We start from the raw sequence: 55,269 nt of genomic DNA on the forward strand, positions 1-55,269 counted from the left end.
GCAATCACAGACCTGACCCGTGGATCCGCCGGTGTAGAGGGCACAGCGGCAAGACCGAGACTACGACATTGCAGGGGCACTGAGATATTAAAGATAAAGAGATCACGAGCGGCTGCTAGACAGCGTTGTTTGACGGCATTCCAGTCAACAGTCCCCCCTGCTGCCGCCAACACGGTAAAGCCCCCCATCGAGTGGCCAAATAGCCCCACATTATTGGTGTCAATTTTTAGGGCTGGATTTTTCTGAACTAACGCCGCGACAGCATCCACACCAAATTTCAAATCCAAGGGGCGCTGTGCCCAATCCTTTGGCAAGTTCTCGTAGTCGAGGGGTGCCCCGGAGAGAAAACTATTAATTCGGCTGGCATCCGAACCGGGGTGAGTGACTGCCAAAACTGCCAATCCATGACTGGCCAAGTGCTCTGCTAAGTAGGCAAACGTCGTGCGGTCTGAGGCTAAACCGTGGGAAATGACGATGAGGGGGGCTGGTGCGATCATCCCTATGGGGACATAGAGATCTGCGGGAATGGGGCCTGTGGTGCGATTGGGATTGGTGAATTCAAGTTTTTGCTTTTGCCACTGGAAGGGTCCTTTTTGGGCAGGATTAAGGCCACTGGCAGGCAGTGGCGTTCTTGGTTGGAGTTGCGCCAAGCGTTCGATAAAGTCTTGCGCCCGCTGTTCTTGATTCACTGCACGGGTAAAGGCACCCACTGCCTTCAGACCGAGTTCACCATTGACTTTAACACTCTTGCCGGGAAAGGCTTGTAGTACTGAGAGCAGGGTAATGCCTGCGGGGGAACTGGCGGCGGTTTTCAGGGCTTCCCCAAGGGCTGGGCCTCCATTGACATCATTATCTGCCCGAATAACTTGGCCAATGCGCTCTAAAAAGCTTTGACCAATGGGACTTTTGACAAACTGGCTAACGGTTGTTGGTTCTAAGTCCATGCGTGTGGTCAAGCCTTCGCGCAAGTTGGATTCTTGAGCGTTGGGAAGTAGCCGAATTAAAAATCTTAGCTCCGAACTCGCATTCCCCGTTTTGGCAAATGTGGCAAGGTCACTCACTTGGATGTTGAATGTGCCGAAGGGCGGATAAACAAGGCTAATTTGCTCGGCAGCCAGTCCCGCCTGTGCCCAAACGGTTGCTGCTGCGCCCAACAGAGAGAACCACTGCCATTTTTTCCGCGTGCGCGCGATCGCCATCCCTGAGATACCCTCACTTAATCACTAGCATTATCGTTGTTTGCAACGTCACCTGCAACTCCAAGGACTGGCAGCCTGAGGGCTAGGTTCCGACTCTCTGAAAAGGGCTGTAAAGGGCGGCCGCTATGGTATTGTGCTTTTGGAAAAAATGAGGGAATTTGCCCATGAGTGAGGATGCAGTCAAGCAAATGAAGCAGGCCGTTGCCAAAGCTGCTGCCGATCGCGTGCAGTCTGGAATGATTGTTGGCTTGGGCACTGGGTCAACCACGGCCTTTGTCATTCAATTTTTGGGCGATCGCCTGCGCAATGGGGAACTGAGCAACATCGCTGGTGTGCCCACCTCGTTTCAAGCCTCTGTCCTCGCCAAAAAGTATGGCATTCCCCTAGTCACCCTTGATGATGTGGAGAAATTAGACATCGCCATTGACGGTGCCGATGAAGTGGATCCCGCCAAAAACTTGATCAAAGGGGGTGGGGCGGCTCACACCCGTGAAAAAATTGTTGATTCCCTTGCGGATCAGTTCTTGGTGGTGGTGGACAGCAGTAAACTGGTGCAGAAATTGGGTTCTACCTTCCCTGTGCCCGTGGAAGTGTTACCCTTTGCCGTGGCTCCGGTGACTCGTGCCCTGAAAGCTCTTGGGGGGCAGCCCGAACTGCGCATGGGGGTGAAAAAAGATGGCCCAGTGGTGACGGATCAAGGCAACCTTGTCCTTGATGTCAAATTTGATGACATTTCTAACCCCGCCGAACTAGAGAAAACGATGAACAACATCCCCGGTGTTGTCGAAAATGGCCTGTTTGTCAACGTGGCCGATGTCATCCTCATTGGTGAGATTGTGGATGGCCAGCCCCGTGTGCGTGAAATGGCCTAGCAGTTTTTCCATTTCCTGCGAGGAAGCAACAGTTACTTTCCGGTGATCAATCTCTCAACCCATCAGTGATTGAGGTCTCAGGCGGCGACAGGATTGCCATCAATAATTGGGGTATCCACTCCATAGGAGCCTCCAATGTCTCTCCACTCCTTCACCCGTCGGTTGATCACCCTAAGCAGTATTGTGGTTTCAGGTGTTGTGGTTGCTACTACGGCAGCACAGGCAAACCCACCGATTATCGTCAACTGCAACAGCAGTGGCCAAGTTTGCGATCAAATGGCGCATTACAACTTCCGCTCTGAAAGTCCGTATTGGGATTATGCCCTCCAAGTCACTGCGCCTGCTACCCACTGCTCGGAAGTGAAATATTTCACCACCAATCGTCAGGGACAGCGGGTCGAAACGGAGTTCCTTGGCCCCAACCGTTCAGCCTTTTTGCCCATTGGTGGCAACTGGGAGCGGGGGAATCACACGATTCAAATTGGGGCGATTGGACGGCAAGGTGGCTGTAATGTAGGCACGCTCAGTTCATGGGGCATCCAAGTGCAGCCTGCCGTTGTTCCCCGCTAATGAGGAATAAACTCCTAGAAACTTAACTCATCTTCATCTATTCAAGGGTCGGTGGCAACGACACTGACCTTTTTTTGTGCTTATTTTTAGCGCACTTTACCAATTTTCATTTATTTTACTTCCGCGTTAGTATAGCCTCTCCCTGAGCGGATTGCAGCCCCCTGTTCCGAGGGATCCCCTGCGAGGGGTGTCAAATTATTTTCTACAAAGCTACTAAAAATACTCAAAGCCTCCTATAGAGAGACTCCGAGGGATTCAACGCCAAAATCAGACTTTAGGAAATTTGAATAGATCCGTCGGCAGAGAAAACTTAATTGAACTCTTGGGGGCGATCGCTCGTCAAATTATTGGGAAAAATTCTACTTGAGGATTTGTACCATGCGATTGCGTTGGTTGGTATTGGCATTAGGAGTGGCAGGAATGTTGAGCACAGGAGCGATCGCCAGCCGTGCTGGTAAGGAGGTGCCCGCCACGCTTACGGGTCGAATTACGGCGGTTGTTGATGATGATGAAGTCTTACTTGAGGCCAATAACCAACGCTACAAGCTCGATCTACCGGATGCCTGCAAACCTGCCCTGCGCAATGGCGTTCTTAGGGTGGGCGGCGTTGTTACTGCCAGTGGCAAACTTGAACTTGATGATCGCGAGCTAGATGTTTCCGTTGTTCAGATGAATGGGCGTCGGGTCTGCCCATAATAAATGCCGCCAGCGTACTGCACTGCCAATAGCACTGCTTGGTGGTACGGGGAATTGCGGTCAAGTTCTGATAGCAATATTGGAAGCCTTCACGATACCCTTGGGTTAGGGAGGGAGAATGTCACAATTGCGCACACCAAAGGGGACATGCACTGAGGGAATCGAACCCGCTGCTGATTCTAGATGGGTCAGTTGATCATCAAAGAAGATATGCGGTTTGAGTTGCTTGAGAACCCGTATTTTCTCCATACCGCCAAGGAAAAAGGTTTCATCCGGCATGACGCCCCAACTGTTGAGGGTGGTCACCACCCGTTCACTAGCAAGGATATTGCGTGCGGTCACAATCGCAATCCGTAACAGCCGCTGATAGCTGGCATCCTGCTGCTCTTTTGCCATTTCCAATTGTTGAAAGGCTGCCAGTTTCTTAAAAAGATCACTCAAGGGTCCCGGATTATGGGGAATGTTGGCCTTTTGCAGTTCATGGGCTTGAAATTGCTCGAGATCCCCTTGGCGAAAGACGGCTTCCGCTTCATCATCCGCTAGCACACCATCAAAGTCAAAGGCAATCCGTAACTCAGCATCGTCTTCGTGATCGGTGATGGGCGATCGAATCACCATGCCCGCTGGATACCCAGCCGCGATCGCCTGCTGCACGTCCTTGGCATTTGCCGAGAGAAACAGAGACACATTAAAGGCAGGAATGTAGGGATGGGGGGATTTGCCGCCCAAAAATGCGGCGCGGGTAATGTTCAGACCGTAGTGCTGAATTGAATAGAAGACCCGCTGACCAGTATCGGGATCGTTTCTGGAAAGGAGCACGACCTCCACGGGTTCTTGTTCGGGATAGGCACGGTTGAGATTCAAGAAGCGGCGAATAAAGGGAAATGCCACCCCCTTCGGCAAGACATCGTATTTCCTTTCCCGCTGAAATTGGCGGTACTTTTCGGTCCCCTCATTGCGAAAGACATCATCCGCCTCCCCCAAATCAAAGAGAGCACTGGAGGCCACCGCAATCACTAATTTCTTCTCAATTGGATACCCCATTGCTGAGCATCCGATAGTGGGATTCAAGAGCAGTCCGCAATTGGGCGATCGCCCCTTGCCAATCTCCCCACTGGGGCTGACGAATTAACTGCGCCGAAGGATACCAAGGCGATCGCGATCGCTGCCAGAGCCACCGCCAATCCGCCACAAAGGGCAACAGGATCCACAGGGGCTTCCCTAGGGCACCCGCCAAGTGTGCCACAGCCGTATCAATTGTTACCACAGCATCCAACTGCTGGATCAACAGCGCCGTATCCAGAAAATCCCCCATGTAGGGCTGGCAGTCAATCACTCCCGCCTGCTGCAATTGTTCACCCTCGAGGCGCGATCGCTCCTTTTGCAGGCTATACCATTGGACATCAAATTCCCGCAGCAGAGGCAGGAAGTACTCAAGGGGACAAGACCGCTGCGCCGTGGTGCGCGTTTGACTATGGCTAGCCCAAACCAGACCAATCCGCGGTTTGGACACATGAAAAATACTGCGGGGCAGGGGGGTGGGTAACTGAAAATAGGGACTGAACTTGGGAAAGTGGTCTTTATCAATACCTAGGTAGCGCGGCAGACTCAGCAGGGGGGTATGGTAATCAAAGGGGGGAGGCGTCTCCTCGGTGCTTATCACTTCAATCCCCGGCAGTGTTTGACAAAGACGCACCAAGGGCGGGTAAGCAGCAAAAATCACCCGTTGGGCACGCCGTGCCATCAAGGGCAGTAAGCGCACAAACTGAATGCAATCCCCTAGCCCCTGCTCACTATAGACAAAGAGGGTTTTCCCCGCCAAGGATTCCCCTTGCCAGCGCGGTTGCGGATAGGTGCGTAATCCGCCCGTGGGTTGCTGCCAGCGCCATTCGTATTCCTCCCATCCCTGTTGAAAATGTCCTAGCATGAGCAGGACAAGGGCAAAGTTGAGATGCACATCCGCCCCATTGGGGTCTAGGGCAACGGCTCGGCGAAAGTGGTGGAGGGCCGCCTCTGGGTTTCCTGTTTCCAGAAGCGCTGTGGCCAAGCCCGCTTGGGCAGAACTGTTGCAAGGGTTGAGGTCAAGACAGCGTTGGTAGTAGCAGATGGCTCCTGTAAAGTCCGTTTCGCTGAGGCAAATTTGCCCCAGTTGCAATAGCGCCTGTTGATGCTTGTGATCCCGCAGGAGCACTTCTTGGTAGCGATCGCGCGCCGCCGCGAGGTTACCCTGTAGATGCAAAGCGTACCCCAGATTGTAGTGGGCTGCCAACAGTTCTGGATTAGCACTCAAGGCGGCCTGAAACTGGCGAATCGCTGCCTCATAATTTTTCAGTTCAAGATAGACACTGCCCAGATTGTTGTGGACATCGGCTTGACCCGCTTCAAGGTACAGTGACTGTTCGTAGCAAGCACTCGCTTCTGTGAGTTTGCCTTGGGCGTGTAGGCAGAGGCCTAAGTTATACAGCGTTGTGGGCAAGTCGGGATTCAAGGATAGGGCTTTTTGGTAGCAGGCGATCGCGCGTTCAGTGTCCCCCAAGTCCAGATAGGCATTTCCTAAGTTGCTATGGGCTTCCACCCACTCCGGCTTCACCTCAAGGGCGCGTTGGTAGTGGGGTAGCGCAGCCGCCGGTTGGTGCAGCAAATCATGGAGAACAACTGCCAAGCGATAATGGGAAGGGGCATGCCACGGATCAAGGGCAATAGCCTGCTCATAGGCTGCCTGTGCCTCAAGGGGCTGTGCCAGTTGTTCAGCAATTAACCCCAATAGGTAATAGGCCTCTGGCTGCGGGGTCTCTTCAATAACTTGACGTGCGCACTGTTGTGCTCCGCTCCAGTGCTGTTGTTGATACAGTTGCCAAGCCTTTTTTAGCAGCGAGGCGGTTCGCCATCTAAAGATACCCACGGCTATTGTGATGAGCAGTTATTCAAATAATAGGCAACAGCGGTGGCGATCATAGAATTGCCATTGAGATCCAAGGGGGTGGGGTCTTGGGGCGGCTGGGGTTCTGCGTGCAAAAAGTGCCAGTGACCACCAAAAAATTCTTCATGGGTGAGAATTTGATGGAAATGATGTGCCTGCAATCCCGCCACCAAAACAGGCCCTTCAGCAAAATCATCACGACGAATCGTTACCACCGGTACCCCCAAGCGACAGGCCTCCGCGTAGGTGCCATAGCCGGGCTTGGACACGACTCGACCACAGAGAGGCATCACATCCACCGGGCGCAGTTGACGGCCACAGAGCTTCCGTAGGTTCGGTAAGTCCTCAGGGGCACTGGTATCAAAGGTAAGGAACTGCCAATCGGGAAACCCCTTGAGGGTCTCATAGGGAATCGCTTGCAAGCTCAGGCCGCCAAAGGTTAAAAGAACTGTGCGATCGCGGGGAGTGGTGAGGCCAAGGCGCCGCCGCAACTCCTCTGGCTCAAAACGCGGTTCGGCTCCCGTCAGTCCCACGGATTCCTTGTGGGGAAAGGCATTGAGGGGTTCCGCAAAGGGCAGTTGAAACAAGCGATCGCACCCGCTATAAAGATTACTCACCCAATCCGCAATCTCGCTAAAGTCACCGCCAAAGGAGCGATAGATAAAATCCCAGCCAAAGTTACTAACCATCCAACAGGGCACCCCCGCTGCATGGGCGATCGCCACCGCCAAAGGGGGAATATCCGCTAGCACCAACTGTGCCCGATTTTGCTGAATAAACTCTGCCTCGGCGCGGATCAACTCAGGGGCTGCCGCCTGAAGTTCCAAGAGCTTGGCACGGGTTGCAGGCAAATCCATTTGCAAACTATCGGCTTGTACGACCCCCAGATCAAGGGCACGGGGACGATGAATAAACTCCCCCTCCAGATTCGCCTGCAACAACCAATAGGGAGCTGCCGTCACGATCAGTGGCAAGAGATCCGGCACTTGGCGGCGAATGGCATTCACCAGCGCCGTTGTCCGCGCCACATGACCAAAGCCATGGTTTGTGATTGCCACGTAGAGGGTCGGTCGAGCCACAGGTGTGTTCTTGCCAAAACCGATGCAATCTTAACATTTGTAACAACTCTCGATTGGTGTGCCAAACCGCTTTTTTCTGAAGAAGTGCGAACAGGCGGGGAACAGATGGCTCAAATCAGACCCGTCTCGCTCTGGGTGGCTATAATAGATTTATTTCATTCTATTCAAATGAAGCATAAGATAGATTTATTACTGGTATTTATAAACTTGTGTTGCTTTTTATGAAGATATGTAACATACTGTTGACTAGGAGGCAGAGATAAGCATAGCAACACGCTAGACGTTCAACATCTCTGAAGCTGTATGACCTATACCACCGATACTCGTTTCACTCCCTCGACACTGGCCACAGCCGTTCAAGAGGTTACCACTCTTTTCAACTGCCTGAGTGTGGATGACAAACTAGGACTTCTGTGGTTCATCTACACCGAAACGGGTCGTTCGATTACAGCCGCCGCTCCCGGTACGGCTCGCCTACAACTGGCGGAAGGGCTGCTCAATCAGGTCAAAGCACTCAGTTTCGATGATCAACTTCAATTCATGCGCGACTTGGTGGCCAATGTGGACACCCCTCTCACCCGTGCCTACGGTGTCTTTAGCCCCAACACCAAGCTCGCCTTCTGGTATCAACTGGCAGAACTGATGAAACAGGGGTTTGTGGTACCTGTGCCCCCCGGTTATACCCTCAGCCGCGATGCCGATCGCGTGTTTGCAGCCATCAAAGCCCTTGACTTTGGTCAACAGATTACTGTCCTGCGGAATGCAGTGGTCGCCATGGGGGTGGATCCACTTGCCGTCTAATTAAGATGCCATGGGTTACGCAAGGGGGCAATGTGCTCCCTTTTTTTGTCCAGATACAAACCACTGAGGAACTGAAACCATGACCCATCCTGTTCAAGGAAGTCCCATTCTCGGCATTGATGAGCCAACTATAACTGCCTATTTTGCTGCCCTCAATGAGGAACGCTACGAAGATGTGGCCGCCCTGTTTGCTGAAGAAGGAGTTCTCTATCCGCCCTTTGAGGATGCCGTGGTGGGTCGGGGGGCGATCGCCCATTATCTCCACCTTGAAGCCGTGGGTATGCGGGCAGAACCCCTTAAAGGAGAACTACTAAGCACAGAGGGCACAGAACGTCGCTACCGCCTTGTGGGTAAAGTTACACTCCGCCTTTTTAGCGTCAATGTGGCTTGGCAATTTGGCCTCAATGCTGAGGATCAAATCACATTTGTGAAAGTGGATTTGCTGGCAACCTTGGAGGAACTCCTCAACTATCAGCCTCTACGTCAGCAGCGCTAGGGCGACCGGAAAACACCTCGGACTCTAAGGCCTCCACGCGATCGCGCAAATTGTGGAGAATGCCCGAATGACTCAGACGCACCGCTGCCAACTGTTCCCGTAGGCGATCGTAGTTTTCGGGCAGTTGTTGGCGCAGATGAATCACTTCACGGCTAAGGGCATTCACCCGTCGCTCTAGATCCGCCAGCCGTTCAGGCAAATGCTCCGTTTGAATATAAAACTTGCAGACAATGTCAACAATTGCCGCTTCAAGGCTAGTAAATTGATGCTCCCGCTGATAGGCATACAGCCAACTGAGAACATCGGGCGGTAAATGCTCCGTAATTTCCGACTCAGAATTCACGATTCTATCCTGTGGCAGGCTGTACTTCTATTGTGTCGCTTTAGGGAGAGCAGTGGCGAGAGGGTCGAAGCATCGGAATGGACACCTGTAGTCAGGCAAGGCCACTGCCATTGAGTAAAAACTTGGGAGGCGTCAGCCAAAAGAGTTGACTATTACCAAGGGGATCGGTTTCTGGAATCTGCAGGCCAATAATGCCGGCTTTCTTGAGCTGGAGGTGTCCCAAGGCTTTGCCACAGATGAGCAGTTCTGCCCAGTGACTAAGATTGGGTTCATGACCCACGGCAATCAGGGCTCCCTCATGGTCTTGACGCCAGTGGTTCAGCCACTGCAGCCAATCTGGCAAACGACCGCTTGGCGCCAACAGGTCAGAAATCATCAGATCGGGGGCAACCCCCACTTCAAGGAGAATTTCTGCGGTTTGCCGTGCCCGCACTAGTGGGGAGGAGAGAATCAGTTCTGCTTCAATGCCTAGATCCAATAACCGCCGCGCAATCTGCTGGGTTTTCTTTTCGCCTTTGGCCGTCAGGGGGCGATCGCTATCACTGCCTTCAAACACTTCCCGTTCGACCGCGATTCCGTGGCGGAAAAAAAAGACTGTTAGCTCCGTCATAAAGACCTAAAACTTGATTACTACAAACAGTGCCTTACTCCGTACCGTGGAGGACATTGTTCTTCGGATTGACGAGGTGGAGGAGCTTCTGCTTAATCTGCGTATCGTAAACGCTCCACTTGAGTTTAGCGTATTCTGGATTTTCATTGAGACCCGACAAGAAGCCCACGGGAATTTCAAAACCGCCGGCCTGGGAGCGACCGCCACCAAAGAAGCGTCCTTGGCGATCCTTACCAAAGGCCTCTTTGATAAATTCGTCGGGGTCAAGGGTAATTTTTGTTGTGCGCAGCGAACCGATAATCAGTTCCACTTCTTCATCTTCGTCGTGGACGAGGCCATAGACAACGGCAGTGTGGACGTTCTCTTCAGTCACAAGGAAATCCGCCGCTTGGGGAATGGCATCGCGGTCTTCGTAGCGGATATAGCCCACGCCAGAAATTGAGAAATTGTTGTGAATGGAGCGGTTTTTCAGCGATCGCTCGATCACATCCATCACCTGCTTCGAGCGGTGGGACTGCAAAATGGTGTTCAGCAGTTGATAATCAATAAAACGACTCAGGAAGGCGGCTGCGAGAAAGTCCTCTTCTTTGGCTTGTTTGAGGCAATCGGTGTCAGAGCGCAGGCCATGCATCAGAGCCGTGGCACATTTCACGTGAACTGGGTTACTACTGTCGAGGGTGAGTAGCCCCGCTTGCAGGTATTGGGTAAAGATGGTAGCCGTGGCGCGGGTCGTGGGTCGAATGTCTGTAAACTCGGCTTGAATGACTTCTTGGAGACTGTGGTGATCAATGATGGCGATCGCGGGCAGGCCTGCCTCCTGTACCATGGGCAGCAATTGACTGGTGGTGCCTTGGTTGTCAATGAGAACGTAGCCTTGGTAACAGGTACAATCCCGCTGATCTTTATTTTTCGTACCTTGCACCGCCCAGCGCACAAGGGGCATCCCCGTCAGCCGCACTAGGGTGATATTCTCCTGATGGCTCAGGGCACCGGCGTAGGCAATATCGCACTGAATCTCAAACTGCTCAGCAATAAGCTTATAGGTCCATGCCGAAGAGAGGGCATCGGGGTCAGGAAAATCTTGGAGAATAATCAACTGCCGCGTACCGCGATGGCGTTCCAACATTTGCCGCAGCGCTTCGGCACGAGGGTCACTCAAGCGAACTTCCGCCTTGGCCAATTCTGTAGAGGTCGTCTCCGATTTCACCAGTGCGTTACCATTCAGTTCAGGATGAGTAGAACCGACGTCACTGGCAGCAGGGTCACTGAGTTCAAGTGGATAGGGAGATTGCATAGTTGTTTCAGCGTTGGATAACAGGGTTGAACCCAATGGGGAACGCGCAGAAGATAATTGTCGTCACCATACCGTCAACGACTCTATCTCGATCTTGGCAGATATTTTATCGTTTGGCATCCCCCCTTGGACAGCGGTTGCGCCAGTGGCGATCGTCCCATGCTTGGCAGCCTTTAGCTTTTACTTTAGCGATCGCGCTGTTTTTGGCGGGAACCCACAGTGTGAAAGCGCAGCAGGTGTGGCGAGGCAGTGAATTGGTATCCTTGCAGCGAGCCTACGATGAGTGGCAGCAGAAACACATCCTCTATTTGGGTGAAACCCATGACAGCGCTGCTGACCATCAGGCGCAACTGTTGATTTTGCAGGAATTGCAACGGCGGGGTCGCCCCCTAGCGATCGCCCTAGAAATGATGCAGCGCCCCTTTCAAAGCGCCCTCGATGCCTACATTGGCGGTGAAATTACGGAAATGGAATTGCTGGAGCAAACCCAATATGCTCAGCGCTGGGGCTTCCCTTGGTCGCTCTATGCACCGATTTTTCGCTTCGCCAAGGAGCAGCAGATTCCCCTAATTGCCCTAAATACGCCCACCGAAGTCACCCGCCAAGTGGCACGCCAAGGTCTCGAGAGCTTAGGGGAAGATGATTTTCGCTATATTCCACCCCTATCAGATATTGACTTGAGCAACACTGCCTATCGCGATCGCCTGCAGGAGATTTTTGTTGCTGCCCATCAAGGGATGAGCCACAGTATGAATTTTGACTTCTTTTACCAAGCTCAAGTCCTTTGGGATGAAACCATGGCCAAAGTCATTGCTAAACAGCATCAGCGGCATCCCGATCGCCTGATTGTGGTGCTGACAGGGCGGGGTCATGTTTATTTTGGCGATGGCATTCCCCAACGGGTACAGCGACGGCTCTCCCCCAACCTCCGCCAAGCAATTATCCTCCTCAACCCGACAGCAACGGAAAAAGCCAAACCCCGCATTGCCGACTGGTTCTGGCAAAATGATCCCTCTCTCTAACCTAATCAGCCAAGCCATGTTCAAGGGCAAAGCGCACGAGTTCTGTGCGGCTACTGGTACCGGTTTTCACAAAGAGGCGACTGACATACTTTTCAATATTGCGAACACTGGTATTCAGTTGGCTGGCAATTTCCTTATTCATCAGACCCTTGACCACCAGTTGCAGCACACTGGCTTCGCGGGGGGTGAGATCCAGTTGAATTGGGGGAGCCGTGGGATTGCGTTTGCCCTGTTGGACGAGCATTGCCCGCAGTTCGGCAATTTGTTGGGCTAGATTGGCCAGATTGGGTTCGGTCTCATCGCGAGCAGCCGCTTGCCGCCGCAGCAGATTTTTAATGATGGCCACCAGTTCATCGGGGTCAAAGGGTTTGGCTAGGTAGGCATCACAGCCAGCATCATACCCTTGGATGCGATCGCGCTTCATGCCCCGCGCTGTGAGGAAGATAACGGGAATATGGTTGAGATGGGGCTGTTGGCGCACTGTTTCCAAAAAAGCATAGCCATCCATCTGCGGCATCATAATATCCGTAATAATCAGGTCGGGCACATTGGTTTCTAGGTACTCCAGAGCCGCTTGACCATTGGCCACTGCTGTTACTTCAAAGCCACTGTCCTCTAAATAGGCCGTTACCGCCTCGCGCACTCCCGGCTCATCATCCACCAGCAATAATTTTGCTGTCATTGGCTCTCTCCTAAGATCAGTAGGACTTAATTTATCCATGCTCTACCATATTGGCTATTGGTAGTACTTGGGTGGAATATCGAATGGCGATTATTGCGCTGCGGGCATGGTACCTACCGCAGTATGAACCCCTCGAACACATCGAGCAACGCCCCCACGATCTACGGCTCAACAAAAGTAGCTTGCTGAAAACGGCATTGCGGGCAGATTTTCTCGATGACTTAGAAACGGTGCAGCGTTCGGAGTGGTTTCAACGCTATCGCCTTGGGGAAACGGTGGAATTTTATATTGAGGGCAGTGGCAGCTATACAATTGCCAACATTGATGTTCTCAGTCATGAAATCTATTTCATCAAGAGCGATCGCCTGAGTTACTTGGAACCAACCCTCTTTTTCAGTGCCGCCGATAGCCCCAGTAGTGACGAGATTCGCACCGCCCTCAAAGCATTTGTGACCAATACCCCTAGTCGCTTCCCCTTGGAACTGGTCGAAAGCCCACGCTCAGCCACGGCTCCTCTGCGTCTGGATAGTCCCGTGATCACCCAATTGCGTCGCTCACTGCTCTTTATTGCAGATGGGAGTGGGAATGAACAGTTGCATGCAATGGTTGCCCTCGAACTGGGCTATGCCCTAGCCAGTAAACGCCGCAATCAACTCCTTGTTATTCAGCAGGAGCACCCCAGCCAGCGGGCGCCTCTTCCCATTGAAGTTCCCAGTCGCCAGCGCCTCATCTATAGCGATCCCCCAGAGTTAAGGGAAAAGTTGCCCTTGGTGTTGCAAGGACTCCTAAAACCCTTTGAACTCTTTCGGGAATAGTTCAGGCAATTTAATTTCAAGCATTAATGAACCAGACTGCAGAGCAGGTGGGAAGGCACCCCCGCAGCCAATAGGAGCTGTGGTAGGTCTGGCACGATGCGGCAGCACTGCTGCATGAAATCGTGAATCCACTGTTGCAGCGTTTCTGCTTCATGATTTGTTAACAATCTGTCGGTGGCAGTAAATTGGCGGTTATGGAACTGCTCCACTTGAATTTGCACCAACCAACTTTCACGTGGCCGTGTCACTAACCAATAGTTTGTGACAATCCTTTTACCAAGGTAGCGCGCTGCCACTTCCGTAATTTGCTGGCAGTACCCATAGTAATCAGCAAGGGTTAGGGCTTCAGGGTTCGCGGAAGCCAGAGGCGGTCTATCTTTTGTTTCTTTTGTTTGAGCAAATTGGCTAAAGAAGGACGTCAAAACCGCTAAGGTGTTGGCAGAGACAGGGAGCTGGAGGCCAATGAGGTCAAAAATTTTCTGCTCAATGTATTGCAGCTGCAGTGTTTGATTAGGCTCACTCTGTTCTATTTTTTCATGTAACTCAATCAGAAATTCTAATTGGTTAAGCTGTGGGTATGTTAAGTTATCTAAATTAATGTAGCGGTCTAGGTATTCTTGCTCACTAGGGTCATCACCCCTATGGGACTGAACCGCAGGATGCTCCGCTAGCAGGTTTCGGAGCTTGTAACGAGTCACTGGAGAAACATTCATAGCAAATCCCCTTCAGGACTAAAATCAGGAAACAACATTAGGTTGAGTCGAAGAGTTCAGCTTCTGGAATTGTTAAATCCTAAGATTAGGAATCAAGATCTTAGGTTCCCAGCAGATGCAGTTGACAATTGTCTACTGTCAAAGGAAAGATGTAATTGCAGTTGCGTGAGATATACCATTCACTTATAAATCTAAGAATTTGAATTGTCAAGTATCTATTGATACAAGCAGCTTTTATTTACTGTTCTTTAGAATAACTGCTATATAAAGCTGCAAGTTTTAAGCAATAGTTTACATTCGTTTATATTGAACCCAAATTAGGTATCCCAGACTACATCTACGACAGCTGAGTGGCTTGCCGACCCTTATCAGGTAGGGCATGCACTGTCCCTAAAAATCAGGGATGATTGTTTTACAAGCATTTTTTCTCTGACTTTCAACTTCTGACCCTTTATTGAGCCGCCTATGCTTGCTGTTTATCCTGGAAGCTTTGATCCCATTACCCTAGGGCACTTGGACATTATTGAGCGGGGTGCTCGTCTCTTTAGTGAAGTGATTGTGGCGATCGCCCATAACCCTCAGAAAAAAGCCCTCTTTAGCGTGGCGCAGCGGATCAAACAAGTGCAGGCGGCAACTGTCCACTTAAAAAATGTGCGGGTGGATACCTTTGATGGCCTCACCGTTGAGTACGCGCGATCGCAACAGGCAACAGTTCTTCTGCGGGGGCTACGGGTTCTGTCGGACTTTGAATACGAGCTGCAGATGTCCCACACCAATAAAAGCCTCTGGCCAGAGATTGAGACCGTGTTCCTCACCACGTCCAATGAGTATAGTTTCTTAAGTAGTAGCTTAGTAAAAGAAATTGCCCGATTTGGCGGTAATGTTCGTCATCTAGTACCAGCCACTGTTGCAAAGGATTTAGAAGCATGCTTTACTCAAACACCGATCGCATCTCAACGACCACTGGAGTAAATGAAGCGCTTGATGTCCCTTCCGTACCGCTGCAACTCCTGCAACAATTGGAAAAGCTGGAAGAACTCCTGATTCTCGAAGGGACGAAGATCCCGCTGACCGGCCGCAAACTCATTGATGAAGAGCAGATCCTAAACCAACTTGCCCACATTGAACAGGCGATCCCCGAATCAGTGAAGACAGCGCAGCGGATTCTCAATCAGCGGGATGAGATCATTAAACAGGCCCAGCACCGCGCCCAAGAAATTATCCGTGCCGCAGAGCAACGCGCTGCCCAAATTGCCGATGAACTGCGGATTCGCCAGCAGGCAGAACTCGAAGCCCAAAAAATTCGCCAGCAGGTGCAGCAAGAGGTGGAGTTTATGCGCCAGCGCGCGATCGAGGAAATCAATCTGCTACGGCAAAACACAGAAAAAGAACTAGCCCATCTGCGCCAAGTGACCCGCCATGAATGTCAAGAGCGGCAACAGGAAGCGGATGCCTATGCCGATCGCACCCTTGCGGAAATGGAACGCCAATTCAAGGAAATGCTAGCGGTGATTCAAAATGGGCGCCAATACCTCAAGCAGCACCAAGCCCACCGTCAACCCTAGGCAATACCCCAATTCAATTGTCACGCTAGCGGGCTTTCACAGGCTCTAGGGTAAAAAACGTTTGAAAAATTTGCGTATCCACCTCATTCATTTGCTGCTGCAAGTGATCGAGGAACTCGTGCATGCCTTGACCAATAATTTCATCAATCGTCAAATAGTCCAGTTGCGATCGCAGGCGTCCCAGTTGGCGTTCCACGGGCTGGTGCCAGCTCCCCAAGGGCGTCCCTGTAATTTTGTAGAGGGATTTTTCCACCTGCAACAGACAAAAGCGGATCGCGCGGGGAAACTCGGCATCGAGAATCAAAAACTCTGCGACCCCTGCGGGTGTAATCCGATGCGAACCCCGTTTACGATACATCTCATAGGCACTGGCGGACTTGAGGAGCGCAATCCAACCCAATTCATCAATGGGCGTGCCCACATCTTCCACTGAGGGCAACAGCAGATAGTATTTCACATCGAGAATCCGCGAGGTCTTATCGGCTCGCTCCAGTAGCCGCCCCATTTGACCAAAGTGCCACGCTTCATTGTGGCTCATCGTACTATCCATCACGCCGGCAAAAAGGTGACTGGCCTGTTTCACTTGCTCCAAAAAGCTGGCAATCTCCAATTGATCCGGGGCTTTAGCCGCCTCCCGCACCATTGTGTAGAAGGCATTCACCTGCTGCCACATTTCTGAGGAAATCACCTCGCGAATGGATGTGGCATTCTCCCGTGCCGTCCGCAGACAGGAGATGATCGAGTTGGGATAGGTGGTGTCAAAGGTGAGGAACTGAATCACATTTTCAGCCGTGGCCGTGCCATAGTGTTCCTGAAAAAAGGGCAAATCCCCCGTTGTTAGCACTAGGGGATCCCATTGACTTGAAAGACTCGTGGGCAGATCCAGCAGCATGTTCAAGTTGACATCAACAAAACGAGCAATATTCTCTGCCCGCTCAATGTAGCGATTTAACCAATAGACCGCATCGGCAACACGACTTAACATATACTGGCAAGCATTCACTCTCTGCCCACTCTAGCAACCTTTTCCCGTCCTGAGTATATGCAGCAAACCCGTCTTAATACCCTGCTTGATCGTTTAGGCGCCGGGATTCAGGAGCAGTTAAAAAATCCGTGGCGACGGCTAGCAACACTGAGTATTGCCTTTCTCTTTGGGGTGTTCTTGGGCTTAGCCATTTCCTCGAGTGCAGGTCAATTGGGCTATTTAGATATTGTGGCCTCGAGCATCGTAGCAATTATTGCTGAAGTGATTAGTGCTATGTTCTATAGCGATCGCTGGAAACTGCGGCAAACTCTCTTTGGCGAAATTCTCAATGCCTTGAAGTTCGGTCTCCTCTATGGTTTGTTCCTCGTTGCCTTCCTTCTGGGAAGTTAGTTGCTAATTCAATTGGAAACCTCATGAATGAGTATTGCGGCAATTTTAATCGCCATTCCCGACAATGAACCGCCAGCAGACCTTGAAGCACTCATCGCCGCCGCAGAGGAAGGAGACTTACCCAGTTGCATCCTAGAAACTGCATGGCACGGTCTGCAAACGACCCTAGCAAAACGTTTTGACCAGAGGCAATGGCTGCTGCCCACATCTATCCTGCTTCTCTTTTTGGCAAACCAGCAAGGGGCAGGAATATTCATTTACTGTGATTAGCCGAGGCTGGCATTCCCTTGTTACTCCCATATTTAAGAAAAGGGCTGTAATTTGAGTACAATAGTGTGATGCCAACGGCGGCTTGCCCTGTTGGTACGGCGTTTACCCTAAGTTGATCACTGCCTGCTATGGTTCAAGAGCGTAGTCTGCCCTCTTTGTCCATTCCCCAAACCACGATTACTCGTGAGCAGGGGTTAATGCTCTATGAAGATATGGTACTGGGGCGCACCTTTGAAGATAAGTGTGCCGAAATGTACTACCGGGGGCGGATGTTTGGCTTTGTCCACCTCTACAACGGTCAAGAGGCAGTCTCTACAGGTGTAATCAAGGCGATGCGTCCCGATGATTACGTGTGCAGTACCTATCGCGATCACGTTCATGCCCTGAGCGCCGGTGTTCCTGCCCGTGAAGTAATGGCTGAACTCTTTGGCAAGGCGACGGGGTGTAGCAAAGGCCGGGGCGGCTCAATGCACCTCTTTTCTGCTAAGCATAATCTCTTGGGGGGCTTTGCCTTTGTCGCTGAGGGGATTCCAGTCGCAACGGGGGCAGCATTTCAGACGATGTACCGCCGTCAGGTGATGGGCGATGCCAAGGCCGATCAGGTCACCGCTTGCTTCTTTGGTGATGGTGCCAGCAATAATGGCCAGTTCTTTGAGTGCTTGAATATGGCAGCCCTCTGGAAATTACCCATTCTTTTCGTGGTGGAAAATAACAAGTGGGCGATCGGTATGGCCCATGAGCGTGCCAGTTCCGAAACAGAAATCTACAAGAAGGCCAAGGTCTTTGGCATGGTGGGTGAGGAAGTAGATGGCATGGATGTGCTGGCGGTGCGTACAGTGGCTGAGGCAGCGATCGCCCGCGCCCGTGCCGGTGAAGGCCCCACCCTAATTGAAGCTTTGACCTACCGTTTCCGAGGGCACTCCCTTGCCGATCCCGATGAACTGCGCTCCAAAGAAGAGAAAGAATTTTGGCTGAAGCGCGATCCGATCAAAAAGCTGGGTGCCTACCTCGTGGAGCAGGAACTGGCCACTAGCGAAGACCTGCGTGCCATTGAGCAAAAAGTACAAGCGATTGTGGATGATGCTGTGGCCTTTGCCGAGGAAAGTCCTGAGCCTAAGCCCGAAGAACTCTACGACTACATCTTTGCAGATGAATAGGTTGGGTCGCTGCCAGCAACGGGGGCATTGCCCGAAAAATAGGACAATTTTGCAACAGGAGCAAACTCACGCGGTAAAACGGTTCGGACAATCTCGGACAAAGCAATATCCCACTGTTGGCCAAGTCCACTGAACACTAGGAAACAAATGCCTAAGAAGCAACCGCAAACACAAATAAGTGGAATTTGGAATGCTGCAGGGGGCTGGGGTGTTGTCTTTTGGTAAACACTCGTCTGGCGAAATGCGCTGAGGGGCATAGCTCACAACGACAGTTCTAGGGGAAACTCGTGTTTAAGAGAACATTATTTAAAGATTAAGGGATTATAACCTAGCCCCACCCCCCTACAGCCCTTGGCTGATCCCAGTCTCAGCAACGTCAAGAATATATTTTTATCAATGAATAAACCATTGCTGGGTTTGTTGACTAGGATAGTCACTAGAATAAAAGGAGCTTTCCCTAGAACATTGGCATGTTGTTGACTCCTCCTTTGTTTGCCTGGCTGGATGGTCTCTGGGATGGGGTATTCTCCACCCAGGGGATCATGATCATGCTGCTGATGGGCTACGCAGGGGCGATGTGGCTCTTTTTGTCCAGTGCCCCCAAGGTCTATACGATCATGGTCTCGGATTTGGAGCACGCGCGGCAGTTCTACGAGCAGGAGTTGCATTTGCCGATCGCTGATGTACCGCTGCACTACTACTACAACTATGAGCAAACCCTTGGCGTGGCTTCGATGGATCCGCTCTATGTGCCCTCGGCCTTGAGCTACAGCAGCCCCAAGCGCCCCAGCCCTAGTGATGGGTTGTGGTACCAACTCAAGAAAAATACGCAACTGCATGTCATTAGTGGTGCCAGCAAGGGGGAACGCCACCGTCAGCGCCATGTCTGCTTTGACCGTGAGTGCCTCGAACTCCTATTACTGCGGATTCAACGGCGGCAGTTGCGCTACAAAATGCGCAGCGATCGCCCCCTCAATTTCCTTGTCAAGGACTACGACGGCACCGTGATTGAAATGGCAGAAATTTCGGCGCGGCCATGACAGACCTCCAAGAACTCCCTAGTCGTGGTCATCTCTTGACGGAGCAGATCAATCCCGCCAGCCAGAATCTGGATCAGCTCACTCCCTTGGAACTAGTTGATCTGTTTAATCAGGAAGATGCCCAAACGCTGCGGGCGATCGCCCAAGCCCGCGAGGCCTTAGCCCAAACCATTGCCGCCACAGCAGTCCGCCTCCGCCAAGGGGGACGCCTCTTCTACGTTGGTGCCGGCACCAGTGGTCGCTTGGGGGTTTTGGATGCTGCGGAATGTCCACCCACCTTTTGTACACCGCCCCATTTGGTTCAAGGCATTCTGGCCGGCGGTGAGGCTGCCCTTGTGCGCAGTTCCGAAGGCCTTGAGGATCGCTACGAAGATGGCGCCGCCGTGGTGGGCGATCGCCAGATTACTGCCCAAGATGTGGTGATGGGTATTACCGCTGGCGGAACCACTCCCTATGTTCATGGGGCACTGGATGCAGCGCAAGCAGTAGGGGCACTTACGGTCTTTATGGCCTGTGTTCCCTCGGATCAGGTACAGCGGGCTGCCGACATTGACATTCGCCTACTGGTGGGGCCTGAACTCCTTGCTGGATCCACCCGTTTGAAAGCCGGTACTGCCACAAAAATGGCACTGAATATCATTTCCACGGGGGTGATGGTGCAGTTGGGCAAAGTCTATGGCAACCGCATGGTGGATGTGGCGGTCACCAATCGTAAGCTCTTGGATCGTGCCCTGCGGATTCTCACGGATCTCACGGGGATTGATCGCGCAGCAGCAGCAGCTCTCCTCGAACGCAGTGGCTACCAAGTGAAGCGTGCCCTGCTCATGTACTGGACAGGACTGGATGCCCTTGCCGCTCAAGCTCTACTCGATCAACACAATGGCCAACTGCACGCGGCCAAAAGTGCTGTCCTGAACCCCTAAATGCCCACTTTGAAGCCAAGACCGCGATTATTGCGGGGTTCCTCAAACTGCCTGTACACCTTTGGATCGGGGCGAGTAGGCACAGGCGAAATCTCTAGGCTGTTTTCAATCTCTGCCATATTACTCGCAGGTGGGACAGCATTGGGGTTTGCCGCAGGATCGGGGGCTGATTGCAGTGCCGATCGCAACTCGGGGCTAACTTGAATCGTGCCAATGGCAGCGGAATTAGCAAAGACAGGTACAGCAGGCAGCATACTGGCAATTACTATCCAAGGGATTGAGGAGAAACGCATAGTAAAGAATCCTCAAGGGGGTTAGAAATTAAGCACTTAAGAACCCCTAACTGCGTTGGGAGTATTCTCTATGTTTTCTATTTTAGGGCAGCCACCTCTCCCTTGGTTGCCGCAAGGGATCCCTTCTGTGGTGGCAAGATAACAATAGGACGGAGAGAGAGGGATTCGAACCCTCGGTGAGTTGCCCCACACAGCATTTCCAGTGCTGCGCCTTCGACCACTCGGCCATCTCTCCACGTTTAGGCAGTTCTACTATCCTATCAGAAGTCCTGTGTCTCTGCTGCATCCCATTGCCCAAGCCAGTTTTGCCATCATTGATCGCGAGATCGGTCCTCACCCTTTTGATGCCCCAAGCTATGCGATTTTGCGGCGAATTATCCACAGCACGGCAGATTTTGAGTTTAAGAACCTGCTGGAGATTTCGCCGGGGGCGATCGCCCACATGACACAAGCCCTGCGCTCAGGTGTGCCGATTATTACCGATGTGGCCATGGTCAGGGTCGGCATTCAAACCATGGTCAGCCGTACCTTTCAGAATCCGATCATTACCGCCCTTGACGATGGCAGCCACACCGCTCCCGATCAAACCCGCAGCGAAGCAGGGATGATCCGCGCTTGGCAACAGTGGCCCGATGCCCTGTTTGTGGTTGGGAATGCGCCAACGGCGCTCCTTGCCCTGTGCGATCGCCTGCAACAAACCCGTGTACCGCCGGCGGGCGTCATTGGTGTCCCGGTTGGCTTTGTCAATGTTGTAGAGTCAAAAGCAGCCCTTGCCCAACTGCCCGTGCCTCAAATTCGCGTTGCCGGTCGCAAGGGGGGATCGCCTGTGGCGGCAGCGATTGTGAATGCCCTGCTGGAGTTGGCCGATAGCAAGGAGTCAGTGTGACCCCGATTCATGTGGTGGGCATTGGCCTAGAGGGGCTGGCAGGGTTGGGAGAAACAGTTCAGGAAATTATTCGCACAGCGACGCTTTTGGTGGGGAGCGATCGCCATCTTCAGTTGATTCCCCATGGAGACGCCCGCCGCTTGTCTCTACGGGACTTTAACGCCAGTTTCAAGGCGATTCAAACCCACTTGGCAACAACCCCGAACCCCCAAGTGGTCATTCTCACCAGTGGCGATCCCCTGTTTTACGGGCTGGGACGCTGGCTGCTCGAAGTCTTTACTCCCGATCAGTTGACGTTTCATCCCCACCTCAGTGCGGTGCAGTTGGCCTTTAGTCGGCTCAAGCTCCCTTGGCAGGATGCCGTGATCTACAGTGCCCATGGTCGCGATTTAGCGGGGTTGGTGCCGCTGTTGCAGCGGGGGGTGGAGAAAATTGCCATCTATACCGATGGTGAGGCTAATATTGCTGCCATTAGCCGCTTATACCAAGCATTGCACCTGCCTGTGTCCTATCGGGCGTGGGTGTGTCAGGCCTTGGGTAGCGCAGACGAAGCCATTCTGCCGTGGGACTTAGCCCAACCAGTGACAATGCTTCCGCCGGTACATCCGCTGAATTTGGTGGTGCTCCTGCGTCAACCCCAGCACCTACCCCCTCGGGAACAGCCCGTTTTTGGCCTAGGGGATGATCAATTTTTCACCTTTGGCGATCGCCCCAGCTTGATGACAAAGCGGGAAGTGCGGGTATTGGCCTTGGCGGAACTTGCCCTCACCGGCACTATCGAAACCGTTTGGGATGTGGGCGCCGGCACCGGCAGTGTCGCTGTGGAAATCGCCCGCCTTGCCCCCCAAGCCACCATCTATGCGATCGAGAAAACGGCGATTGGCTTTCAACTGATTGAGCGCAACCGCAAGGCTTTTGGTTTGACCAATCTGATCCCAATCCAAGGAGCAGCACCCCAGAGCCTCAGTGGCTTGCCGCAACCGGATCGCGTGTTTATTGGCGGCAGTGGTGCCCAATTACTGGCCAATCTCGACTATTGTTGGTCACACTTGAAAGCTGGCGGCCGGTTGGTGCTGGCGATCGCCACCCTCGAACACCAAGGCCAAGTTCTCCACTGGTGTCAAACCCAGCAAATCAGCCCGCAAGTGCTACACGTGCAACTCAGCCGCTCCGTTCCCTTGGGTCAAGGCCACCGCCTCCATCCCCTCAATCCAGTCACCCTCATCACCCTGAGTCAGGGGTAAAAATAGCCATCGGGATAAACCGTGGTGCGATCGCACACCGCAGCCGACAGATCAACACCCGTTGCCCGAAAAAAATTACACCGCTGTACCTGGGCTGCCGTTAAATCTGCCTGCTCTAAATTGGCCTGTTGCAGGTTGGCCCCTTGGAGATTCGCTTGTCGCAAATTGGCATAGCGCAGATCCGCCCCCTGAAGATTAGCGCCTTGCAGGTTTGCCCGTTCCAAATTGGCCGATCGCAGGTTGGTGCGGACAAGGTTGGCTCCTTCAAGATCTGCTGCCGCAAGGTTCGCTTGATACAACTGAGCATCCCCTAATTCACTGTGGCGTAGATTGGTGGCAATCGCTTGAATTCGATTCAACTGGCAATAGGGCAAATAGGCATTTTCCAAATTACTCTCACTGAAATCGGCATCACTGAGGTTGGTGTCAAAAAGGCTCAGACCCGTCAGATCGCTGCCCCGAAAATCTCGTTCCCCCGCTGCATAGGCTGCCAATAGTTCCTCATTGCTGAATTTGGCCATAATGGTATAAAGAGCGTTGTACTGTGACTAAGTATTTCTACCTAAACCTTTTTGACTGTAGGGGGATTTATTGAGGAAGTTCATTTTATTTAATGGTTTCTTAACTTGGTGAGGCACCACAATGGGGTTTCAACCGCTTTCCTTGGCACAGCATTACCACGAACGCACCAAGTACGCCCCTGAGACCTTAGCCCAACAGGCAGCACCGCTCGATTTTAGTCGCCAGCCCAGTCCCTGCAAAACCTATCCTCTTGGTCAGTCCTTCTCCCTCAAGCCGTTTTTAGAACCTGAGCAGGGGGCAGCCCACCCCCACTGGCAGCGACTCTCACGGTTGTTGTACTGTACCTATGGCATTACTGGGGTGGTTCCCTATCCCGATCAGCCCTTTTATATGCGGGCAGCACCTTCTGCCGGGGGGCTATATCCAGCGGAAATCTATCTCCTCACTCGCAACGACACCGCCGTTCCCGCTGGCATTTATAACTACCAAGTGAAAGACCATGCCCTTGTGCAGGTGTGGCAAAGCTATTCTTGGTCAGCCCTACAGGCCGCTTGTCTTTGGCATCCAGCGCTAGAAAGGACGCACATTGCGCTGATCGTGACAGCCGTCTTTTACCGTTCCGCTTGGCGTTATGGCGATCGCGCCTATCGCCGCATTTGCCTCGACATTGGGCACCTCTTGGGGAATGTGGAACTGGCCGCCAATATCAATGACTTTCGCGCTCACTTCATTGGTGGTTTTGTGGATGCCCAAATGAATGAACTGCTTTACCTTGATCCAGAACAGGAGGGGGTGTTGGCGGTGGTTGCCCTTGCCAATTTACTCGAAGTGGGCGAAAACTTGTCCACGTTCCCCGCAGTGTTGGCCTCCGCCACCTGCTATGACTATGGGGCGATCGCCAGTGGCGAGCTACTGAAGGCTTACCATCGTGCCAGTGCCCTCACCAATAGTGACGTGATCTACGGCATGGCCAAAGTCGAGGAGACCACCGTTCCCAACCTCAGTGCTCAAGAGCCAACTGACCCCCCTGCTAGCAAGTACAACTTCCCCTTTGGTCTGCGGGTGAGTCTCAGCAAAACCATCATTGACTGGGAAACCAATCTAGCCGCTCTCCAGCAAACCATTCTGCAGCGGCGCTCGACCCGTCAGTACAGTGGCCAAGGGATTGAAGTGGATCAACTGGCTGCCCTGCTCACCTTTGCCTACCATCCTCAGGACTACCGCGATCAAGGCCTAGATGAAGCCCCTAGTTTCTTTGACCCGACATTGGTGGAAACCTTTATTGCCGTGACGCGGGTCAAGGATCTAGAGGAGGGCTGCTACTACTATGCTGTGGCCGAGCATGAGTTACGCCAAATTCGCTTCAAGAACTTTCAAGAGCAGTTGCATTTCCTCTGCCTCAATCAAGACCTCGGTCGCGATGCCGCTGTGGTGATTTTCCATACCGCCAATCTGGAGCGGGCGATCGCTCGCTATGGGGAACGGGCTTATCGCTACCTCCACATGGATGCTGGCCACCTTGGACAGCGGATCAATTTGGCTGCCACCGCTTTGGGGCTAGGGGTCAGTGGCATTGGCGGTTTCTTTGATGATCAGGTCAACGATCTCTTGGGCATTCCCCCGCAAGAAGCGGTTCTGTACATTACCACCGTTGGCAAAGCAGCGTGACCCTCACCACCCGTGGCCACTACAGTATCAAGGCTCTATTGGACTTGAGTTTGTTACCCAACTATGGGCCTGCCTCCGTGCGCGCCATTGCTGAGCGGCAAAAGATTCCTGCCCCCTATCTGGAAAAACTCTTGATTGAATTGCGGCGGGCTGGCTTGGTGCGATCGCTGCGAGGCGTCTATGGGGGCTATCAACTGGCCCGTCCCCCGGCCGCCATTTCCCTGCGGGATATCCTTACTGCCGTTGGTGAATCGCCGACCCCCCTGTTTTTGCATCCTCCCCAACCGGAAGATGGCACAGCGGATTGGGTGACCTTGAGTCTCTGGCAACGACTCCACCAAAAACTTCAGGATGCCTTGGCCAGTATCTCCCTTGAGGATTTATACTTTGATGCCCGTAGTTGGCAAGCGGCTCAAGGGGATGGGGCAACGTTTGTCGTCTAGGCGATCTAGGCTAAGGGCATCCCAGAGTGGGGGGAGACACCCATGTCAGCACCAACCTACCCCAAAGCATGGCTGATCATTCGCGAACGTGGTTTGCCGAAACGGGAAGTTATTCTCAGTCCCGATCGCCAGTGGACGATTGGTCGCCAACTGGATTGCAATATTCTCCTCAAAGATACCTACGTCTCGCGAGTGCATGCCGTCATCAACGCCTTTCTCTTTAAGGGGCAGCCCCTCTATTTCATTAGTGATTACCACAGTCGCAATGGCACGCTCCTCAATGGCCTGCCAATTCAGCACAGCACCCTCCTCCACCATGAAGATGTCATTTGTGTGGGTACCACCCTCATTGTTTTTTACTATCCAGACATGTTTAAGGAGATTTCCCTCGATGAGCGCCCCAAACTGAGCAAACGTTCAACCGGCAGTCTGCCTTGGGTTGGCTAGGGGTTTGACAGCCACAGGGGATAAATTTTATGATGAAAAATTGTTGAGTTTGCACGGAACAGGTTTTCCAAGAGGCACGCATCCCCTCACCTGCACGGCAAGGAGTTTTTTAGTTTCTATGGCATACGCAATCATTGAGACCGGTGGCAAGCAACTGCGCGTTGAAGCCGGGCGCTTTTACGATGTGGAGCGGCTCCCCGTCGAGCCAGAGGGCACAATTGATCTAGAACGGGTGTTGCTGGTGCAAACCGATAGCCAAGTCCACGTGGGTCAACCCTACGTTAGTGGTGCGGTTGTCTCTGGTACGGTGATGGGGCACCGTCGCGGCCCCAAGGTGATTGTCTATAAGATGCGCCCGAAAAAGAAAACCCGCAAAAAACAAGGCCATCGCCAAGAACTGACCCGCATCATGATCAACGAGATTCGTCTTAACGGTGAATCCCTAGGAGGTTAACATGGCACACAAGAAAGGAACAGGTAGTACCCGCAACGGTCGTGACTCCAATGCCCAGCGTCTGGGTGTCAAGCGCTTTGGTGGTGAAGTGGTTAAGGCCGGTCACATTCTTGTACGGCAGCGGGGGACAAAGTTTCACCCCGGCGCCAATGTCGGTCGCGGCAGTGACGATACTCTTTTTGCCACGATCGCGGGTGTGGTCACCTTTGAGCGCTATGGCAAAAATCGCAAGCGCGTGAGTGTCTATCCCCTAGTCGAGGGCTAAAACCACTCCTCGATAAACATTCAAAAATCATCTAATTGGGTCAATCCTCTGGGTTGGCCTTTTTTGTTGTCTTAGTCAATGACTCTCCTAAGGAAGTGTTGACCCGATTATTGTAAATTTCTATGAACAGCTTGCTTTAAGGTCGAGAAATTGTTAAATTAGATACAGAAATAAATCGTTCATCTCTCGCAGGACATCAGTAAACGCTTTTCAGACCGAGTTTAATTGTCAGCGTTGTACCTTCGCGAGGGACGGAAGTAGGGAAACAGATCCCGAAGGAACGCGCCTCAGCCAGTCCACCTTGTAATAAAAATGGGGCGAAAATTATGACGACTCTTACTTATCGCGGCGTTCAATACAACTACGTTCCTCCAGCGATCAACACCCAAGCAACGGATGTCGTGGCCAAGTATCGCGGTAGCACCTATCGTGTGGCTGCTCCGACAAATCCACCGGAAGACTCCTTAAAAATCATGACCTATCGGGGTGTCAAGTATCAAAAAGGTAAACAGCCCGCTGGTGTTCCCGCTGCGCGCTTGGCCGATAATGTGGCTTCTGTGCCCATGACAGCAACGGTTAACGAAATGGCTCGCTCCTTGGCGATGGCACATCATGTGATGATTAAAAGCCGTGAACAAACCCTCCTTGCCCGGATGGCAGAAGCAATCGGCATGCCGGTGACGGCAGCCCACTACTGGAACCAAATCCAAGGGAAAATTAACCCCGTCTTTGGTGCCACCTACGATCGCTCCCCTGTGGCGCTGAGCTAAGGCAGCAATGACACTGGGTTGAAGTGTTGAGTTGAGTCAGTAGGAAAATAACGAGGGAGTCAGGTCATTCTTGGCTCCCTTTTGCTGTGGGCATTAACCCCGCCGATCCCAGGGCCCCCAAATGGCAAAGGTCATCCCCGGATGGTAGAGATTGACAAACATGGTTTGGCCGTCGGGTGAGAAGCAAACCCCCGCCAGTTCTTGATCATTGAGGGCATTGCGCGCAAAGGTGTATAGCTCTCCTTGGGGGGTGATACCAATGAGGCGATTAATGGCATCGTCGCCATCTTCGCAGCAAATGAGGTCTCCCCAAGGGGCCATCGTCAAGTTATCGGGATAATCAAGAACCTCTTTGCCGGGGGACTCGACAAACAGCTCAATCGTGCCACCATCTGCTGCGGTGCGACCGGGGCGGTATCGCCAGATTTGGCCTAGCCGCTTTTCACCACCACTGGTGGCTGTAAAGTAAAATTCGCCATTGTGGTAGCAGAGGCCTTCACCGCGTACAAATTGGGCTGCCCCTTTGTCGTAGCCCTCATAGCGCACGGTGTCGAGGGGGGGGTCAGGCTGGGTGATATTTACCCATTCCACTTCAAAGGGTTTGCGCAGGGGAAAATCCTGACCGGTGTTAATTTTCGGGTAGCGTTTGATTTTCAAGGCTTGGAGTTGGCCGCCAGCAGCAAGGTTGGTGGGTTCCTTGGGAATAAAGCGATAAAAGAGACTATCGCCGCGATCCTCTGTTTGATAGACGATATGCGTTTGCGGGTCGATGGCGATCGCCTCATGTTGAAAGCGCCCCATTGCCTTGAGGGGAACTGGCGTCACGGGGCCTTGGGCACTGATCGGTACTTCAAAGTTGTAGCCGTGGCGTTTTTGCACCGGACCGCGGTTGGCAGGATGTTCGGGCGTGGAAATGGTTTCCTCGCAGCTAATCCAACTGCCCCAAAGGGTTTTGCCGCCACCACAATTGCGCGAGGTACCGGCCAAAGAAACGTAATGCTTGAGGAGTTGCCGATCTTTGCTCACCACGAGTGTAGTGGTGCCGCCGGGGGCAATGGGGTCATACATCCGCTCCTTGGGAGCCACCACCCCCTGAAAGGCACGGGGTAGCCCCGGATACATCTCATGGTTGCGCACAAGGATGGTCGTGCCATCGGGGCCGGGGAAGGCGGCCATGCCATCATGGAGCGTCGGGACGGGGGTACCATCACTCAGGCGATCGCCCAGCTTGGAAAATACCCGATACTGAAAGCCTGCCGGCAAATCCAACAGGCCATTGGGATCCTTCACCAAGGGGCCAAATCCGCGTGTGGTCAGCAGTTCACCTTGGGCGGCCCGTTGATAGAGAAGCTGTAATCCTTGGGGAAACAGTGCTGCCCCCATACCGGCGGCGGCAAGGGTGAGGAAGCGACGACGTTGCAAACCCATAAAAAACCCATGTAAACTGCACAACCAACGGCTAAAAGCCGACCCCTATTGTCTTACTGCAAACTTAGGAAGTTATTCAAGGGCATTTTGTGGCCGATTGCAGATCGCTTGCTAAAATAAAGTCATAATGAGTTTGGATAAGTCAATGCGAGTGATCGATTTGCCCCTCAATGCCATTCGTCGTCCCCTGATTCGGCAAACGGATCCTGCAAAAGTCGCAGCGTTGATGGCCTCCATTGCGGAAATTGGCCAGCAGGAACCCATTGATGTCCTTGAAGTCGAAGGGCAGTACTATGGCTTTTCGGGGTGTCATCGCTACGAAGCCTGTCAACGGCTCGGACTGCCGACGATTCGGGCACGAGTCCGCCGGGCGCCCCGTTCGGTACTGAAGCTGCACCTTGCCTAGGCATCTTGTCAGATTCGCCTCAGTATGGGATTCTAGCCAATTAGCCCCTCTAGGATAGCGATCGTGACCGGTGTACGCCTTGAACAACTGACCAAGGTCTATCGCGACCCCCAGCGCGGGCATGATGTCACGGTGCTGCAAGGGATTGATCTGAGGGTCGGTGCGGGCGAGTTTTTGGTGCTGGTGGGGCCTTCGGGGTGTGGCAAAAGTACCCTGCTGCGGCTGATTGCGGGTTTGGATGAACCAACCACGGGCACAATTTGGGTGGGCGATCGCGTGGTCAATGGTTTACCGCCCAAAGCGCGGGACATTGCCATGGTTTTTCAAAGCTATGCCCTCTATCCCCACTTGACGGTCTATGACAACTTGGCCTTTGGCTTGCGCCGTAACGCCCAGATGAATGGCCTCCTCCCCGCCCCCATTGAAGCAACTTTGACGCGCTGGACGCGATCGCTCCCCAAACCGCTGCAACTGTCTTTTCCCCGCGAACGCATGATTCACCAGCGGGTGATGCAGATTGCGCAGATGTTGCAAATTGGTCACTTGCTCTATCGCTATCCCAAACAACTGTCGGGTGGTCAGAAGCAGCGGGTGGCCCTCGGACGAGCCATGGCTCGCAATCCCCAAGTGTTTTTGATGGATGAACCGCTTTCAAACCTTGATGCCAAGCTGCGCACCGAAACCCGCGCTCAAATTGTCCAACTGCAGCAGCAATTGGGCATCACAACCATTTATGTGACCCATGATCAAACGGAAGCAATGACGATGGGCGATCGCATTGTGGTGCTGCACCAAGGTCAAATCCAACAAATTGCCAGCCCCCTCGACCTGTATCAACGCCCTGCCAATCGCTTTGTCGCTGAGTTTATTGGCTCACCGCCAATGAATTTCTTAGCCGTGACCCTCAACCAAGGGAAGATTCAGTACCACCATTGGCAGTTGTCCTTGAACCCGCCCTTCCCCTCGACAGCGAAGGCATGGTTAGGGATTCGTCCAGAACATTTCGCGCTGGCCACCGCTGAAGAGACCGATGTCCTGCCCGTTCAAGTGGATCTCGTGGAAGCCCTTGGCCATGAAACGGGCTTGACGGTTCACCTCTGTGCGACAGGAGAAACGTTGCGGGTGCGCTTACCAGGACAACAGCCGATTCAGCGGGGCGATCGCCTGTATTTGCGTCCTGATCCCCAGCATTTCCACTTCTTTGATGAGCAAACGGGGCAGCGACTAGAACCATGAGCCAACGCCTGCAAGCCCGCCTCGCCATGGCCGGCATTACCCGCAAGAGTCAACTGCGCCGTAAAGGATTTACCCGCCACCAAGCCAATGCCATTTGGTCAGGGGAGCTGCGTCGCTTGCGCCTAGAGACCCTCGAACACCTTGCCCAGGTTCTGGGGGTGACGCCCTTGGAGTTTTGGCAGTGGTTTTATGGTGAAGCGTCCCCTGAGGCTGCCCTGCAACACCAAGCCCTTCAGATTCTGGAGCCGTTTCTGCGTTTCTGGCCCACTGCCGCCTACGCCGCTAGCCAAAACCCCACTGCCCCCGCCCAGAGAATTTTGCCCCTTGTGAAGCCGGTGTTTCAACTCCTCGAGCAGTGGGGGATTCGGTTGATTGGTGAGGTTGGAGCCTGTGTTCCCTTTGATCCGCACCAGCACCAAAGCGATCGCGTGCCCTTAGAGGAAGGCACCCCTGTGCGCATTACCCATGCGGGCTATTGGTGGGGCGATCGCCTGCTCTTTCGGGCGGTGGTGACGCCAGTAGATACTCTTGGACAATCTGCCCCCTCAGCACATGCTCCTGAATCACCCGCTCAATAACTGCTGGCGTTGCCGAGTGATACCAGACGCCATCGGGATAGACCACTAAAATGGGGCCCTGTTGACACACCCGTAGGCAATTGGCCTTTGTGCGAAAAATACAGCCCTCTGGGCGCGGTTGATCCAAGCCCAATTCCTTGAGGCGTTTTTTCAAATACTCCCATGCTTCTAAACCCACTGCCTTGTCACAGCACAGGGGTTTGGTTTGATCAGCACATAGGAATAGATGCCGCTGAATGTGATCAATGCCGAGAGCTGCTACTTGCTGCGCTAACGAAGGAGATGTCATAGTTGGCTTTTTCTAATCTGCAACAAGGGTTTCTGGTGTTGGTAGCACCATTGAGGACGTGGGGGAGGGTTGACGCCGATTCCATTCAATGTCGGGCATTTCCTCAAAAGCTCGCCGCAGGGAGGCCTCCCAGAACTGCCGCACCTTCGACAAAAAAGGATCACCCAAGACAAATTCGGCGCGGTGACAGATCTGAAAGCTATCGGTGCGGTACATGATCAGGTCAAGGGGAGGGCCGACGGAGATATTGGATTTCATCGTTGAATCAAGGGAGAGCAGTGCATACTTTGCCGCCGCATCTACCGGCGTATCGAAGCGCAACGTGCGGTCTAAAATCGGCTTGCCATATTTTGTTTCACCAATTTGAAGAAAGGGAGTTTCGGGGGTCGCTTGCAGAAAGTTGCCCTGACTGTAGATCAGGTAGAGGTAGGGTTCCTCGCCACGAATTTGCCCCCCCACCAGAAAGGTGCATTGGTAGTCAATGTTATCTTTGGCCAACCAAGGGCGATGACTATCGGTGACCTCCCGCAGCTTACCACCGACATAGCGGGCTACCTCGTACATATTGGGCAGCGAGTTGAGACTGTGCTCCAACTGACCCTTGAGATCACGACGAATGAGCGTGAGCACTTCCTGAGTAATTGAAAGGTTACCAGCGGTACAAATGACAATCACCCGCTCCCCCGGCACCGAAAAATCAAAGAGTTTCTGATAGGTGGAAATGTAATCCACCCCCGCATTGGTGCGAGAGTCTGCCGCCATCACCAGACCCGACGTGGTGAGAATTCCCAAGCAATATGTCATTTTGCCTATGCTCCGCCAATAACCAAGCACTATAGAGTGTATAAGGGATTTGCAGCGATCGCTACGGACGCTGGGCATTGGAAATTGACCTGATCATCCGATAGGGTAGGGTTCGGTGTCACAGCGAAGTTTGCAGCGATGTCAGCCATTCTAGAAACCCTTGCCCTGATTCTCCTGCTGGGATTCTTTGGGGGTCAGTTGGCACGGCGACTAGGGGCACCGGCCTTGATCGGCATGATTCTCGTGGGGATTGTCCTCGGGCCTGCAGCCTTGAATCTGTTGCAAACCGATGTCCTAACGGCAGCCCCCACCTTCCGTACTGTTGCGGTGATGGTGATTTTGATGAAGGCGGGGCTGGGCTTGGATCGTCAGAAGTTGGCACAACAGGGCACGGTGGCGCTACGCCTCGGGGTATTACCCGCACTGTGTGAAATGGTCGTTGTGGCTGGGGTGGCGATGCTGCTACTGGGATTTGATTTGCGCCAAGGGCTATTGTTGGGGGCGATCGTGGCACCGGAGTCCCCGGCTGTCATTGTGCCGGGCATGCTACGGCTAAAAAGTTTGGGCTGGGGCGTGGACAAGGGGATTAGTGATGCGATTCTCTCGGGCAGTGCTATTTCCGATGTAGTCATACTGGTGCTGTTTAGTCTGCTGATGGGGTCTGAGCATAAGGGAGGATTCCTAGGGGCTTTGCCGCCCGCCTTGGGGGTGAGTGTGCAGGCACTCCTTGAAATTGGTGGTGGCTTGATCGTGGGCTATGGCTTGGCCTGGGCGCTGGTCTTTTTGTTGGTCAAGCAAAACTGGAGTCAAAATCGGGTGCAAACAACCCTCGTGGCAGCAGCAGTGGCCTTGGGAGCGGTGGGCTTGGCCGATCGCCTGCCCTTGTTTTCCGGCTACCTTGCGGTGATGAGTGCCGGCTTCTTCTTGATTGAGATGGATGCCCCCCTAGCGCGGCAATTGCGGGGCGGCTTTGATGTGCTGTGGCAGGTGGCAGAGATTTTTCTCTTCGTGCTGTTGGGTGCCAGTGTCCAGTTAGGGGTGTTGCAAAGTTCCCTCGGTGTGGGTTTGGTGATTTTGGCGGTGGGTACCTTGATTGGGCGGGGCATCGGTTGGTATCTTTCCACCCTTGGCAGTCATTGGACACTCTCCGAACGCCTCTTTTTGCTGCCGGGGAATTCCGCAAAGGCAACGGTGCAAGCGGCGATCGGTGCTTTACCCTTATCCGCTGGGGTGGCGGGGGGTGAAACGATGCTGGCGATCGCGGTTCTCTCGATCCTGATTACGGCTCCCTTGGGGGCATGGGCAATTCCCACGTTTGCACCAAAGCTCCTGCAAAAGGGCGAGGTGGATGCCACCAAAGTTCTGCTGCAACCACGGGTTGTGCTCTTAGCACCGGTGGATGTTTCGAGTGTCACCCCCTACGTTCTCCAAAAGACGGCGGAATTAGCGCGGCGTGCTGATGCGGAAGTGATTGTGCTCCATGTGCAGGATGTTCCTGATCCCAAGGCAGTGGCCACACTCCAAGCCCAAGTCAAGCAGTACCTCGCAGACATTCGCTATCGTTTCATTGTGACCGCTGGCCCAATTCCCCAAGCCATTTTGGATACGGCAACCCTCTACAACGTGACCGAAATTATCCTTGGCAAACATGGTCAAGGGGGTCTGAAGCGCGTGCTCATGGGATCTGTGTGCCAGAGTATTCTTGAGACCTCAACCCGACCCGTGCTGATTGTGGAGGAACCCCGCTCGTGATCCCTATGCATCCCCGATTGCGACCGGCCTTAGCTGTCAGTTTGGGTGCGATTCCGGGGGCCTTAAGCCGCTTTTTACTAGAGGCCTATTTGGAACCCTATCTTACGGGTAATGTGCCCTTTGCTACGCTCGTCGTCAATGTCACGGGTTGCTTTCTGCTGGGGGTGATTGCTCCCCTTGCCTTTGCCCGCACCTTTGTCCTGCATCCCGATTTGCGCTTGCTATTGACAACGGGGTTTATTGGTTCCTACACAACCTTTTCATCCTACGAGTTGGATAACGACAAGCTCTTGGGAATCACAGATGCGGCAGTCGAGGGTTTTTACTGGCTCGGCAGTACAGGGCTGGGATTATTAGCACTGGAGTTGGGCAGCCGCCTAACGCTGCGGAGTCTAGCCCATTGGGAGAAGTGGGATGATCGCACCTGAGAGTGTATTGGCCATTGCCATTGGAGCGGTGCCCGGTGCCTTGGCCAGATATTATGTGGGTCTGTGGAGCGATCGCCGCTTTGGCACCCTTGTCTTCGGTACCCTGAGCGTGAATCTCATGGGTGCCTTTCTTATGGGCTTTTTGAGCCATATTTTAGTCCGTTGGGAAGCACCGCTGTGGCTCAGCCATGGCATCACCGTCGGTTTTTTGGGATCTTTGACCACCTTTTCTACGTTTACCCTCGAGGTATCGAACCTGCGCCGTGAAGGCTACCCCCGCATTGCGTGGCTGTACTGGCTGAGTACGCCTATCCTCGGGTTTCTCTGTGTGGAAGCCGGCATTGGCCTCTCCCATTGGATGTAGATCAACGGCTAGCTGCCAATACTGGCCAGTAGCTTCGCTTCCTCCTCCTTGGAAATGAGGCGGCCTTGGTTTTCGTAGTCGGGAATTTGGTCAAAGTAGAGGTAGCGATAGAGATCCGCTGCAAAGGGATCAATTTTCCGCGTCACAATCTCTAGGTACTCCTCGCGGGTGGGAATGCGCCCCAGTAGGGCACAAACTGCTGCTAGCTCTGCGGATCCCAGATAGACCCGTGCCCCTTTGCCCATGCGGTTATTAAAGTTGCGGGTGGAGGTGGAGAAAACCGTGGTGTGATCAGCAACGCGGGCTTGGTTGCCCATGCACAGGGAGCAGCCCGGCATCTCCATGCGTGCCCCAGCAGCGGCAAAAATACCGTAGTAGCCCTCTTCGCGCAACTGCTGCTCATCCATGCGGGTGGGGGGTGCAATCCAGAGGCGCACCTTCACCGCCCCCTCTCCTTCCAGTACCTTGGCAGCGGCACGGTAGTGGCCAATATTGGTCATACAGGAGCCAATAAAGACCTCCTGCACTGGATCGCCGGCACATTCGGAGAGGGTTTTGATATTGTCGGGGTCATTGGGGGCAGCCACAAGGGGTTCCTTGATTTGATCTAGATCCACCTCAATCACATCGGCATACTCGGCATCCGCATCCGCCGAGAGGAGACTGGGATTGGCCAGCCATGCCTCCATCTTTTTCACCCGCCGTAGAATCGTACGCGCATCGCCGTAGCCACGGGCCACCATATTTTTCAGGAGGGCTACATTCGATCGCAGGTAGGTTGCCACCGTTTCTTCACTGAGTTTAATCGTGCACCCTGCGGCCGATCGCTCCGCTGTGGCATCGGTCAGTTCAAAGGCCTGCTCCAGTTGCAAGTGCGGCAGCCCCTCCATTTCTATGATCCGTCCGGAGAAAACATTCTTTTTATTCTCCTTGGCAACGGTGAGCTTACCCTGCTGAATGGCCACATAGGGAATGGCATTGACAATGTCCCGCAGCGTCACCCCCGGTTGCAACGCACCTTTGAAGCGCACGAGCACCGACTCCGGCATATCCAAAGGCATCACCCCCAAGGCCGCTGCAAAGGCGACCAAGCCAGAACCTGCTGGGAACGAAATACCCAAGGGAAAACGGGTATGGGAATCGCCCCCCGTGCCCACGGTATCCGGCAGCAGCATGCGGTTGAGCCAAGAGTGAATAATGCCATCTCCCGGTCGTAGCGAGACGCCCCCTCGCGAGGTCATAAAGTCCGGCAGTTCTTTGTGGGTTTTGATGTCAACGGGCTTGGGATAAGCCGCCGTATGGCAGAAACTTTGCAAGACCAAATCCGCACCAAAGCCAAGGCAGGCCAGCTCCTTGAGTTCATCGCGGGTCATTGGGCCTGTCGTATCTTGGGAGCCAACCGTTGTCATGACCGGTTCACAGTAGGTGCCGGGGCGGACGCCGGGGAGACCACAGGCTTTACCGACAATCTTTTGCGCCAAGGTATAGCCCTTACTGCTCTCAACGGGGGGCTTGGGACGAGTAAAGAGGGGACTGGGTTCTCGGCCAAGGGCAGCCCGTGCTTTGTCGGTGAGGGTACGCCCAATGAGAAGGGGAATGCGCCCCCCCGCTCGCACTTCATCCAAGAGGGTCTCGGGTTTGAGGGTAAAGGTACTGATGACCTCCCCCGCTGCATTGGTGATTTCGCCGCGGTAGGGGTAGATCGTGATCACATCCCCCATATTCATGCGGGTAACATCGCACTCAATGGGCAGGGCGCCGGAGTCCTCCATGGTGTTGAAGAAAATGGGCGCAATTTTGCCACCGAGACAGACGCCCCCTGTGCGCTTATTGGGAACGTAGGGAATGTCGCGACCAATGTGCCAAATCACAGAGTTGGTGGCGGACTTGCGGGAGGAACCGGTGCCAACCACATCCCCCACATAGGCAAGGGGGTAGCCCTTTTGCTTCAGTTCGGCAATGATTTGCAGTGCCCCCGGCAAGCGGCTTTCCAGCATCACCGTAGCGTGCAGCGGAATATCGGGGCGGGTGGTGGCATGGGGGGCAGGGGAAAGATCATCGGTATTGGTTTCACCGGCGACCTTAAAAACGGTGACAGTAATGGCCTCCGGCAGCGGATCACGGCAGGTAAACCAATCCCCATTGGCCCAGGATTCCATCACCTGACGGGCGTAGGGGTTGCCTTGGTGCATCAGGTCTTGGACATCGTGAAAGGCGTCATAGACCAAGAGGGTATGGCTGAGGGCAGTGGCCGCCGCACGGGCAAGTTCTGGGTTTTCATGGCGCAGCAGCTCAATGAGGGATTGAACGTTGTAGCCCCCCAGCATTGTCCCTAGGAGTTCCACCGCTGCAACGGGAGTGATGAGGGGACTGGTGAGTTCTCCTTTGGCGATCGCCGTCAAAAAGCCGGCTTTAATGTAGGCCGCTTCATCGACACCGGGGGGCACGCGATCGCGAATCAGGTGCAGTAGGTAGTCTTCCTCTCCCGCTGGGGGGTGTTGCAGTAGATCACAAACCGCCGAGGTTTCTGCCGCCGTCAGGGGCAAGGGGGGAATGCCCAAGGCAGCACGTTCTTGGGTTTGCTGACGGTATTGGCTGAGTACGGTTGTGTCCACGCTCTGCTGACCTCAATTCGGATACAAGGGAGAACAAAATCATTTAAGTGCGGATCTAGATTTTAGAGTACAGATTCCCCTTTGGGGGTTTGGTTGCCTTTGCTACCCTTGCCCCTATCGCCAGTCCCGCTGTAACTCTTCAGCAACGCGACGGTAATCCGCTTGAGCTTCCTTCGCCTGTTTGCCCTTCCATTGGGTAATGGGTACGCCGTCGAGAGCCGCCCGTTCGTGGGCTTTGTAGGCGCGGATAAAGGAGTGACAGGCTGCTACCCCCAACTGCAAGAGCGTATTTTGGGCTTCGAGGGCTTCATTGACACAGCGGGGATCAACGCGGGTGAGCAGGACGCGGTGGGGAACGTTAGACGGTTGCACCACTTGCTTCACTGTTTCAATGAGGGCGGCAAGGTCAATGGGGGCGGGGGGGGTGGGCAGCACCAGATAGTCGGCGATCGGTACCACCGCTGCTAGGGCACTGGAGGCTAAGGCCGGCGGCGTATCGACAACAATCAGGTCATAGCCAGAAAGCTGGCGTACCCTGCTGAGGAGTTTGGGGTTAAGCTCCTGGGCGAGATCGAAGCCCATGGATTGGCCACTGCGTTGAAACCACCACGTGGCTGAGGCTTGGGGATCCGTATCCACCAACAACACCCTGTACTGCTCGGCATAGGTGGCTGCTAGGTTGATTGCCGTTGTGGTTTTACCAACGCCTCCCTTGCCATTGAGGACAGCCAGCAGACGGGGTTCAGCCAAGGCCCTATCCTCCTAAAACTGCCGCAGAAAGCGCAAATCGCTGGTGTAGAAGCGGCGAATATCATCAATTTGATGCAGCACCATGGCAAACCGCTCCACACCGAATCCGGCAGCAAAGCCCGTGTAGACCTCTGGATCGTAGCCGACATTTTTGAGCACAGCGGGATCCACCATGCCACAGCCCATCACCTCTAGCCAGCGTCCCTGCCACTGCACATCCACCTCCGCCGAGGGTTCCGTAAAGGGGAAATAGCTGGCTCGGAAACGAATGGGAACATCGCCAAAGAGTGCCGCCAGAAACGTCGTGACGGTACCCTTGAGGTCGGTAAAGGTCAGCCCCTCATCCACTGCCAAAATCTCAACCTGATGGAACACAGCCGCGTGGGTGGCATCCTCCGTATCCCGCCGATAACAGCGGCCGGGAGCAACAATGCGAATGGGCGGATCATTGAGTTCCATGTAGCGAATCTGCACCGAGGAGGTGTGGGTGCGCAGCAGATTGCCATCGGGCAGGTAGAAGGTGTCCTGCATGTCGCGCGCCGGGTGATCTGCAGGTGTATTCAGCGCCTCAAAGTTGTAGTAGTCAGTTTCCATTTCGGGGCCATTGGCAACGGTATAGCCGAGACCCACAAAAATATCGAGGATGCGGTCAATGGTGCTATTGAGGGGATGAATGTGCCCTTGGGGACGATAGACGCCCGGCAGGGTGACATCAAGGCTTTCAGCCGCCAGTTGCGCAGCAATTTTTTCGGCTTGCAGGGTTTCGCGGCGGGCTTCTAGTTCTTGGAGCAGTTTTTCCTTGAGGGTGTTGGCGAGGGCACCAATGGTGGGGCGATCGCTAGGGGGCAGTTTGCCCATAAGGGCGAGAATTTGTGAGAGTTCGCCTTTTTTGCCCAAGTAAGCCACGCGCAGTTGCTCTAGGGTATCGAGGGTGCGGGCTGCAGCGATCGCCTGTAGGGCTTTGGCTTCTAAATCTTTGAGTTGTTGGCTGAGCCGATCACGATCAAGGGTGGGGGTCGTCATGGCAAAATGCAGTTGCGGGGTGCACAAATGGCAACAATTTCGGTCAAGATAAAGCATTCCCACCTGTTGGGAATAAGCCTTGATTATAACGCTATGCCCGCAGTTGCGATCGCGATGGTTCTCGAATGCCGATTCCCAACCTCACCAGCCAGCCTAAACAGACGGTCAGTCAGTGGCTAGCCAGCGCACCCCAAGCCTTTCTCCGTTCACCGCGGTTTTCTGCGAACCGCGAGCAACAGATGGCGATCGCTGCCTGTGGGCTGTGGTTTTGGGCACAACTCCTTTACCTGCACGATTTGTCTGCAACCCCTTGGCCGTGGCTCGAAAGTGTGGTGGAGGCCGCCGCCGTCGTGATCATTGGTGGTTTTCCAGTGCTATGGTGGGCAAGTGGCCAGCGGGATTTTAATAAGATGACCCAACGCTGGCCGGGGCGGTTACTCCTCAGTTTGGCACTGTACATTGCCATTGGCTTGATTCTCCCCCAAGCAGGCCGCTTTCCTTGGCAGCGGGTTCTCACCAATTTAATCTTTGCTGATCAGCCGTGGCTGAACTTGCTGATCTTTCTCGGAGGCGTCTGGGCCATGGTGCGCGTCCCTGTCCTCTTGCGGCAGCAAACCACACCGACACCAGTGTTGTGGGCTTGGATCAGTGGAGCAGCACTTTATTTGTTGCTCAGCCACAGTGGGTTGATTTCGCCAGCCTTCCCCAAAGCGTACACAGAAGGATTCATCATTACCCCTATCTATTTGCTCCTATGTGCTTGGGGCGATTGGCAGCGGCGACACCCGCCACGGGCGACCCCCACGGGATTGGGACTGCACGACATTCCCCTAATTGCGGTCTCGCTTTTTAGCCTCTACTGGTTCTCGACCCCCTACTTTCGCTTTGGCCCTTTTGTGGCACTGCAACTGTTTATTTTGGTGATCATTTTTGGCAGGGGGCTGGGGCGATCGCACTTTGGCTATAGTTTTGAACCCCGCTGGTGCGATGCTCGTTTATTGGCGGCAATGTTCTTGGCGGCTTTGGTAACCATGGTGCCCTTGGGGAGTCTATTGGGCTTTTTGCCCTTGGCGAAATTTAACTTGACGCCTTCGCCTTTGGCGGTGTTTGTCTATGTCAGCCTCTTTGCAATGCGGGTGGGCATTTTTGAGGAGGTGCTCTTTCGCAGTGGTTTGATGATTTTCGTGCGGGATCTGTGGCAGCACTATGGGGGCGATCGCCAGCGGCCGGTGGTCATTGCTTGGGGTGCCATTCTCATTTGTTCGCTGCTTTTTGGTATTCTCCATGTAGGCAATGAGCCGAATGCCGATATTCAACTGCCCCTCATGGCCTACCGAGCGGTGTATATCGTCATGGCAACCTTGGCCTCCCTCTTTTACTGCCTCACCTTTGCCTGTACCCAGCGCCTCTGGGCGGGCGTTCTCCTGCATGGTCTGGTGGATGCGATCGCCGTCGTCTTTTTTGGCGCTGCCCTTGTTGCCCCTTTCTAGCGCACCACAATCACAGGCACACCCGGCTTGACTTTCTCAAAAAGCTCCTCAATGTCGCGGTTGTACATCCGCACGCAACCGTGGGAAACCGCATGACCAATGGAATCCGGATGGGGGGTACCGTGCAACCCAACCCAATTGGTGCCATCACTCCAAAAGCCAATCCAACGCCGCCCCAAGGGGTTGCGGGGATGTCCACCAGCAATCACTGCCCCGGTAAAGGGATTTTTCCAAGCGGGATCGCGAATCATCTCCCGCACTTGAAATTGACCTGTGGGGGTTTCCCACCCCGGACGACCTACGGCCACGGGATACCGGCGCAGGGGAGTTTGTCCTTGATAGAGGGTCAATTGGCGCCGTGATAGGCTGATTTCTAGACGTAGGGGAGCGGTGACCGCCGGTGGAGGAGCAGTAGCAAGGGCAAAGGGGAGACGACCCCAAAGACTCAAACTCACCCATCCAATAACCGCGATCGCTCGCTGGCCAGCTTTTAGGAAGCCTTGTGCTTTCATTCCGCAATTCACTCCTACCACTGTGAGATTGGCATTGGGGAATAATAGATAGCTACGTTGCTACTGAAAAATTTTTCAAAATTCTAGATGAATGACCAAGTTCTCCGCTATTTACCCCTTACAACGGGGGTTTTGGGGGGCACACTTCTCCTCATCAATCGCCTCTTGACCCCCCTGCTGACCCCTTCCCAAGCCCGTGCCGATGTCGTGGGGGTGATCCTTGCGGCGGTCTTGATTTTGACGACGCTGATTTGGCAGCGGGTGCAACCCCGTCCTGCGGAAGCGGTGATCCTTGAAGGGGAAGAGGGATTTGAACTTGCCGATGATCTGGATGCTGCCCTGAAAACAGAGCTGGCGTGGCTGTCCTATACCTTGCTGAAGAATACGCCGACAAAGTCCATTGTCATTTGGCGCGCCGATCGCCCCCTCCTGCGGCGCGGTATTCTGGGGCCCAAACCAATGACGGCCACGGGTGCCATTGTGCAGCGCGCCCTGCAAACCCAACGCCCCATCTATTTAGTGAATTTAGCCCTTTACCCCGGACGCATTGAATTTGACTATTTGCCCCCCAATACCCAAGGGGTGATCTGCCAACCGGTGGATGCGCAAACGGTGATGATTCTCGGCACTAATGCCCCCCGCCGCTATACCAAACAGGATGAACAGTGGGTAGCTGCCCTTGCCGCCAAGCTCGCCCAGTTGCTGGCAGAACAGTACAATAAAGCCTAGACACGCTTTGAAGCGACTTTTTTTTTGACACTGAAGACCGTTTATTAGGATTTCGATATTTACTATGACTGTTGCCACTTCTGCTACCCCTGCTGTGCCCAGCGACTCGCGTCAACGGGCAGCGACTTTTTTGAAAGACCTCCAGGATCAGATTTGTCAGGCCCTAGAGGCAGCCGATGGCGGTGCCCAGTTTCAAGAGGACAGTTGGCAACGTCCCGAAGGGGGCGGTGGTCGCTCGCGGGTGATGAAACATGGCCAGGTTCTGGAGCAGGGGGGCGTTAATTTCTCAGAGGTGTGGGGGGAGCAATTGCCGCCCTCAATCTTGGCGCAGCGGCCAGAGGCAGCGGGTCATGGCTTCTATGCCACGGGTACCTCCATGGTGCTCCATCCCCGCAATCCCTATGTGCCAACGGTGCATTTGAACTACCGCTACTTTGAAGCAGGTCCTGTGTGGTGGTTTGGCGGTGGCGCAGATTTGACCCCCTACTACCCCTTTGCTGAGGATGCGAAACACTTTCATCAGGTGCATAAGGCTGCCTGCGATCGCCACCACAGCGAGTACTACCCTGTGTTCAAACGCTGGTGTGATGAATACTTCTACCTCAAGCATCGTGGCGAGACCCGTGGCGTGGGCGGCATTTTCTTTGACTACCAAGATGGCAGCGATCGCGAGCTTTACCGCGGCCCTGATCCCCATGGCGAAGCTGCTCGCTACAGTCAAAAGGTCGGTTCCATCGGCAATCGTTCGTGGGAAGACCTGTTTGCCTTTATTCAAAGCTGTGGCCAAGCCTTTCTAGAAGCCTACCTACCGATTGTGGAACGGCGGCGTCACCTCGAGTATGGCGATCGCCAGCGGCAATTTCAGCTCTATCGGCGCGGCCGCTATGTGGAATTCAACCTAGTCTATGACCGCGGCACCATCTTCGGCCTACAAACCAATGGCCGCACCGAGTCTATTTTGATGTCTCTGCCCCCCCTTGTCCGCTGGGAATACGGCTATACCCCGGAACCCAACAGCCGCGAAGCGGAACTGTACACCACCTTTCTCAAGCCCCAAGACTGGGTGAATTGGCCAAGCTAAATGAGGATCAGTGCCCCTGTGTTGCGCCGTGTGCTTGCCCTCCTAGGTGATCTGCGCCTAGCGATTCTCCTGCTGCTGGTGATTGCGATCGCCAGTATCGCTGGCACTGTGATTGAGCAGGGGCAATCCCTCAGCTTCTACCAAGAAAACTATCCCGCAGACCCTGCCCTGTTTGGTTTTCTCAGTTGGCGGGTGCTGCTGGCCCTAGGGCTAGATCATGTCTATCGCACCCCTTGGTATCTCACTCTGTTGGTGCTCTTTGGGGCGAGTTTAACGGCCTGTACCTTCACTCGGCAGGTGCCTGCCCTCACCACCGCCCAACGCTGGCAGTACTACTCCCAACCGCGTCAATTCACCAAACTGGCCCTGAGCACCACGATTTCCCAAGGCTCCCTCAAGGAACTGGCCGCTGCCTTGACTCAGAGAGGCTACCGCGTCTGGCAAACCGATAATCAACTCTATGCCCGCAAAGGCATTGTTGGTCGCATAGGCCCGATTGTGGTTCATGCCAGTATGATTCTGATTTTGCTGGGGGGGATTTTGGGGGCGCTGACGGGCTTTATGGCGCAGGAACTGATTCCCAGTGGTGAAACCTTTCATCTTCAGCACATTGTGCAGGCGGGGCCACTGGCGCGCATCCCCCAACACTGGTCGGTCAAGGTGAATCGCTTTTGGATTGATTACACTGATGCGGGTGACATTGACCAATTCTACTCGGATCTCTCGGTACTGGATGCCGACGGTCAGGAGGTGAAGCGGGGCACAATCCATGTCAACCAGCCCTTGAAGTATGGCGGGGTCACCCTCTATCAGGCGGACTGGAGTATTGCCGCCATTCGCTTTCGCCTGAACAACAGTCCCGTGCTGCAACTGCCAATGGCCCAGCTGGACACAGAAGGCAAAGGTCGTCTTTGGGGCACATGGCTGCCCACGAAACCGGATCTCTCGGAGGGGATTTCCCTGATTGCACGGGATCTCCAAGGCACGGTGCTCATCTACAGCCCCAAGGGCGAGTTTCTCACCAGCTTGCGCACCGGCATGAGTACAGAGATTAACGGTGTGACGCTGACGTTGATTGAACTTGTGGGCAGTACAGGGCTACAAATTAAAGCCGATCCGGGGATTCCCCTGTTTTATGCGGGCTTTGCCCTGTTGATGGCGGGGGTGATCATGAGCTATGTGTCCCACTCCCAGGTGTGGGGGCTGCAGGAAACCGATCTCCTCTATGTGGGTGGCCGCACCAATCGCGCCCAGTTGGCCTTTGAGCAGGAATTGGTGGCGATCGCCAATGCCTTAAACCGCCAAGACCAGCCCCTAGCCGTTGAACAAAATTAGCCGGACTCCCCCTTGACTCTCTCGTTCACTGGAGACTTCACGATGAATCGCAGGAGTGTCAGGGGAAGATCACCATGGTTCTCAAGCTGCGCGTGCCCGACATGGCCTGTGGCGCCTGTCGTGATGCCATTATCCAAGCGATTCAAGCGGTTGACACCCGTGCGACTGTTACCGCCCATCTCGCAACCAAAGAGCTAGCCATTGAGACCCAAGCCGCAGCGGCAGACATCCGCAGTGCCATTCGCCAAGCCGGTTATACGCCCCAATGATCACCCAGCTCAGCTTCAAGGTGCAGGGGATGCAGTGCGCCGCTTGCGCCAATGTCATTGAAACTGCCCTGCGATCGCTACCGGGCGTCAGGGACTGTGAAATTTATTTTGCCGCCGCTCAGGCCACGGTCACCTACGATCCCCAGCAAGTGACCTGGTCAGATCTACAGGGGGCGATCGCCAAAGCCGGCTATCACGCAGAGCGACTGCCTGAAGAAGGCTTGGTAACTGACACCGCCACCGCAGAATTGACCTATCGGGCTGAGCTGCACCGTCTCAAACGCCGACTCCTCTTTGCGGGTGGCGCCACCCTACTACTGCTAGTGGGGAATCTACCCATGATGACGGGCTGGCATCTCCCTTGGATCCCCCCATGGCTGCACCATCCTTGGCTGCAACTGTTGCTGACAGCGCCAATTCAGTTTTGGAGTGGCGAATCCTTTTATGAGGGCGCCTGGCGGGCACTGCGCTATCGCACAGCAACGATGGACACCCTAGTGGCTCTGGGCACCAGTGTCGCCTTTTTCTACTCGCTCTTTGGGACGCTCTTTCCCCAAGCCTTCCATGGCCACATGCCAGAGGTCTATTACGAAGTCTCAGCCGTCGTCATTACCCTGATTCTCTTGGGACGCTTTCTCGAAAGTCGCGCCAAACGGGAAACTGCTGCCGCTATTCGCAAACTCCTCGCCCTGCAACCGAAAACGGCACGGGTAATTCGTAATGGGGAAGCCGTGGAGGTGCCCCTGATTGAAGTGCAAGTGGGGGATCGATTGCTGGTGCGTCCCGGCGAGAAAATTCCCGTGGATGGTGAGATTGTGGCTGGGGCTTCGACGGTGGATGAATCCATGGTGACCGGGGAGAGCCTAGCGGTGGAAAAACGCGAGGGGGATGAGGTCATTGGTGCCACCCTCAATCAAACGGGCAGCCTACAAATGCGTGCTACACGGGTGGGACAGCAAACCTTTTTGGCACAAATGATTCGACTAGTGCAGCAGGCCCAGGCCTCAAAAGCCCCCATTCAAAAACTGGCGGATCGCATCACGGCTTGGTTTGTACCGACGGTGCTGGCGATCGCTCTCCTGACGGGGCTGCTGTGGCTGACCATTGGCCGCAATCCCACCCTAGCCCTGTTGACCACCATTGGCGTTTTGATCATTGCCTGTCCCTGTGCCCTTGGCTTGGCCACCCCCACCTCAATCATGGTGGCCACCGGCAAAGCAGCGGAGTATGGCATTTTGATTAAAGATGCCCGCAGTCTCCAGCTGGCCGATCGGGTGCAAACTGTGGTTCTCGACAAAACAGGCACCCTCACCCAAGGCCATCCCAGCGTCACCGATTTTTATCCTCAGGCGGATGCCACAACCCTTTTGCGGCTGGCCGCCAGTGTGGAATGGCACTCGGAACATCCCTTGGCTGCCGCTGTGGTCGAGTATGCCCAAGGGCAGGGGGTATCGCCGCAAGCGGTTCGCGACTTTGTGGCCACGATTGGTCAAGGGGTACAGGGCATGGTTGAGGATCAATGGGTGCTCATTGGTACGCCAGCCTTTCTAGCAGGCCACAAGATTGACATCACCCCTTGGCAGCCTCAAGCTCAAACCCTTGCACAGCAGGGGAAAACGGTCATCTGGATAGCGGTGGATGCCCAAGTCAGGGGGCTGATCGCCCTTGCCGACACGCTGAAACCCGAAGCCCCAGCGGTAGTGGCTGCCCTGAAGCGCATGGGATTAGAGGTGATTCTCCTCACGGGCGATCAGGCCGTAACAGCTGCGGCCATTGCCCAGCAAGTGGGAATTGAGCATTACGTTGCCAGTGTCCGCCCCGATCAAAAGGCAGCGATCATTGCTGAACTGCAACGGCAAGGGAAGTGCGTGGCCATGGTGGGGGATGGCATTAATGATGCCCCGGCCCTCGCTCAAGCCGATGTGGGCATTGCTCTGGGCACGGGTACCGATGTAGCGATCGCCAGCAGTGACATCACCCTCATTGCCGGTCATCTTCAGGGCATTGTCACCGCCCTACAACTCAGCCGCGCCACCATCCAAAATATTCGCCAGAATCTCTTTTTCGCCTTCATCTATAATGTGGCTGGCATTCCCATTGCCGCTGGTATCCTTTACCCCCTGAGCGGCTGGCTCCTCAATCCCATGGTGGCCGGTGCAGCAATGGCCTTTAGTTCCTTCTCCGTGGTGATGAATGCTCTGCGCCTGCGCTCTTTTCGACGATCGTCGGCATTCTAACCCCCTAAAATTACTCCGTTGTCTGAATTGGAAAATACTTGACTGGGTCATTAGAACCTTCTGGCTGATCTTCCCAACAATCCCCAGGGGGTGCTGCCGTTTTTCCCTCCTTCACCGAAGCACTCGTGACCCCAAAATCCCCCGGCTTTGCCCAGACACAGCCCGACACCCCCTTGCCGGCTGGATCAATGGCTTGGGCATGCACAGCGGCATACCACGGATTACCGCCACCATGGAGGATGCGGCCAGTATTTTCCTCCTTCACTTGGTCATAGGTGAGCGTCAAGGGATAGTAGCCATCCACCCTATAGCCCCCCCCTTGGGTGTTATAGAGACCCAGATAGGCAATTTTGGTGGCAAAAATTTTGTGGCGCACCCGGTAGGCCTCCTGGGCACGGTTAACTGCCCCCACCGCTGATTTGGCCCCCGCCAGTTGTGCCTTGAGCCGTTGGTTTAGCAGCGAAGGCAAGGCAATTAGGGCAATCACCCCTAAAATCACCATCACCACCAGCACCTCCGGAAACGTCAATCCGCCATTGGCTCCCCACCGCCGCCGCTCCTGCAGAAAAAACAGCAGCTTCAGATATACACTGTCCCTACCCCTGTCCCCATGTTCTGTCATAGCCATCTCTAACTCTTCAACACTGCTCTACCGACACGTTACTCACGATACGCGCCACAGGATTGTCCCTGCTCAATGCGCATCCCCCCCAAAATGGTTGGTATTCGCACGCACTGGAGGTACTCGTCTTCATAGGCATAGATGCTAAAGGCAATCCGCCGGGGCGTCACCGGCGTGATCACCCGCCCCTGATGGTCAAAGGCCAACTCACACTGTTGGACTGCCGCCGATCGCGCCTGGGGCTGCCAGCATTCCAAAATTCGATTCCCCTCCCCCACCTCTGTGGAGTTAAAGTCAGTGGCGTACATGACCATCACCAACTGCTCATCGTCATCCACTAGGGGCTGCCACTGCCAGTCCCTCCTATCCCGGTTGACGGGATTGGTCGACCACTGCGGGCCAAAATCGGTATTGCGAAATGCCGCTATCCAAGGCAGCTTTTCCCTTTTGGCATTGGCCTGGGCAAGGCGCAGTACATTGCGGGCAGTATTCACAGCGGCGCGCACCCGTTGCCGTTGCAGCAGTGGAAACAGGGTCATGGTGCCAATGCCCACAAGAATGGCAATCAGGACAATGACCACCAGTATCTCGGTCATGGTGTAGCCCCGTTGGCGGCTGTTCATGGCTGCGGCGCTCCTTTTCCTTAGGCGGTTAGCTAAAAATTGGGAACTTTTCCTTGCACCGAACGGCTCAGCACCGTGGTGGTCAGCACGGGCCGATTTTGTATATCCTCTTGACGGATCCCCGGCAAGCCCTGGGGATTGCCCCGCAGATAAACAAAGGTGGCGGCATTAAAGCTTGAGCCGCGCTCTTTCACACAGGCAAAAAAGCCCGCCGGCGCATCACTGGTGCCTTGGGGAGTGCGAATTGTCCCCGTTGGGCAGTCTGGCCTTGGCATACTGGTGTCAGTATCAATAAAGTCTGTGACCACCGTCAAATCGGTGACCCGTAGATAGCCCTCAATGTCTTTGACAGGGCGACTAGATTGCAGATTGGCACCAGTTTGCACATCAATTGGCCAGCGGGCAAAGTTGGTCTTTCCTGTAGGGTCAACATACCCCTGGTTAATCCCCAGCCAGTCGTAGTTAGCATCACTAGCCCTCGCCGCTTCCTTATATTTGCGCAGTTGGTAGCGCACGAGTCGTGCCTGCCCCTGCCAATCCGATTCCGGTGACCAAAAGGACTGGCGAGCGGTATCAATGTAATACACCACCAAGGTATAACTGCGGCGGCCACTTCTCAGCTCTTCGCAGTGTGCTTTCGCATTTTCCTGATCTGTTGACCATACCCTTGAGCAATCCCGCGGCATGACGAATCGGGCATACCCCAGTTGGTTTTGGTAGTAGGGAAAGGGCTCCAAAATCCACATCGCCAACACCGGCCGCATGGTACTTGGAAAGTCAGGCAGGTAGTTTGTCAGGGGCTCGGGGCGGGAGGTATCGCCACAGGAGCCGCTGCCAGCTAAGCAGTTGCCGTTATAGACAAACACCGCCTGGGACAGATCCGTACTGATCACATCCAGCGTCGCCTTGAGGTCTTGGCGCAGCTGATTCAAAGCAGCCTCGCGGCTTTCGGTTTGGATCATGTCGATTAAAATTGAGCCTAAGGAGGCGGTGATCACCCCAGCAATGACCAAGGAAACCAGAATCTCGGTAATCGTAAAGCCCTTGGATCGCCGCCGCCACCAACCCAGCAGTTTCATTGCAACCTCTCCTCTTTGCGACAACAACACCTTATGAACCAGAACCTGAACCGCCATCTCCCTCCGGCACAGCCATCAGCGGCAGGGTTTCAGCGGAGTCACTGCGCAGCAGCACCGTTGTCAACACCGCCAAGGGCCGTCTTTCGGCACCCACAATGCTGCTGGTCATCATCACCGCTTCTGGCTCAATAGGGTCGGGGTTGCTCTCTGGCTCCATCGGCAAGGCTGCAGCGCTATAGACCCGCACCTGCACTGGGTAAGCCAAGACCCTGCGGGCAGCGTCGGTAATCAGGGTACCGCGATAGATTTGCACCCCAAAGCGGGCATTGTTCAGCTGCCGCTCGCAGGCCGTGGTGGCATTGTTGGGCAAGTTGCAGCTTGTCAGACTGGTGGGCGGGGCTTGCCTAGAGAGGACTGAAGGATTACTCACGGAGGCGCCAACAGTGCTTGCAGGAGGCAGCAGGCCACTGTCTTCGCGAATGTCGATGCCCTGCTCCATCATCACCCGCAGCCGATCCAACTCGCCACGGGCAATCTCTGTGGCTTGGTTAATGCGATCATTGCGCAAGCGGGTAGCCGCCACCAACAGCAGCGGTGCGGCCAACATGGCCACAGAGAGGTTCACCACCAGAATGGCAATCAAACACTCCACCAAGGTCAGCCCCCCATTGGCTGGCTGCAGCCGCTGCAATTGCCGAATCATCGAACTCACCTCCATCGTTAGGCAGGACAATTAGACACCGTTGGATCAACTCGTCCACTACCGTCAGGACGTTGGGCACAGCGTAGGCGTAGGATATAGGGATCGTCGGCACGCAGCTCAGTGTAGAATTCATTGCGTTGCCGCCCTGGGGTAATAAATCGCCGTGCCACTGGCCCTGCCGGTGCCAGCTGCAGACCCACGTCATAGCCCCAACGCCGAGTCGGCGCTCCGTAGTACTGAATTAACTCTACAGATTGCGCTGGACAATTGAAGGCGGTGTTGACATCGCGGCAGCGAGGATCGTTGGGAATTGGCCACTGGTCTTGATCAAAAGGACCTGTGGCTTGGGTCGAGAAGTTGAGTTGAATAAAGGATCCCTGAATGGTAAGGTTACCCCATCCCTCCAGAAAACGCGGGAAGTTGTGCATGCCGCCATAGGACTGTGTGGGTCGCGAAGGCACAGTGCCACTGATGATTACCGCATTGACTTGGGTATCCGTTGCTGCGTTGCGGCTACGTTGAGAACCAAAGCCATAGTAGCTGTTGTAAGGTTTACTGGCTTGGCCCTGTTCACCATCGGGATAGCTTGTGAGGGCCTTACCATCGCGATCCACCCGTTCACCTGTTCGGTAATTAATCGCCCAAGGCGTGCCATTGCGATCCACGTAAATCGGTGAACTGGGATCAAAGGGACTTTCCCGCAGCCAAACTGTATTGTTATGTAAGTCGTCATTAGGACGGTTGGCATTCAAGAAAGAGGTGCGCAGGTTTGCATTGTCGGCACAGGTCAGGTAGATTTGGCCAAGATTGTTGCCGTTGTTAACCCGTGCGTCACTTCCAGTGTTTTGCACATAGTTTGTGGCGAGGTTTTCAGGGGAGTTGTTGCCAAGCCCTTGAATACCATCGTTGTAAGCCTGAGCAAAATAATCATTGGCAGAGCCATTGCAGAAATTGTCAGAGAGAATCGTCACCGCATCCCCGAGGATTTCTGCGGGTCGCCAAGTGTCGGAGTTAGGCCGAGCAAAGCGATTATCGAGCGTATTACGGCTATAGAAGTTGCTCCAGTTTGCGTCTAGGGTTGTGGTAAATTCCTCCAGATTGTTTGTTGTGCCGTTGGTACTGTGGAGGTTAAAGTCCCCCTGAATATAGACTGGGTTATCGCTGATAAAGGAGAGGCCAGCGATATTTTTACTTGCGGGGATTCCTTCCCGGTCAAGCCGTTTACCATTCCACAATCGAAAGCCATTGGGTCGCCGCATTGGATCGGCAAAGAAATCCACTGGTTTTGTCGAAATGCCGTTGGCGGCTCGGATGGGATCATGAGGATTGCTGGGATTAGTATTCATCCAGTTTTGACCTGTAATGGCAGGTCGGGCAATGCCATCTTCGCGCACTGCATCCTCCCGGAAGGCATAGACAATGCCCCCCATCGGCAGCCATGTATCCCCACCAATAGAAGTGCGCCGCAGCAGGTCAAGGTCAATATCCATTTCCCGCACCGCCATCTCTTCACGACCATTGAAGAGGGTGTTATCAAGGAAAGCGACATTGCGAGCATTGCCGTCAAAGCCAATGATTTGATTCAGGCGGCTGGGATAGCGGATATTATTCACTAGAGTCCCAGTAGCTGGCTCGGTAGGGGTAAGGAAATCTGTTGGATTCATACGTGGGTTTGCTGCAATAGCACTCGGAGTTACAGACGACCACGGCCTCCCCGGCGGGTTGAAGATCGCCCGCAACGCTGGATATTTAATCACCGTATTAAAGGTACCGAGAATCGGTGCGGTGGGGTTGTTATGTCGGCGTGCGAGCACCACCAGTGTCGAGTTCACAGCAATGGGAGTTGTACCCCCACCCGTACGTTCTGTGCCGCCAATGTAGCGTAGGGTTGCTGTAGCTGTTGCAGGAGTGGCAATGACCACAAAGCGTCCCTCTAGGCCACCAGGAAGGACTGAAATACCAGTGGGACGGCGAATTTCAATAATATCCCCTACCTGCAGTTGTAGTCCTGTGTAGGTGATCGTTACCGGGGAATTACCATTTGGATTGGTAGGGCTTAGAGTGGGGGAATTCGGAAATCCAACAGCAGCGGTAATGGTACCTGTTTCCAGACTGTCAGTGGTCATAAGGGAAGCCGAAGCTCCTGCTGGAATTTCCTTACCTTCTTGGACGGGGTCGGGGTTTTTTAGAGTGACGGTGAGAACTTTACCTCGGTTATCAGTGGTGAAGCCTTCCAAAATCATCCGCCCCGCACCAGTGACATAGACACTTTTGCCCTTATCACCACCTTCGCTTACTTCACCGGGACGCAGGTCAAAGTTATAGCTGGGGGCATCTTCAAGCTTGACAGTCACTGTTCCACCGGCGCCCGGCATCTGAAACTCCTGGCCAATCACAAATCCTCGTTTGTCTGGCCCTAGGCAAAAAGCATTTCGCAAATTAGGATAGTCTCCAGAGATGCTACAACTGTAACCCTCTGGGTTAAGGTCATATGTCACCTGCTCCTTGAGGGCAATTAACCGCGCAAGACGGGCATTGACATCGGCATTAGTTTCTTGCAGCGGGCGCCGATTCCAGTCGTTAACTAGGGCGGTGATGTAGGCATTGGCATCCAAATAGCCCCCGCGATAGGAGAGGCTCTGATTAGCACTGAAGTCTTGCCGAATGACTTGCACAGTACCTGCCCCTATTTCTGCATTACTTCCCAAGCCTAAGGGAATCACTTCACCGTTGCTAAAGGCATTGTCATTAAAATCCGGGCGATAGTATTCGTTTAACTTATCGATACCATCGTTCAGGTTAACCAGTTGATTCCCCGCATTGAGGCTATTAACATCTAAGGTTTGAAGGGTATTCACACTATACGCCAGCATTCCCAACATACAGCCTGCGGTGTGGATTGTACTTTGATCGGCCAAGCTTAGAGCGCTCAAGCTGCCTCTTTGCTCTAGGAGTTGAAGCGCGCGGGCAAGGTTCGAGAAATTCCCAGCACGGGTCTTATAAGGATTGGGGTGAATTGTGGTTCCCCCTATTTCCTGTTTGGGCGGAAACGCCCCATCCACACCATCACCCGCATAGGCCACGAGGTTCCGCATCGCTTGTTGCATCTCTGGACTGTTGAAAATAGGAGGCTGAAACTCCCAACCATTGGTGCCGCGCCCGGTAAAGAAGTCAAAGAAGCGGAAATCAGAGGGCAAGCCCTGAATGCCACTGTACTGGTTGAACATGATGCTGCGCAGGGCAGTTTGCGGTGTGCCGTGGTGGTGAGTAGTCGCCAAGCAGGCGATCGGCTCATAGCCCCCTGTGTTTTGCCCCGGATAAGGCTCCGTAAACGGATCGGGAATAGTGGAGTCAACCGTTGTTCCCCTCGCTTTGTAGTGATAAATGGCTGTGGCCTGCACGGCTGCCAAATCATCCCGCAGCGTGCGGTGCTGATAAAACTCGTTGCGGCGGTCGTTATCAAGGGTATCACCCGCAGGTGGATCAAGAGGTTTGCCCAGTTCCAAGCGTTCTCCCACAATGATTCGTAGGCCTTCTTGGCGTGCCCGCCGCTCCCAATAGCCATCCAGTCCCAAATCCTCCCGTTTATTTTGGCTGTCGGGGGGGGCAACATTACGAGTCAGCAGATCGCGCCCCTCAATCGGGTCGCCCACCTTAGCGCTTGGCGGAATTTGCCGCAGCGGATCAGAAGCAGGCATCTTGACGTCATACACGGGCTTAGGGCCATAGCGGTCATCAGCGCGGTACGTATCATCCACGTAGGGCTTAGGTTGGGTTTTATTGTCAAAGCGCCCCTGCTGCACATAAAACTGATTCGACCAGTTAGGATCCCGTACCGTCACATTGGTTGGATCACTCCCGCGCGCCCGACTGCGGTCTTCGGTCACAATAGCCACTGGGTTGAGAGCGACATTTGCAGGCACGAAATCATTCTTTACAGAGTCGCGGCTCGCGTTAAACCTGACGTTTTCAGCGGGTGGATTCGCATCCCCACTGGTGTAGGGGGCACTGGGCGGCTCGCGGTAAGAGTGAATGTAAACATTTGGCGCATTGGTGTTGTTATCCCGCAAGCTCCCCGCCATAAATTGGCCTTGGAATTCAATCTCATTGGTTTCTGGGTTGCGGATTTCCGTTGCCGTAATCTCTGAAGCCGCGCGGGTATAAACACAGGACTTCGGCGCGCTAATCAGATAGGCGGTGAAACCAGTACCACCCGTCAAAAAGACACTCCCCTCGGTGTGCAGTGCCCCATTCCAGCGAAACACCGGCCCCGGAAAAATCTCCAAATCATTGCGGAACCATGCCCCCCATTTATTGCCCCGCTCCATTTGGCGTTCCTGCACAAACTCAATCGTCGACAGCGCCTGACCACCATTGCGGTTTTCATAGACAAAGGCATTAATTTGAAAGTTCTTGCGCAAAATAGCACTGCCCACTTCATCCCAGCCCACTTCCACCTGTTGACCTGCGGCGCCGCCCAGATCACTACACTGATTCCCCAGTTCAGTAATCCCCATTGGCCGACTGCGGGTGATCAATTGACCAGCTTTTTGCGCATCCGATTGATCGAGTTGCGCATCGCTCGGTCGCCGCATCAAGATCGAGTAGGCCACGATCGAGTCACTAGTGGGTTGAAACACCCAAGCATTATCCACCTGCCCATCGCCATTAATATCAATCCGCTGCTCGTCAGCCATCGTATAGGGGTCGGGGTTGCGGGTGGTCTCTAGCCGATTGCCAATAATCTGTTCAATGGTTTCTTCCCCCGGCACCCCATTCGGACGCAGCGGATCTTGGTTAAAGAAGTACTCTAGCTTGGCACGTGCCCTATCAATGGCCGGTGCAGTGGCATTCAAAACTTGGATGGTCTGCCGTTGCCCCCCCACCTCTGCGGTGCGATTCAGCGTGCGGATCATCAGTGCTGCCACCGTTAATGTCAGCACCACCAACACAATCACCGCCGTCGGCAACACAAACCCCCGGCGCCCAAACTGCAGTTGCCGCCCCCCTCTCCCTAGGGGTGCCAGCCGTCGCCGTATCCAGAGGCGCAGCTGGTAAAGCAAATGACGAATTGCTTGGGTCAATTTGCGATACTGCCGTTTTGAGAGGCCAAAGCGTCGGTCATTCTTTTTCATAGGGGCACCTAGTCAACGCACGGGAGCAGTAACCTACCACTAGTTATATCGATAGATCTGAAGATCTGAAATAGGCTAGTAATTAGTATGGTTTTTCCTTAGTAAAAAATTTCAGCCTCCAGACAATTTTGCGGATTGTTGCGCACAGCAATCATACTTATTGCCACACGATCAAACACACAACTTAAATGTTCCAACTAGCGATTTATGATGCCTAGGCTAGGAAGAGCGATTTAGCCACGCAAACACTTCCTCTAGGGCAGTGAAGTCCAAGAGAGCCTCTGCCAATGCTTCGATTTGAGGGGGAGAGAGCTGGCGAATGCGCTCCTCAAGGCCAGCTGGTAACT

General features: G+C 54.1%; 59 protein-coding genes, 1 tRNA gene and 1 riboswitch (2 of these 61 running past the window's edge). Of the genes, 34 read left to right on the forward strand and 26 right to left on the reverse strand.

Features of this window, described 5'->3' with window-relative positions:
• Positions 1-1,199: the 5' portion of an alpha/beta fold hydrolase gene (locus tag RHH53_RS07310; RefSeq protein ID WP_310743597.1), read on the reverse strand. Its footprint begins 460 nt before the window's first position; the window shows 1,199 of its 1,659 coding nt (coding positions 1-1,199); it begins with the start codon at positions 1,197-1,199; the stop codon falls past the left edge of the window.
• Between the two features lie 164 nt (positions 1,200-1,363).
• Here RHH53_RS07310 and rpiA point away from each other — a divergent pair, with 164 nt between their 5' ends.
• The 3 genes from rpiA to RHH53_RS07325 all read left to right on the forward strand — a co-directional run bounded on the left by rpiA (position 1,364) and on the right by RHH53_RS07325 (position 3,337).
• On the forward strand, positions 1,364-2,071 hold the full coding sequence (rpiA, locus tag RHH53_RS07315) for a ribose-5-phosphate isomerase RpiA (RefSeq protein ID WP_206199588.1): 708 nt from the start codon (positions 1,364-1,366) through the stop codon (positions 2,069-2,071).
• A gap of 135 nt (positions 2,072-2,206) precedes the next feature.
• Positions 2,207-2,641 (forward strand): hypothetical protein, encoded by a 435-nt coding sequence (locus RHH53_RS07320; protein WP_302676322.1) that lies wholly within the window; start codon positions 2,207-2,209, stop codon positions 2,639-2,641.
• 378 nt (positions 2,642-3,019) lie between these two features.
• The gene (locus RHH53_RS07325) at positions 3,020-3,337 is read left to right on the forward strand and encodes a hypothetical protein (RefSeq protein WP_302676320.1); all 318 of its coding nucleotides are present in this window, start codon (positions 3,020-3,022) and stop codon (positions 3,335-3,337) included.
• A 105-nt stretch (positions 3,338-3,442) separates the two neighbouring features.
• Here the strand turns inward: RHH53_RS07325 and RHH53_RS07330 are convergent, their stop codons facing one another.
• The 3 genes from RHH53_RS07330 to RHH53_RS07340 are packed head-to-tail and all read right to left on the reverse strand — an operon-like array spanning position 3,443 to position 7,336.
• Entirely contained in the window at positions 3,443-4,381 is a 939-nt protein-coding gene (locus RHH53_RS07330; RefSeq protein WP_225901520.1) for a 5'-nucleotidase, read from the reverse strand.
• Positions 4,365-6,239: a tetratricopeptide repeat protein gene (locus RHH53_RS07335; protein ID WP_310743598.1), complete on the reverse strand. Its 1,875-nt coding sequence runs from the start codon at positions 6,237-6,239 to the stop codon at positions 4,365-4,367. Before RHH53_RS07335 ends, RHH53_RS07330 begins: the two co-directional genes overlap by 17 nt.
• A 2-nt stretch (positions 6,240-6,241) precedes the next feature.
• Positions 6,242-7,336, reverse strand: coding sequence for a glycosyl transferase (locus tag RHH53_RS07340; RefSeq protein ID WP_310743599.1), 1,095 nt, complete (start codon positions 7,334-7,336; stop codon positions 6,242-6,244).
• Between the two features lie 303 nt (positions 7,337-7,639).
• Between RHH53_RS07340 and RHH53_RS07345 the strand changes: the two genes are divergently transcribed.
• A complete protein-coding gene (locus RHH53_RS07345; RefSeq protein WP_206199593.1) occupies positions 7,640-8,137 on the forward strand; it encodes an orange carotenoid protein N-terminal domain-containing protein in 498 nt (165 codons plus the stop codon).
• A 79-nt stretch (positions 8,138-8,216) separates the two neighbouring features.
• Positions 8,217-8,633: a nuclear transport factor 2 family protein gene (locus tag RHH53_RS07350; protein WP_302677932.1), complete on the forward strand. Its 417-nt coding sequence runs from the start codon at positions 8,217-8,219 to the stop codon at positions 8,631-8,633.
• Here RHH53_RS07350 and RHH53_RS07355 read toward each other — a convergent pair.
• From RHH53_RS07355 to RHH53_RS07365, 3 genes are all read right to left on the reverse strand, one after another.
• Positions 8,602-8,976: a hypothetical protein gene (locus RHH53_RS07355; RefSeq protein ID WP_310743600.1), complete on the reverse strand. Its 375-nt coding sequence runs from the start codon at positions 8,974-8,976 to the stop codon at positions 8,602-8,604. The two genes, RHH53_RS07350 and RHH53_RS07355, sit on opposite strands and share 32 nt — an antisense overlap.
• Before the next feature lie 91 nt (positions 8,977-9,067).
• Positions 9,068-9,586, reverse strand: a complete 519-nt coding sequence (gene sixA, locus RHH53_RS07360) for a phosphohistidine phosphatase SixA (RefSeq protein WP_206199596.1) — start codon at positions 9,584-9,586, stop codon at positions 9,068-9,070.
• 34 nt (positions 9,587-9,620) lie between these two features.
• A complete protein-coding gene (locus RHH53_RS07365; RefSeq protein WP_206199597.1) occupies positions 9,621-10,880 on the reverse strand; it encodes a bifunctional oligoribonuclease/PAP phosphatase NrnA in 1,260 nt (419 codons plus the stop codon).
• Between the two features lie 113 nt (positions 10,881-10,993).
• On the opposite strand from RHH53_RS07365, the gene RHH53_RS07370 reads away from it, so the two are divergent.
• Entirely contained in the window at positions 10,994-11,902 is a 909-nt protein-coding gene (locus RHH53_RS07370; protein WP_310453576.1) for a ChaN family lipoprotein, read from the forward strand.
• A 1-nt stretch (position 11,903) separates the two neighbouring features.
• On the opposite strand, the gene RHH53_RS07375 is transcribed toward RHH53_RS07370, so the two are convergent.
• Positions 11,904-12,584, reverse strand: a complete 681-nt coding sequence (locus tag RHH53_RS07375) for a response regulator transcription factor (RefSeq protein ID WP_302677934.1) — start codon at positions 12,582-12,584, stop codon at positions 11,904-11,906.
• An 83-nt stretch (positions 12,585-12,667) separates the two neighbouring features.
• Here RHH53_RS07375 and RHH53_RS07380 point away from each other — a divergent pair, with 83 nt between their 5' ends.
• Positions 12,668-13,399 (forward strand): hypothetical protein, encoded by a 732-nt coding sequence (locus RHH53_RS07380; RefSeq protein ID WP_302677935.1) that lies wholly within the window; start codon positions 12,668-12,670, stop codon positions 13,397-13,399.
• A 23-nt stretch (positions 13,400-13,422) separates the two neighbouring features.
• Here RHH53_RS07380 and RHH53_RS07385 read toward each other — a convergent pair whose 3' ends face one another.
• Entirely contained in the window at positions 13,423-14,112 is a 690-nt protein-coding gene (locus RHH53_RS07385; RefSeq protein WP_302677936.1) for a hypothetical protein, read from the reverse strand.
• A gap of 465 nt (positions 14,113-14,577) precedes the next feature.
• On the opposite strand from RHH53_RS07385, the gene coaD reads away from it, so the two are divergent.
• Entirely contained in the window at positions 14,578-15,084 is a 507-nt protein-coding gene (gene coaD, locus RHH53_RS07390) for a pantetheine-phosphate adenylyltransferase (RefSeq protein WP_206199602.1), read from the forward strand.
• A complete protein-coding gene (locus RHH53_RS07395; protein ID WP_310743601.1) occupies positions 15,039-15,677 on the forward strand; it encodes an ATP synthase F0 subunit B in 639 nt (212 codons plus the stop codon). The genes coaD and RHH53_RS07395 overlap by 46 nt, the downstream gene beginning before the upstream one ends.
• 25 nt (positions 15,678-15,702) lie before the next feature.
• Here RHH53_RS07395 and RHH53_RS07400 read toward each other — a convergent pair whose 3' ends face one another.
• The gene (locus RHH53_RS07400) at positions 15,703-16,662 is read right to left on the reverse strand and encodes an alpha-E domain-containing protein (RefSeq protein ID WP_302677938.1); all 960 of its coding nucleotides are present in this window, start codon (positions 16,660-16,662) and stop codon (positions 15,703-15,705) included.
• A gap of 57 nt (positions 16,663-16,719) precedes the next feature.
• Here RHH53_RS07400 and RHH53_RS07405 point away from each other — a divergent pair, with 57 nt between their 5' ends.
• The 5 genes from RHH53_RS07405 (at position 16,720) to murQ (ending at position 20,442) form a co-directional block, all read left to right on the forward strand.
• Positions 16,720-17,052 carry a DUF565 domain-containing protein gene (locus tag RHH53_RS07405; RefSeq protein ID WP_206199605.1) on the forward strand — a complete coding sequence of 111 codons (333 nt, stop codon included), beginning with the start codon at positions 16,720-16,722 and terminating at the stop codon, positions 17,050-17,052.
• Positions 17,053-17,079: 27 nt separating this feature from the next.
• Positions 17,080-17,322, forward strand: a complete 243-nt coding sequence (locus RHH53_RS07410) for a hypothetical protein (protein WP_310743602.1) — start codon at positions 17,080-17,082, stop codon at positions 17,320-17,322.
• A gap of 128 nt (positions 17,323-17,450) precedes the next feature.
• Positions 17,451-18,479, forward strand: a complete 1,029-nt coding sequence (gene pdhA, locus RHH53_RS07415) for a pyruvate dehydrogenase (acetyl-transferring) E1 component subunit alpha (RefSeq protein WP_206199607.1) — start codon at positions 17,451-17,453, stop codon at positions 18,477-18,479.
• 470 nt (positions 18,480-18,949) lie between these two features.
• A complete protein-coding gene (locus tag RHH53_RS07420; RefSeq protein ID WP_206199608.1) occupies positions 18,950-19,519 on the forward strand; it encodes a glyoxalase-like domain protein in 570 nt (189 codons plus the stop codon).
• Positions 19,516-20,442 (forward strand): N-acetylmuramic acid 6-phosphate etherase, encoded by a 927-nt coding sequence (gene murQ, locus RHH53_RS07425; RefSeq protein WP_310743603.1) that lies wholly within the window; start codon positions 19,516-19,518, stop codon positions 20,440-20,442. The genes RHH53_RS07420 and murQ overlap by 4 nt, the downstream gene beginning before the upstream one ends.
• Here the strand turns inward: murQ and RHH53_RS07430 are convergent.
• Together RHH53_RS07430 and RHH53_RS07435 are read right to left on the reverse strand one after the other, a co-directional pair.
• Positions 20,439-20,735, reverse strand: a complete 297-nt coding sequence (locus RHH53_RS07430) for a hypothetical protein (protein WP_206199610.1) — start codon at positions 20,733-20,735, stop codon at positions 20,439-20,441. The two genes, murQ and RHH53_RS07430, sit on opposite strands and share 4 nt — an antisense overlap.
• Before the next feature lie 150 nt (positions 20,736-20,885).
• A tRNA-Ser gene (locus RHH53_RS07435) sits at positions 20,886-20,970 on the reverse strand.
• Positions 20,971-21,006: 36 nt separating this feature from the next.
• On the opposite strand from RHH53_RS07435, the gene RHH53_RS07440 reads away from it, so the two are divergent.
• Together RHH53_RS07440 and cbiE are read left to right on the forward strand one after the other, a co-directional pair.
• On the forward strand, positions 21,007-21,621 hold the full coding sequence (locus RHH53_RS07440; RefSeq protein ID WP_310742831.1) for a cobalt-precorrin-8X methylmutase: 615 nt from the start codon (positions 21,007-21,009) through the stop codon (positions 21,619-21,621).
• A complete protein-coding gene (gene cbiE / locus RHH53_RS07445; protein WP_206199612.1) occupies positions 21,618-22,865 on the forward strand; it encodes a precorrin-6y C5,15-methyltransferase (decarboxylating) subunit CbiE in 1,248 nt (415 codons plus the stop codon). The genes RHH53_RS07440 and cbiE overlap by 4 nt, the downstream gene beginning before the upstream one ends.
• On the opposite strand, the gene RHH53_RS07450 is transcribed toward cbiE, so the two are convergent.
• A complete protein-coding gene (locus RHH53_RS07450) occupies positions 22,856-23,386 on the reverse strand; it encodes a pentapeptide repeat-containing protein (RefSeq protein ID WP_206199613.1) in 531 nt (176 codons plus the stop codon). The genes cbiE and RHH53_RS07450 overlap by 10 nt on opposite strands.
• A gap of 121 nt (positions 23,387-23,507) precedes the next feature.
• Between RHH53_RS07450 and RHH53_RS07455 the strand changes: the two genes are divergently transcribed.
• The 6 genes from RHH53_RS07455 (at position 23,508) to RHH53_RS07480 (ending at position 27,434) form a co-directional block, all read left to right on the forward strand.
• The gene (locus RHH53_RS07455; RefSeq protein WP_310743604.1) at positions 23,508-25,055 is read left to right on the forward strand and encodes a SagB/ThcOx family dehydrogenase; all 1,548 of its coding nucleotides are present in this window, start codon (positions 23,508-23,510) and stop codon (positions 25,053-25,055) included.
• A complete protein-coding gene (locus tag RHH53_RS07460) occupies positions 25,052-25,498 on the forward strand; it encodes an Rrf2 family transcriptional regulator (RefSeq protein ID WP_302676304.1) in 447 nt (148 codons plus the stop codon). The genes RHH53_RS07455 and RHH53_RS07460 overlap by 4 nt, the downstream gene beginning before the upstream one ends.
• Before the next feature lie 42 nt (positions 25,499-25,540).
• Positions 25,541-25,945, forward strand: coding sequence for an FHA domain-containing protein (locus RHH53_RS07465; protein ID WP_302677943.1), 405 nt, complete (start codon positions 25,541-25,543; stop codon positions 25,943-25,945).
• Between the two features lie 118 nt (positions 25,946-26,063).
• The gene (gene rplU / locus RHH53_RS07470; protein ID WP_206199617.1) at positions 26,064-26,399 is read left to right on the forward strand and encodes a 50S ribosomal protein L21; all 336 of its coding nucleotides are present in this window, start codon (positions 26,064-26,066) and stop codon (positions 26,397-26,399) included.
• A 1-nt stretch (position 26,400) separates the two neighbouring features.
• Positions 26,401-26,664 (forward strand): 50S ribosomal protein L27, encoded by a 264-nt coding sequence (gene rpmA / locus RHH53_RS07475; protein WP_310743605.1) that lies wholly within the window; start codon positions 26,401-26,403, stop codon positions 26,662-26,664.
• Positions 26,665-26,838: 174 nt separating this feature from the next.
• Positions 26,839-26,951, forward strand: a riboswitch (Glutamine riboswitch).
• 39 nt (positions 26,952-26,990) lie between these two features.
• Positions 26,991-27,434 carry a DUF4278 domain-containing protein gene (locus RHH53_RS07480; protein WP_206199619.1) on the forward strand — a complete coding sequence of 148 codons (444 nt, stop codon included), beginning with the start codon at positions 26,991-26,993 and terminating at the stop codon, positions 27,432-27,434.
• Between the two features lie 93 nt (positions 27,435-27,527).
• On the opposite strand, the gene RHH53_RS07485 is transcribed toward RHH53_RS07480, so the two are convergent.
• Positions 27,528-28,862: an alkaline phosphatase PhoX gene (locus RHH53_RS07485; protein WP_310454230.1), complete on the reverse strand. Its 1,335-nt coding sequence runs from the start codon at positions 28,860-28,862 to the stop codon at positions 27,528-27,530.
• Between the two features lie 145 nt (positions 28,863-29,007).
• Between RHH53_RS07485 and RHH53_RS07490 the strand changes: the two genes are divergently transcribed.
• From RHH53_RS07490 to RHH53_RS07500, 3 genes are all read left to right on the forward strand, one after another.
• Positions 29,008-29,268 (forward strand): ParB N-terminal domain-containing protein, encoded by a 261-nt coding sequence (locus tag RHH53_RS07490; RefSeq protein ID WP_206199621.1) that lies wholly within the window; start codon positions 29,008-29,010, stop codon positions 29,266-29,268.
• 63 nt (positions 29,269-29,331) lie between these two features.
• Positions 29,332-30,504, forward strand: coding sequence for an ABC transporter ATP-binding protein (locus RHH53_RS07495; RefSeq protein ID WP_310743606.1), 1,173 nt, complete (start codon positions 29,332-29,334; stop codon positions 30,502-30,504).
• Entirely contained in the window at positions 30,501-31,082 is a 582-nt protein-coding gene (locus tag RHH53_RS07500; protein ID WP_302677945.1) for a helix-turn-helix domain-containing protein, read from the forward strand. The genes RHH53_RS07495 and RHH53_RS07500 overlap by 4 nt, the downstream gene beginning before the upstream one ends.
• Here the strand turns inward: RHH53_RS07500 and RHH53_RS07505 are convergent.
• Together RHH53_RS07505 and RHH53_RS07510 are read right to left on the reverse strand one after the other, a co-directional pair.
• Positions 30,964-31,371, reverse strand: coding sequence for a ferredoxin (locus tag RHH53_RS07505; protein ID WP_149820658.1), 408 nt, complete (start codon positions 31,369-31,371; stop codon positions 30,964-30,966). The two genes, RHH53_RS07500 and RHH53_RS07505, sit on opposite strands and share 119 nt — an antisense overlap.
• A gap of 12 nt (positions 31,372-31,383) precedes the next feature.
• Entirely contained in the window at positions 31,384-32,175 is a 792-nt protein-coding gene (locus tag RHH53_RS07510) for a proteasome-type protease (RefSeq protein WP_190278070.1), read from the reverse strand.
• Between the two features lie 138 nt (positions 32,176-32,313).
• On the opposite strand from RHH53_RS07510, the gene RHH53_RS07515 reads away from it, so the two are divergent.
• From RHH53_RS07515 to crcB (RHH53_RS07525), 3 genes are read left to right on the forward strand one after another with little or no spacing between them, the layout of a single operon-like run.
• On the forward strand, positions 32,314-33,927 hold the full coding sequence (locus RHH53_RS07515) for a cation:proton antiporter (protein WP_310743607.1): 1,614 nt from the start codon (positions 32,314-32,316) through the stop codon (positions 33,925-33,927).
• 5 nt (positions 33,928-33,932) lie between these two features.
• Complete coding sequence (gene crcB, locus RHH53_RS07520) at positions 33,933-34,355, forward strand: fluoride efflux transporter CrcB (RefSeq protein ID WP_206199624.1); 423 nt, start codon at positions 33,933-33,935, stop codon at positions 34,353-34,355.
• Entirely contained in the window at positions 34,342-34,719 is a 378-nt protein-coding gene (gene crcB, locus RHH53_RS07525; RefSeq protein ID WP_310743608.1) for a fluoride efflux transporter CrcB, read from the forward strand. The genes crcB (RHH53_RS07520) and crcB (RHH53_RS07525) overlap by 14 nt, the downstream gene beginning before the upstream one ends.
• 8 nt (positions 34,720-34,727) lie before the next feature.
• Here crcB (RHH53_RS07525) and acnB read toward each other — a convergent pair whose 3' ends face one another.
• The 3 genes from acnB to pheS all read right to left on the reverse strand — a co-directional run bounded on the left by acnB (position 34,728) and on the right by pheS (position 39,107).
• Positions 34,728-37,334: a bifunctional aconitate hydratase 2/2-methylisocitrate dehydratase gene (gene acnB / locus RHH53_RS07530; protein WP_310743609.1), complete on the reverse strand. Its 2,607-nt coding sequence runs from the start codon at positions 37,332-37,334 to the stop codon at positions 34,728-34,730.
• Between the two features lie 114 nt (positions 37,335-37,448).
• Positions 37,449-38,084, reverse strand: a complete 636-nt coding sequence (locus RHH53_RS07535) for a ParA family protein (RefSeq protein WP_190278069.1) — start codon at positions 38,082-38,084, stop codon at positions 37,449-37,451.
• Between the two features lie 12 nt (positions 38,085-38,096).
• Positions 38,097-39,107 (reverse strand): phenylalanine--tRNA ligase subunit alpha, encoded by a 1,011-nt coding sequence (gene pheS / locus RHH53_RS07540; RefSeq protein WP_302676283.1) that lies wholly within the window; start codon positions 39,105-39,107, stop codon positions 38,097-38,099.
• 125 nt (positions 39,108-39,232) lie between these two features.
• On the opposite strand from pheS, the gene RHH53_RS07545 reads away from it, so the two are divergent.
• Complete coding sequence (locus RHH53_RS07545) at positions 39,233-40,597, forward strand: CPBP family intramembrane glutamic endopeptidase (protein ID WP_206199628.1); 1,365 nt, start codon at positions 39,233-39,235, stop codon at positions 40,595-40,597.
• Here RHH53_RS07545 and RHH53_RS07550 read toward each other — a convergent pair.
• Positions 40,594-41,109 carry a L,D-transpeptidase gene (locus tag RHH53_RS07550; protein ID WP_225901523.1) on the reverse strand — a complete coding sequence of 172 codons (516 nt, stop codon included), beginning with the start codon at positions 41,107-41,109 and terminating at the stop codon, positions 40,594-40,596. The genes RHH53_RS07545 and RHH53_RS07550 overlap by 4 nt on opposite strands.
• 87 nt (positions 41,110-41,196) lie before the next feature.
• Between RHH53_RS07550 and RHH53_RS07555 the strand changes: the two genes are divergently transcribed.
• The 5 genes from RHH53_RS07555 (at position 41,197) to RHH53_RS07575 (ending at position 46,760) form a co-directional block, all read left to right on the forward strand.
• Positions 41,197-41,838 (forward strand): cofactor assembly of complex C subunit B, encoded by a 642-nt coding sequence (locus tag RHH53_RS07555; protein ID WP_310743610.1) that lies wholly within the window; start codon positions 41,197-41,199, stop codon positions 41,836-41,838.
• A 64-nt stretch (positions 41,839-41,902) separates the two neighbouring features.
• A complete protein-coding gene (hemF, locus tag RHH53_RS07560) occupies positions 41,903-42,919 on the forward strand; it encodes an oxygen-dependent coproporphyrinogen oxidase (RefSeq protein ID WP_310438293.1) in 1,017 nt (338 codons plus the stop codon).
• Positions 42,920-44,254, forward strand: a complete 1,335-nt coding sequence (locus tag RHH53_RS07565) for a cytochrome c biogenesis protein (RefSeq protein ID WP_310438292.1) — start codon at positions 42,920-42,922, stop codon at positions 44,252-44,254. It begins immediately after the preceding gene.
• A gap of 74 nt (positions 44,255-44,328) precedes the next feature.
• Entirely contained in the window at positions 44,329-44,523 is a 195-nt protein-coding gene (locus RHH53_RS07570; RefSeq protein WP_206199632.1) for a heavy-metal-associated domain-containing protein, read from the forward strand.
• Positions 44,520-46,760 carry a heavy metal translocating P-type ATPase gene (locus RHH53_RS07575; RefSeq protein ID WP_206199633.1) on the forward strand — a complete coding sequence of 747 codons (2,241 nt, stop codon included), beginning with the start codon at positions 44,520-44,522 and terminating at the stop codon, positions 46,758-46,760. Before RHH53_RS07570 ends, RHH53_RS07575 begins: the two co-directional genes overlap by 4 nt.
• 10 nt (positions 46,761-46,770) lie before the next feature.
• Here the strand turns inward: RHH53_RS07575 and RHH53_RS07580 are convergent, their stop codons facing one another.
• From RHH53_RS07580 to RHH53_RS07605, 6 genes are all read right to left on the reverse strand, one after another.
• Positions 46,771-47,388, reverse strand: coding sequence for a prepilin-type N-terminal cleavage/methylation domain-containing protein (locus tag RHH53_RS07580; protein ID WP_310742719.1), 618 nt, complete (start codon positions 47,386-47,388; stop codon positions 46,771-46,773).
• Positions 47,389-47,420: 32 nt separating this feature from the next.
• Entirely contained in the window at positions 47,421-48,005 is a 585-nt protein-coding gene (locus tag RHH53_RS07585) for a type II secretion system protein (protein ID WP_310743611.1), read from the reverse strand.
• A gap of 32 nt (positions 48,006-48,037) precedes the next feature.
• Positions 48,038-49,084: a type II secretion system protein gene (locus RHH53_RS07590; RefSeq protein ID WP_310743612.1), complete on the reverse strand. Its 1,047-nt coding sequence runs from the start codon at positions 49,082-49,084 to the stop codon at positions 48,038-48,040.
• 31 nt (positions 49,085-49,115) lie between these two features.
• A complete protein-coding gene (locus tag RHH53_RS07595) occupies positions 49,116-49,787 on the reverse strand; it encodes a hypothetical protein (protein WP_310438288.1) in 672 nt (223 codons plus the stop codon).
• Between the two features lie 17 nt (positions 49,788-49,804).
• The gene (hpsA, locus tag RHH53_RS07600) at positions 49,805-54,922 is read right to left on the reverse strand and encodes a hormogonium polysaccharide biosynthesis protein HpsA (protein WP_310743613.1); all 5,118 of its coding nucleotides are present in this window, start codon (positions 54,920-54,922) and stop codon (positions 49,805-49,807) included.
• 219 nt (positions 54,923-55,141) lie between these two features.
• Positions 55,142-55,269: the 3' end of an Rpn family recombination-promoting nuclease/putative transposase gene (locus RHH53_RS07605; RefSeq protein WP_310743614.1), read on the reverse strand. It continues 838 nt past the right edge of the window; 128 of the gene's 966 nt are visible here — the last part of the coding sequence; the start codon falls outside the window, past its right edge — the gene reads right to left on this strand; the stop codon is at positions 55,142-55,144.

Origin of the sequence: Thermosynechococcus sp. PKX82 (assembly GCF_031583255.1) — a bacterium.
GTDB lineage: Bacteria > Cyanobacteriota > Cyanobacteriia > Thermosynechococcales > Thermosynechococcaceae > Thermosynechococcus.

Coding starts and splice junctions, on each gene's coding strand:
- RHH53_RS07400 (WP_302677938.1), bottom strand. CDS start 16,662: ATGTTAAGTCGTGTTGCCGATGCGGTCTATTGGTTAAATCGCTACATT.
- RHH53_RS07550 (WP_225901523.1), bottom strand. CDS start 41,109: ATGAAAGCACAAGGCTTCCTAAAAGCTGGCCAGCGAGCGATCGCGGTT.
- RHH53_RS07450 (WP_206199613.1), bottom strand. CDS start 23,386: ATGGCCAAATTCAGCAATGAGGAACTATTGGCAGCCTATGCAGCGGGG.
- RHH53_RS07420 (WP_206199608.1), top strand. CDS start 18,950: ATGTTGTTGACTCCTCCTTTGTTTGCCTGGCTGGATGGTCTCTGGGAT.
- coaD (WP_206199602.1), top strand. CDS start 14,578: ATGCTTGCTGTTTATCCTGGAAGCTTTGATCCCATTACCCTAGGGCAC.
- RHH53_RS07545 (WP_206199628.1), top strand. CDS start 39,233: ATGCCGATTCCCAACCTCACCAGCCAGCCTAAACAGACGGTCAGTCAG.
- RHH53_RS07485 (WP_310454230.1), bottom strand. CDS start 28,862: ATGGGTTTGCAACGTCGTCGCTTCCTCACCCTTGCCGCCGCCGGTATG.
- RHH53_RS07580 (WP_310742719.1), bottom strand. CDS start 47,388: ATGGCTATGACAGAACATGGGGACAGGGGTAGGGACAGTGTATATCTG.
- RHH53_RS07465 (WP_302677943.1), top strand. CDS start 25,541: ATGTCAGCACCAACCTACCCCAAAGCATGGCTGATCATTCGCGAACGT.
- RHH53_RS07555 (WP_310743610.1), top strand. CDS start 41,197: ATGAATGACCAAGTTCTCCGCTATTTACCCCTTACAACGGGGGTTTTG.
- RHH53_RS07590 (WP_310743612.1), bottom strand. CDS start 49,084: ATGAAACTGCTGGGTTGGTGGCGGCGGCGATCCAAGGGCTTTACGATT.
- RHH53_RS07365 (WP_206199597.1), bottom strand. CDS start 10,880: ATGCAATCTCCCTATCCACTTGAACTCAGTGACCCTGCTGCCAGTGAC.
- crcB (WP_206199624.1), top strand. CDS start 33,933: ATGCATCCCCGATTGCGACCGGCCTTAGCTGTCAGTTTGGGTGCGATT.
- RHH53_RS07350 (WP_302677932.1), top strand. CDS start 8,217: ATGACCCATCCTGTTCAAGGAAGTCCCATTCTCGGCATTGATGAGCCA.
- pdhA (WP_206199607.1), top strand. CDS start 17,451: ATGGTTCAAGAGCGTAGTCTGCCCTCTTTGTCCATTCCCCAAACCACG.
- RHH53_RS07395 (WP_310743601.1), top strand. CDS start 15,039: ATGCTTTACTCAAACACCGATCGCATCTCAACGACCACTGGAGTAAAT.
- hpsA (WP_310743613.1), bottom strand. CDS start 54,922: ATGAAAAAGAATGACCGACGCTTTGGCCTCTCAAAACGGCAGTATCGC.
- RHH53_RS07375 (WP_302677934.1), bottom strand. CDS start 12,584: ATGACAGCAAAATTATTGCTGGTGGATGATGAGCCGGGAGTGCGCGAG.
- pheS (WP_302676283.1), bottom strand. CDS start 39,107: ATGACGACCCCCACCCTTGATCGTGATCGGCTCAGCCAACAACTCAAA.
- RHH53_RS07500 (WP_302677945.1), top strand. CDS start 30,501: ATGAGCCAACGCCTGCAAGCCCGCCTCGCCATGGCCGGCATTACCCGC.
- RHH53_RS07515 (WP_310743607.1), top strand. CDS start 32,314: ATGTCAGCCATTCTAGAAACCCTTGCCCTGATTCTCCTGCTGGGATTC.
- RHH53_RS07325 (WP_302676320.1), top strand. CDS start 3,020: ATGCGATTGCGTTGGTTGGTATTGGCATTAGGAGTGGCAGGAATGTTG.
- RHH53_RS07405 (WP_206199605.1), top strand. CDS start 16,720: ATGCAGCAAACCCGTCTTAATACCCTGCTTGATCGTTTAGGCGCCGGG.
- RHH53_RS07585 (WP_310743611.1), bottom strand. CDS start 48,005: ATGAACAGCCGCCAACGGGGCTACACCATGACCGAGATACTGGTGGTC.
- RHH53_RS07430 (WP_206199610.1), bottom strand. CDS start 20,735: ATGCGTTTCTCCTCAATCCCTTGGATAGTAATTGCCAGTATGCTGCCT.
- RHH53_RS07565 (WP_310438292.1), top strand. CDS start 42,920: ATGAGGATCAGTGCCCCTGTGTTGCGCCGTGTGCTTGCCCTCCTAGGT.
- RHH53_RS07570 (WP_206199632.1), top strand. CDS start 44,329: ATGGTTCTCAAGCTGCGCGTGCCCGACATGGCCTGTGGCGCCTGTCGT.
- sixA (WP_206199596.1), bottom strand. CDS start 9,586: ATGACGGAGCTAACAGTCTTTTTTTTCCGCCACGGAATCGCGGTCGAA.
- RHH53_RS07345 (WP_206199593.1), top strand. CDS start 7,640: ATGACCTATACCACCGATACTCGTTTCACTCCCTCGACACTGGCCACA.
- RHH53_RS07510 (WP_190278070.1), bottom strand. CDS start 32,175: ATGACATATTGCTTGGGAATTCTCACCACGTCGGGTCTGGTGATGGCG.
- RHH53_RS07595 (WP_310438288.1), bottom strand. CDS start 49,787: ATGATTCGGCAATTGCAGCGGCTGCAGCCAGCCAATGGGGGGCTGACC.
- RHH53_RS07575 (WP_206199633.1), top strand. CDS start 44,520: ATGATCACCCAGCTCAGCTTCAAGGTGCAGGGGATGCAGTGCGCCGCT.
- murQ (WP_310743603.1), top strand. CDS start 19,516: ATGACAGACCTCCAAGAACTCCCTAGTCGTGGTCATCTCTTGACGGAG.
- crcB (WP_310743608.1), top strand. CDS start 34,342: ATGATCGCACCTGAGAGTGTATTGGCCATTGCCATTGGAGCGGTGCCC.
- rpmA (WP_310743605.1), top strand. CDS start 26,401: ATGGCACACAAGAAAGGAACAGGTAGTACCCGCAACGGTCGTGACTCC.
- hemF (WP_310438293.1), top strand. CDS start 41,903: ATGACTGTTGCCACTTCTGCTACCCCTGCTGTGCCCAGCGACTCGCGT.
- RHH53_RS07320 (WP_302676322.1), top strand. CDS start 2,207: ATGTCTCTCCACTCCTTCACCCGTCGGTTGATCACCCTAAGCAGTATT.
- RHH53_RS07380 (WP_302677935.1), top strand. CDS start 12,668: ATGGCGATTATTGCGCTGCGGGCATGGTACCTACCGCAGTATGAACCC.
- RHH53_RS07480 (WP_206199619.1), top strand. CDS start 26,991: ATGACGACTCTTACTTATCGCGGCGTTCAATACAACTACGTTCCTCCA.
- RHH53_RS07505 (WP_149820658.1), bottom strand. CDS start 31,371: ATGACATCTCCTTCGTTAGCGCAGCAAGTAGCAGCTCTCGGCATTGAT.
- rpiA (WP_206199588.1), top strand. CDS start 1,364: ATGAGTGAGGATGCAGTCAAGCAAATGAAGCAGGCCGTTGCCAAAGCT.
- rplU (WP_206199617.1), top strand. CDS start 26,064: ATGGCATACGCAATCATTGAGACCGGTGGCAAGCAACTGCGCGTTGAA.
- RHH53_RS07330 (WP_225901520.1), bottom strand. CDS start 4,381: ATGGGGTATCCAATTGAGAAGAAATTAGTGATTGCGGTGGCCTCCAGT.
- RHH53_RS07490 (WP_206199621.1), top strand. CDS start 29,008: ATGCGAGTGATCGATTTGCCCCTCAATGCCATTCGTCGTCCCCTGATT.
- RHH53_RS07410 (WP_310743602.1), top strand. CDS start 17,080: ATGAGTATTGCGGCAATTTTAATCGCCATTCCCGACAATGAACCGCCA.
- RHH53_RS07455 (WP_310743604.1), top strand. CDS start 23,508: ATGGGGTTTCAACCGCTTTCCTTGGCACAGCATTACCACGAACGCACC.
- RHH53_RS07385 (WP_302677936.1), bottom strand. CDS start 14,112: ATGAATGTTTCTCCAGTGACTCGTTACAAGCTCCGAAACCTGCTAGCG.